At 41.8% G+C, this 57,671-nt stretch carries 51 protein-coding genes and 1 tRNA gene; 34 read left to right on the top strand and 18 right to left on the bottom strand.

Features of this window, described 5'->3' with window-relative positions; translation table 11 throughout:
• Nucleotides 1-65: 65 nt before the first annotated feature.
• The 5 genes from FAX86_RS10100 to ispB form a co-directional block, all read right to left on the bottom strand.
• Entirely contained in the window at nt 66-1,715 is a 1,650-nt protein-coding gene (locus tag FAX86_RS10100; RefSeq protein ID WP_425467774.1) for a phosphoenolpyruvate carboxykinase, read from the bottom strand.
• 377 nt (nt 1,716-2,092) lie between these two features.
• The gene (locus FAX86_RS10095; RefSeq protein WP_144393294.1) at nt 2,093-3,145 is read right to left on the bottom strand and encodes a 2-oxoacid:ferredoxin oxidoreductase subunit beta; all 1,053 of its coding nucleotides are present in this window, start codon (nt 3,143-3,145) and stop codon (nt 2,093-2,095) included.
• A 3-nt stretch (nt 3,146-3,148) separates the two neighbouring features.
• A complete protein-coding gene (locus tag FAX86_RS10090; protein ID WP_144393293.1) occupies nt 3,149-4,993 on the bottom strand; it encodes a 2-oxoacid:acceptor oxidoreductase subunit alpha in 1,845 nt (614 codons plus the stop codon).
• Entirely contained in the window at nt 4,981-6,789 is a 1,809-nt protein-coding gene (locus tag FAX86_RS10085; RefSeq protein WP_144393292.1) for an FAD-dependent oxidoreductase, read from the bottom strand. The genes FAX86_RS10090 and FAX86_RS10085 overlap by 13 nt, the downstream gene beginning before the upstream one ends.
• A 430-nt stretch (nt 6,790-7,219) precedes the next feature.
• Nucleotides 7,220-8,200: an octaprenyl diphosphate synthase gene (ispB, locus tag FAX86_RS10080; protein WP_144393291.1), complete on the bottom strand. Its 981-nt coding sequence runs from the start codon at nt 8,198-8,200 to the stop codon at nt 7,220-7,222.
• A 286-nt stretch (nt 8,201-8,486) separates the two neighbouring features.
• Between ispB and rplU the strand changes: the two genes are divergently transcribed.
• From rplU to cgtA, 3 genes are all read left to right on the top strand, one after another.
• The gene (gene rplU / locus FAX86_RS10075; protein WP_144393290.1) at nt 8,487-8,798 is read left to right on the top strand and encodes a 50S ribosomal protein L21; all 312 of its coding nucleotides are present in this window, start codon (nt 8,487-8,489) and stop codon (nt 8,796-8,798) included.
• 19 nt (nt 8,799-8,817) lie between these two features.
• The gene (gene rpmA / locus FAX86_RS10070; RefSeq protein WP_144393289.1) at nt 8,818-9,075 is read left to right on the top strand and encodes a 50S ribosomal protein L27; all 258 of its coding nucleotides are present in this window, start codon (nt 8,818-8,820) and stop codon (nt 9,073-9,075) included.
• A gap of 87 nt (nt 9,076-9,162) precedes the next feature.
• Nucleotides 9,163-10,257, top strand: coding sequence for an Obg family GTPase CgtA (gene cgtA, locus FAX86_RS10065; protein ID WP_144393288.1), 1,095 nt, complete (start codon nt 9,163-9,165; stop codon nt 10,255-10,257).
• Nucleotides 10,258-10,338: 81 nt separating this feature from the next.
• Here cgtA and rpsT read toward each other — a convergent pair whose 3' ends face one another.
• On the bottom strand, nt 10,339-10,599 hold the full coding sequence (gene rpsT, locus FAX86_RS10060; protein ID WP_144393287.1) for a 30S ribosomal protein S20: 261 nt from the start codon (nt 10,597-10,599) through the stop codon (nt 10,339-10,341).
• A 154-nt stretch (nt 10,600-10,753) separates the two neighbouring features.
• Between rpsT and FAX86_RS10055 the strand changes: the two genes are divergently transcribed.
• The 18 genes from FAX86_RS10055 to secF all read left to right on the top strand — a co-directional run bounded on the left by FAX86_RS10055 (nt 10,754) and on the right by secF (nt 32,005).
• Complete coding sequence (locus FAX86_RS10055) at nt 10,754-11,983, top strand: OmpA family protein (RefSeq protein WP_164503534.1); 1,230 nt, start codon at nt 10,754-10,756, stop codon at nt 11,981-11,983.
• A 78-nt stretch (nt 11,984-12,061) separates the two neighbouring features.
• Entirely contained in the window at nt 12,062-13,606 is a 1,545-nt protein-coding gene (gene murJ, locus FAX86_RS10050) for a murein biosynthesis integral membrane protein MurJ (protein ID WP_246128570.1), read from the top strand.
• A 68-nt stretch (nt 13,607-13,674) separates the two neighbouring features.
• On the top strand, nt 13,675-14,598 hold the full coding sequence (ribF, locus tag FAX86_RS10045) for a bifunctional riboflavin kinase/FAD synthetase (protein WP_144393285.1): 924 nt from the start codon (nt 13,675-13,677) through the stop codon (nt 14,596-14,598).
• Between the two features lie 28 nt (nt 14,599-14,626).
• A complete protein-coding gene (ileS, locus tag FAX86_RS10040; protein ID WP_144393284.1) occupies nt 14,627-17,428 on the top strand; it encodes an isoleucine--tRNA ligase in 2,802 nt (933 codons plus the stop codon).
• A complete protein-coding gene (gene lspA / locus FAX86_RS10035) occupies nt 17,428-17,940 on the top strand; it encodes a signal peptidase II (RefSeq protein ID WP_144393283.1) in 513 nt (170 codons plus the stop codon). Before ileS ends, lspA begins: the two co-directional genes overlap by 1 nt.
• Nucleotides 17,937-18,401, top strand: a complete 465-nt coding sequence (gene fkpB / locus FAX86_RS10030) for an FKBP-type peptidyl-prolyl cis-trans isomerase (protein ID WP_144393282.1) — start codon at nt 17,937-17,939, stop codon at nt 18,399-18,401. Before lspA ends, fkpB begins: the two co-directional genes overlap by 4 nt.
• 26 nt (nt 18,402-18,427) lie before the next feature.
• Nucleotides 18,428-19,357 (top strand): 4-hydroxy-3-methylbut-2-enyl diphosphate reductase, encoded by a 930-nt coding sequence (ispH, locus tag FAX86_RS10025; protein ID WP_144393281.1) that lies wholly within the window; start codon nt 18,428-18,430, stop codon nt 19,355-19,357.
• Between the two features lie 157 nt (nt 19,358-19,514).
• Complete coding sequence (locus FAX86_RS10020; RefSeq protein WP_144393280.1) at nt 19,515-19,994, top strand: GspH/FimT family pseudopilin; 480 nt, start codon at nt 19,515-19,517, stop codon at nt 19,992-19,994.
• A complete protein-coding gene (pilV, locus tag FAX86_RS10015) occupies nt 19,995-20,537 on the top strand; it encodes a type IV pilus modification protein PilV (RefSeq protein ID WP_144393279.1) in 543 nt (180 codons plus the stop codon). It abuts the gene before it with no gap.
• Nucleotides 20,537-21,259 carry a PilW family protein gene (locus FAX86_RS10010; RefSeq protein WP_144393278.1) on the top strand — a complete coding sequence of 241 codons (723 nt, stop codon included), beginning with the start codon at nt 20,537-20,539 and terminating at the stop codon, nt 21,257-21,259. Before pilV ends, FAX86_RS10010 begins: the two co-directional genes overlap by 1 nt.
• Nucleotides 21,256-21,810 (top strand): pilus assembly PilX family protein, encoded by a 555-nt coding sequence (locus FAX86_RS10005; RefSeq protein ID WP_144393277.1) that lies wholly within the window; start codon nt 21,256-21,258, stop codon nt 21,808-21,810. Before FAX86_RS10010 ends, FAX86_RS10005 begins: the two co-directional genes overlap by 4 nt.
• 69 nt (nt 21,811-21,879) lie before the next feature.
• Nucleotides 21,880-26,031, top strand: a complete 4,152-nt coding sequence (locus tag FAX86_RS10000) for a pilus assembly protein (RefSeq protein WP_144393276.1) — start codon at nt 21,880-21,882, stop codon at nt 26,029-26,031.
• Complete coding sequence (locus FAX86_RS09995) at nt 26,031-26,471, top strand: type IV pilin protein (protein ID WP_164503533.1); 441 nt, start codon at nt 26,031-26,033, stop codon at nt 26,469-26,471. Before FAX86_RS10000 ends, FAX86_RS09995 begins: the two co-directional genes overlap by 1 nt.
• A gap of 112 nt (nt 26,472-26,583) precedes the next feature.
• Complete coding sequence (gene queA, locus FAX86_RS09990; protein ID WP_144393274.1) at nt 26,584-27,609, top strand: tRNA preQ1(34) S-adenosylmethionine ribosyltransferase-isomerase QueA; 1,026 nt, start codon at nt 26,584-26,586, stop codon at nt 27,607-27,609.
• A gap of 35 nt (nt 27,610-27,644) precedes the next feature.
• A complete protein-coding gene (tgt, locus tag FAX86_RS09985; RefSeq protein ID WP_144393273.1) occupies nt 27,645-28,766 on the top strand; it encodes a tRNA guanosine(34) transglycosylase Tgt in 1,122 nt (373 codons plus the stop codon).
• 27 nt (nt 28,767-28,793) lie between these two features.
• On the top strand, nt 28,794-29,111 hold the full coding sequence (gene yajC, locus FAX86_RS09980) for a preprotein translocase subunit YajC (protein ID WP_144393272.1): 318 nt from the start codon (nt 28,794-28,796) through the stop codon (nt 29,109-29,111).
• 14 nt (nt 29,112-29,125) lie between these two features.
• Nucleotides 29,126-31,066 (top strand): protein translocase subunit SecD, encoded by a 1,941-nt coding sequence (gene secD / locus FAX86_RS09975; protein WP_246128568.1) that lies wholly within the window; start codon nt 29,126-29,128, stop codon nt 31,064-31,066.
• Between the two features lie 12 nt (nt 31,067-31,078).
• Nucleotides 31,079-32,005: a protein translocase subunit SecF gene (gene secF / locus FAX86_RS09970; protein WP_144393271.1), complete on the top strand. Its 927-nt coding sequence runs from the start codon at nt 31,079-31,081 to the stop codon at nt 32,003-32,005.
• A gap of 80 nt (nt 32,006-32,085) precedes the next feature.
• Here the strand turns inward: secF and ppsR are convergent, their stop codons facing one another.
• The gene (gene ppsR, locus FAX86_RS09965) at nt 32,086-32,904 is read right to left on the bottom strand and encodes a posphoenolpyruvate synthetase regulatory kinase/phosphorylase PpsR (RefSeq protein WP_144393270.1); all 819 of its coding nucleotides are present in this window, start codon (nt 32,902-32,904) and stop codon (nt 32,086-32,088) included.
• 99 nt (nt 32,905-33,003) lie between these two features.
• On the opposite strand from ppsR, the gene ppsA reads away from it, so the two are divergent.
• The 5 genes from ppsA (at nt 33,004) to FAX86_RS09940 (ending at nt 40,822) form a co-directional block, all read left to right on the top strand.
• Nucleotides 33,004-35,382 (top strand): phosphoenolpyruvate synthase, encoded by a 2,379-nt coding sequence (ppsA, locus tag FAX86_RS09960; protein ID WP_144393269.1) that lies wholly within the window; start codon nt 33,004-33,006, stop codon nt 35,380-35,382.
• 226 nt (nt 35,383-35,608) lie between these two features.
• On the top strand, nt 35,609-36,481 hold the full coding sequence (locus tag FAX86_RS09955) for a DMT family transporter (protein WP_144393268.1): 873 nt from the start codon (nt 35,609-35,611) through the stop codon (nt 36,479-36,481).
• A gap of 78 nt (nt 36,482-36,559) precedes the next feature.
• On the top strand, nt 36,560-38,614 hold the full coding sequence (locus FAX86_RS09950) for an alpha/beta hydrolase family protein (protein WP_205859176.1): 2,055 nt from the start codon (nt 36,560-36,562) through the stop codon (nt 38,612-38,614).
• Between the two features lie 322 nt (nt 38,615-38,936).
• Nucleotides 38,937-39,716 (top strand): DUF3050 domain-containing protein, encoded by a 780-nt coding sequence (locus FAX86_RS09945; protein ID WP_144393267.1) that lies wholly within the window; start codon nt 38,937-38,939, stop codon nt 39,714-39,716.
• Between the two features lie 332 nt (nt 39,717-40,048).
• Nucleotides 40,049-40,822 (top strand): DUF3050 domain-containing protein, encoded by a 774-nt coding sequence (locus FAX86_RS09940; protein ID WP_144393266.1) that lies wholly within the window; start codon nt 40,049-40,051, stop codon nt 40,820-40,822.
• A gap of 53 nt (nt 40,823-40,875) precedes the next feature.
• Here FAX86_RS09940 and FAX86_RS09935 read toward each other — a convergent pair whose 3' ends face one another.
• Together FAX86_RS09935 and FAX86_RS09930 are read right to left on the bottom strand one after the other, a co-directional pair.
• Entirely contained in the window at nt 40,876-41,649 is a 774-nt protein-coding gene (locus FAX86_RS09935) for a ferredoxin--NADP reductase (protein ID WP_144393265.1), read from the bottom strand.
• 158 nt (nt 41,650-41,807) lie between these two features.
• Nucleotides 41,808-44,117, bottom strand: a complete 2,310-nt coding sequence (locus tag FAX86_RS09930) for an efflux RND transporter permease subunit (protein WP_144393264.1) — start codon at nt 44,115-44,117, stop codon at nt 41,808-41,810.
• A gap of 245 nt (nt 44,118-44,362) precedes the next feature.
• On the opposite strand from FAX86_RS09930, the gene FAX86_RS09925 reads away from it, so the two are divergent.
• On the top strand, nt 44,363-45,106 hold the full coding sequence (locus tag FAX86_RS09925) for a hypothetical protein (RefSeq protein WP_144393263.1): 744 nt from the start codon (nt 44,363-44,365) through the stop codon (nt 45,104-45,106).
• Nucleotides 45,107-45,244: 138 nt separating this feature from the next.
• On the opposite strand, the gene FAX86_RS09920 is transcribed toward FAX86_RS09925, so the two are convergent.
• From FAX86_RS09920 to suhB, 9 genes are all read right to left on the bottom strand, one after another.
• A complete protein-coding gene (locus FAX86_RS09920) occupies nt 45,245-45,673 on the bottom strand; it encodes a SufE family protein (protein ID WP_144393262.1) in 429 nt (142 codons plus the stop codon).
• 28 nt (nt 45,674-45,701) lie between these two features.
• Nucleotides 45,702-46,235 (bottom strand): putative Fe-S cluster assembly protein SufT, encoded by a 534-nt coding sequence (gene sufT, locus FAX86_RS09915; RefSeq protein WP_144393261.1) that lies wholly within the window; start codon nt 46,233-46,235, stop codon nt 45,702-45,704.
• 18 nt (nt 46,236-46,253) lie between these two features.
• Nucleotides 46,254-46,604, bottom strand: coding sequence for a HesB/IscA family protein (locus tag FAX86_RS09910; protein WP_144393260.1), 351 nt, complete (start codon nt 46,602-46,604; stop codon nt 46,254-46,256).
• Nucleotides 46,605-46,615: 11 nt separating this feature from the next.
• A complete protein-coding gene (locus tag FAX86_RS09905) occupies nt 46,616-47,863 on the bottom strand; it encodes an aminotransferase class V-fold PLP-dependent enzyme (RefSeq protein WP_144393259.1) in 1,248 nt (415 codons plus the stop codon).
• A gap of 28 nt (nt 47,864-47,891) precedes the next feature.
• On the bottom strand, nt 47,892-49,184 hold the full coding sequence (gene sufD, locus FAX86_RS09900) for a Fe-S cluster assembly protein SufD (RefSeq protein WP_144393258.1): 1,293 nt from the start codon (nt 49,182-49,184) through the stop codon (nt 47,892-47,894).
• Nucleotides 49,184-49,933 (bottom strand): Fe-S cluster assembly ATPase SufC, encoded by a 750-nt coding sequence (sufC, locus tag FAX86_RS09895; protein ID WP_144393257.1) that lies wholly within the window; start codon nt 49,931-49,933, stop codon nt 49,184-49,186. Before sufC ends, sufD begins: the two co-directional genes overlap by 1 nt.
• 64 nt (nt 49,934-49,997) lie before the next feature.
• Nucleotides 49,998-51,437 (bottom strand): Fe-S cluster assembly protein SufB, encoded by a 1,440-nt coding sequence (sufB, locus tag FAX86_RS09890; RefSeq protein ID WP_144393256.1) that lies wholly within the window; start codon nt 51,435-51,437, stop codon nt 49,998-50,000.
• Nucleotides 51,438-51,554: 117 nt separating this feature from the next.
• The gene (iscR, locus tag FAX86_RS09885; RefSeq protein WP_144393255.1) at nt 51,555-52,037 is read right to left on the bottom strand and encodes a Fe-S cluster assembly transcriptional regulator IscR; all 483 of its coding nucleotides are present in this window, start codon (nt 52,035-52,037) and stop codon (nt 51,555-51,557) included.
• 165 nt (nt 52,038-52,202) lie between these two features.
• Nucleotides 52,203-52,985, bottom strand: coding sequence for an inositol-1-monophosphatase (suhB, locus tag FAX86_RS09880; protein WP_144393254.1), 783 nt, complete (start codon nt 52,983-52,985; stop codon nt 52,203-52,205).
• A gap of 215 nt (nt 52,986-53,200) precedes the next feature.
• On the opposite strand from suhB, the gene FAX86_RS09875 reads away from it, so the two are divergent.
• The 7 genes from FAX86_RS09875 to FAX86_RS22505 all read left to right on the top strand — a co-directional run.
• Nucleotides 53,201-53,953 carry an RNA methyltransferase gene (locus FAX86_RS09875; RefSeq protein WP_144393253.1) on the top strand — a complete coding sequence of 251 codons (753 nt, stop codon included), beginning with the start codon at nt 53,201-53,203 and terminating at the stop codon, nt 53,951-53,953.
• Nucleotides 53,954-53,956: 3 nt separating this feature from the next.
• Nucleotides 53,957-54,787: a serine O-acetyltransferase gene (gene cysE / locus FAX86_RS09870; RefSeq protein WP_144393252.1), complete on the top strand. Its 831-nt coding sequence runs from the start codon at nt 53,957-53,959 to the stop codon at nt 54,785-54,787.
• Nucleotides 54,788-54,848: 61 nt separating this feature from the next.
• Nucleotides 54,849-56,006, top strand: coding sequence for an IscS subfamily cysteine desulfurase (locus FAX86_RS09865; RefSeq protein ID WP_144393251.1), 1,158 nt, complete (start codon nt 54,849-54,851; stop codon nt 56,004-56,006).
• A 182-nt stretch (nt 56,007-56,188) separates the two neighbouring features.
• Nucleotides 56,189-56,264, top strand: a tRNA-Lys gene (locus FAX86_RS09860).
• Nucleotides 56,265-56,528: 264 nt separating this feature from the next.
• Nucleotides 56,529-56,960: a hypothetical protein gene (locus FAX86_RS09855; protein WP_144393250.1), complete on the top strand. Its 432-nt coding sequence runs from the start codon at nt 56,529-56,531 to the stop codon at nt 56,958-56,960.
• A 71-nt stretch (nt 56,961-57,031) separates the two neighbouring features.
• The gene (locus tag FAX86_RS09850; protein WP_144393249.1) at nt 57,032-57,391 is read left to right on the top strand and encodes a DUF6559 family protein; all 360 of its coding nucleotides are present in this window, start codon (nt 57,032-57,034) and stop codon (nt 57,389-57,391) included.
• 84 nt (nt 57,392-57,475) lie between these two features.
• Nucleotides 57,476-57,671 (top strand): hypothetical protein (locus FAX86_RS22505; RefSeq protein ID WP_205859175.1); only part of this gene is annotated, 196 nt, incomplete at its 3' end.

Raw genomic sequence — 57,671 nt, 5'->3', positions numbered from 1 at the left:
TTACAGTACGAATAAAAAAGGGCCTTTTGAGGCCCTTCTTAATAACGTCATAAATACTTTCAAAGTTAAAGCTTTGGTCCTGCATTAACGATAGCTTCAGATACTTCAAACTTTTTAAAGTTTTCAATGAAAAGTTGAGCAAGCTTTTGTGCTTCCGCTTCGTAATTGTCAGGATTTTCCCAAGTTGACTTAGGGTCAAGTAATTGAGGCTCAACACCTTCAATCGCAACAGGCGCTTGTAAGTTCAAATAAGGAATTTCGCGAGTCTCAACATCACGTAAAGCACCCGATTGAATAGCATTGATTACTGCACGAGTCGTTGGAATGCTGAAACGACTACCGCCTTTGCCGTAAGGACCGCCGGTCCATCCGGTATTGACTAAATAAACTTTGGCATCTTTTGCTTCGATTCGTTTCATGAGCAATTCTGCGTAGACACCAGCTGGTCGTGGAAAGAAAGGAGCACCAAAACAGGTAGAAAAGGTTGATTCAATCGCAGCGGTTGAGCCGATTTCAGTAGAGCCAACTTTTGCAGTGTAGCCACTCAAGAAGTGGTAAGCGGCTGCTTCTTTGCTAAGAACTGAAACGGGTGGTAATACGCCGGTCAAGTCGCAAGTCAAAAAGATAATAGCATTGGGCTCGCCCGCAGCATTTTCATCAACTTTTTGTTCGATGTGGTCGCGCGGGTAACCGGCTCTGGAATTTTGTGTTAATGAAACGTCGGTATAGTCTGGCGTTCCATTGTCATCAAGCACAACGTTTTCGATGATAGTACCACGTCGGATAGCATTCCAGATAACCGGCTCATTTTTCTCACTTAAGTCGATACATTTAGCGTAGCATCCGCCTTCGATATTGAAAACTGTACCTTCACCCCAGCCATGCTCGTCGTCACCAATTAAGTAGCGATCTGGATCGGCTGATAGAGTTGTTTTGCCCGTTCCAGAAAGACCAAAAAATAAAGTAACGTCACCTTGGTTGTCTGTATTTGCAGAGCAGTGCATTGGTAATACATCATGTGCAGGTAATAGAAAGTTTTGCACAGAAAACATCGCTTTCTTCATTTCACCAGCGTAACGCATGCCAGCCAATAATACTTTACGTTGTTTAAAGTTAATGATGACGCAGCCATAACTGTTTGTTCCATCGCGTTCAGGATCGCAACGGAAGCCCGCAGCATTCAAGATTTGCCACTCTTGTCGGTTGTCCGGATTGTAATTCTCTGTTCGGATAAAAAGGTTACGAGCGAAAAGATTTTGCCAAGCTGTTTCTGTGCGAACGTTTACTGGAATGAAATATTTGTCTCCTGCACCAACGTGCAAAGTTGAACGGAAATATTCATCTTGAGTTTCTAAATGAGTTTCTACGCGATCCCAAAGAGCGTTAAATTTATCTTCATCAAAAGGACGATTGACATTACCCCAGTCAATTTCTTGCTCGGTGGTGTCTTCCTTTACAATAAATCGGTCTTTGGGTGAACGACCGGTTCTTTCTCCTGTTTCGACAGAGAGGGCACCATTGCTAGCAATTTGACCTTCTCCGCGTTCCACTGCTTTGTTAATCAAGTCATCAGTGGAAAGATTTAAATGCACCTTAGCTTGTGTCATATGACTACTTCCTCGGGACGTGTTGTTGTATTGAAATAGGCTAAAAAGTGCGCGCGATTTTAGCAGAAGGAGATGCTTAAATCGAGCAATAATGTCAAAAAAATGCAAGGCAAAACAGTGAGTTAGAATCTGTTTGTTGTAATTAATTTACAACCTATTTTGCATATGTGTACGGTGTTTATTCCATAAAAGTCATCAATTTGTGCGTTTTCTTGATGAACTTATCATAAATCGTTGCTTTTTTATTTAGATTAGTTTTTTGCGATGGCTTAACTTTCGTGATGAACCGGAAAATTATGTAACTTTATTACAGTTTTGTGATAATTATTCATGAAGATTTGCACGGCAATTCTCAATTGAGTGCATCTGAAATGTCATTTTATCGTTATTCGGATGACTTCATGGAGTTCGAAAGTAAACCTCAAGCTGGATAGGGACGGACGCAACCTACAGGAAGCGTCCTGATTCACAAGAGAAGAGTGTATTTATTGAAAGCTTTCGTTAATGGTATCGAGCACCTTTTTACCGGGTATTAAGGCATCTTCTGTTAGACTGTTGAGAGGCTTATTGGTGGTGCCTAGTAGCTCATGAGTATCGGGTGTTTGAGGATTCAGGTATAAAAGTCCTGTAAGAATTTCACCTTTTTCTTTATGCTTTTCAATCTCATTCATTGCTGAACGAGGGCTATTAAAGTCGAGGTTTTCAGTGGCTTTGTGCAATCTGATCGCTGAGCCGTCGTGCAAGGTAATCTCTTCAGTTTTTCCTGGTTCATACTGAGTTGTAATTTCCTCTTTAAGAGGCACGAAGTCGAATGTACCGGTCGCATTAACATGCTCCCGAACGTGATCGTAACTTTTGGTCGACTTAGCCGTATTATTGAAAGTGACACAGGGAGAAACGACATCGATTAATGCAAAACCTCGATGAGAGATCGCTGCCTTTATAAGTGGAATTAATTGCTCTTTATCTCCAGAAAAGCTTCTCGCAACAAAACCTGCACCCAGTTGGATGGCTGTTTCGCACAAGTCGATACTGGAGTATGGATTGGGAACGCCTTTCTTTGAGGCGGAGCCTCTATCGGCCGTTGCTGAATCTTGGCCTTTGGTTAATCCGTAACAACCGTTATTCATTACGATATAAACCATATTTAGGTTTCGACGGACAACGTGCGCAAATTGACCCATTCCGATGGAAGCGGTATCACCGTCTCCAGACACTCCGATATAAACTAGATCTCTATTGGCGAGATTAGCTCCTGTGGCTACCGATGGCATTCTCCCGTGAACTGAATTAAACCCGTGAGAGTTTCCTAAAAAGTAAGCCGGTGTTTTTGAAGAGCAACCAATACCCGACATTTTTGCCACCTTATGAGGCTCAATCGAGAGTTCAAAGCAGGATTGCAATATCGAAGCACTGATAGAGTCATGACCACATCCAGCACACAAGGTTGAAAGTGCACCTTCATAATCTGCACGGGTAAATCCGATTTCATTAACCGGTAATTGCGGATGACGTATGTTTGGACGAATGTAACTCATAATTTAGATCCTCTCCGCTTTGTGAAGGGGCGTAATTTTTGCGCGATCAAGAGTGGCATCGATTTCTTGACAAATAAAGTTTGCTGTAATGGGCATGCCATCATAGTTCAGTATTGAAACAAGATTCGCAGGGTTAATATTAAGCTCATTAACCAACAAGGTTTTTAGTTGACCATCGCGATTTTGCTCAATGACAAAAACAAAATCATGCTCATCAATAAACTTTTTGACATCGTCACTAAAAGGGAAAGCATTTATTTTTAAACCGTTAATCGCAATTTCTTTTTCAGCGGTTAAATCGATAGCTTCTAAAGATGCATCTGTGGAAGTTCCGTAAAAAATAGCGCCAATATTGGCTTTGGATTGGGCTTTAAAATATTGTGGAGCGGGCACCAGCTGTTTGGCGGTTTCCCACTTTTTTTCGAGTCGTTTCATAGAACGGACATAAGCTTCTGAGCTTTCAGTGTAAGCTGCGTATTCGTCGTGAGAGGATCCTCGAGTAAAGTAACTGCCTTTGGTCGGGTGAGTGCCTGGAATAGTACGATAACCGATTCCGTCGTCATCTAAATCCAAATATCTTCCCCAACGCTCTTGCATGTTATCGAGCTCATCTTTTGACAACACTTTACCGCGGTTAAGGTGTGTTGCATCATCCCAATCAAATGCATCGCATAGGTTGTCATTCATACCCAAGTCTAAATCACTCAAAATAATAACCGGTGTTTGTAATTGCTCGGTTAACTCAAAAGCATCGAATGACATTTTAAAGCATTCATTAGGGTTTGCTGGGTAAAGGCAGATGTGTTTTGTATCTCCGTGAGATGCATAAGCAGCAGGGAGAATATCTGATTGTTGTGTTCGGGTGGGCATTCCAGTTGACGGTCCGGTACGTTGAACATCAACTAATACTCCTGGAATTTCTGCAAAATATGCGAGTCCCAAAAACTCTGACATTAATGATAAACCCGGGCCCGAAGTTGCGGTGAATGCTCGCGCGCCATTCCAGCTAGCACCCAAAACCATTCCCATGGCAGAAAGTTCGTCCTCTGCTTGAATAATGGCAAAGTTATTTTGTCCGCTCGAGGGGCAAACTCTTAAACGCTTGCAGTATTTTTCAAACGCATCGACTACTGATGTGGATGGTGTAATCGGATACCACCCGGCAACGGTTGCTCCCGCATAAATCGCGCCAAGAGCTGTGCCAGTATTACCATCGACGAGAATTTTTCCTTTATTCAAATCTTTAGCTTCGATACTAAGTTCGCAAGTGGTTTCATGATTTTCTTTCGCGTATCGATAGCCCAATTCCAGAGCATGAATGTTGGGAGTGATCAATTTTTCTTTTCCTTTAAATTGATCTTGCACGAGCTGCTGAAATATATCGAACTCAATATCCAATAGATAAGAGAGTGCACCAACGTAAACAATATTTTTAAATAGTTGGCGTTGGCGAGGATCGGAATACTCTTTATTGCAAATATCCGTTAAAGGAATTCCGATAAGATTCAAATCGTCTCTTTGATAAGATGGAGGCAGAGGTTTGCTATTGTCGTAAAGAAAATAGCCGCCCGGTAGCACTTCTTCAAAATCTTGCTTCATGGTTTGCCCATTGGTGGCAACCATGAAGTCGACGCCACCACGACGACCAAGATAGCCTTTATCGTTGACTCTAACTTCGTACCAAGTGGGCAAACCTTGAATATTCGAAGGAAAAATATTTTTCGGTGTTACTTGTAATCCCGAACGAAATATTGACTTTGCAAACATATTGTTCGCGCTTGCCGAGCCGGTGCCATTGATATTCGCAAATTTAATAACGAAGTCATTGGTTGCTTTTATTTTGTGCATTCTAATTCCGCCTCTTCTTTCGTTCCTTTTCCGGCTTTAGTTACTGAGTATAAAAACTTTTGCATGTCCCATGCTGATGTTGGGCAGCGCTCTGAGCACAAACCGCAATGTAAGCATACGTTTTCATCTTTCACCATAACTCGTCCCGTTTTTAAATCATCTGAGACATAAAGATCTTGAGTTTTGTTGTCGGCAGGTGCTTTAAGTCGACTGCGTAAATCGTCTTCATCACCATTGCTGATAAAGTTGATACAGTCGGTCGGGCAGATATCGACACAAGCATCACATTCAATGCATTTGCTTTCGGTAAAAACAGTTTGAATGTCACAATTTAAACAACGCTCGGCCTCATCGTAAGCCTGTTTTAAATCAAACCCAAGTTCGACTTCGAGTTTTCGGTCGCTCAAGGCTTTTGTTTTTTCAGCTAGAGGAACAATGAATCGATCATCGTCAGAGATTGCATTGTCGTAGGTCCACTCGTGGAATCCCATTTTCTGAGTAAATAAGGTAGTGCCTGGCTCAAGGCGATCATGAACATTTTTGCCATTTAAAAATAAATCGATGGAAATGGCTGCTTGATGGCCATGGGCAACGGCAGTAATAATGTTTTCAGGTCCAAATGCTGCATCACCGCCAAAAAATACTTTTGGATTGGTTGATTGAAAGGTTTTTTCATCGACAACGGGCATGTCCCACTCACCGAACTCAAGGCCTATGTCTCTCTCTATCCAAGGAAAAGCATTTTCTTGTCCGATAGCCATTAGAACATCGTCGCACTCCATAAAGACAACTTCTCCAGTGGGCTTTAAGGATCGTTTACCATTGTCGTCGTAAACAGCTTCGACAATTTCGAAATTCATACCGACTAATTTACCATTTTTGGTAACGAATTCTTTCGGTGAATGATTTTCGTAAATAGGAATGTCTTCGTGCTCGGCGTCTTCTATTTCCCAGGGCGATGCTTTCATATCACTTTTAGGACTTCGGACAACGACCCGAACATCTTTACCGCCGATTCTTTTTGATGTTCGACAGCAATCCATTGCAGTATTACCACCACCCAGTACCAAAACTTTTTCACCAATTGTTTTTGTATGCTCGAAAGCAACATTGGCTAACCATTCGATACCAACGTGAATGTTGGCATCACCTTCTTCACGTCCCGGTAATTTTTTCAAATCGCGTCCTCGGGGAGCTCCAGTGCCAACAAATACAGCATCGTAATCTTTCTCGAGGATTTCCTTTAAACTTGAAATGTATTGATCGAAATGAGCAGAGATGCCCATTTCTAAAATGTAATTAACTTCTTCGTCGAGTACTTTTTCTGGTAATCGAAATGATGGAATTTGACTGCGCATAAATCCGCCGCCTTTTCTTTGCGCATCGTATAAGTCCAATTCGTAACCGAGTGGAGCAAGGTCTCTAGCAACAGTAAGTGAAGCAGGGCCGCCGCCAATAAGCGCAACTTTTTTACCGTTCTTTTGGCTCGGGATTTCTGGCATTCGATCTTTTATATCGTCTTTAAAGTCCGCTGCAACACGTTTTAAACGACAAATTGCAACGGGCTCTTCGTCCACTCTTCCACGACGGCAAGCGGGTTCGCAAGGTCGATCGCAAGTTCTTCCTAAAACGCCAGGAAAAACATTTGATTCCCAATTAATCATGTAGGCATCCGAGTATCGGCCGCGTGCAATCAAACGAATGTATTCGGGAACGGGTGTGTGGGCCGGACAGGCATATTGACAATCAACCACTTTGTGGAAGTATTCGGGGTTTTGGATGTCTGTAGGTTTCACGCGTCGCTTCTTCCTTTTATCCAATCTTATTATTGTTTTCAGTTGGCTTGCGATTCATCTTGACGATTTGAAACAACCTAAATGGATATCGCAAACATTTGAAGTTACTGAATTTACCAGTATCGATGAGCACGTTGTAACATATTTTGCTTGAGTTGAATATTCCGACCAGTGAATAGATTTCACGATTTAGTGATAAGACGATATTGTTTTACGAAAATTGATTAAAATTCACTCGAAAGGCTGCTCGTTACTGGCTTTCAAAGAATCTTGAAGATCAGTAAATGAGCCTCATGTTCATGATTTGTTCAATCTAAATGCGGTAAATTGGGAAGGCGGTATTGAGAATACGATGGCGCATTCTTTTCAGTGAAACGAGCTTTTCCTTCATTTGATTTGCGACTATTCACATAGGACGAAGGCAATCCAATTAATGTTTTCTTGCGAGAGCAAGATGAGTTAAATTGATCATAGCTTGTTTATAGGCTGAATCAGAGAGAGACGTCAGGTTATCGATCGCGCATTGAGAAAAGTATTCAGCCTGCTTTTGGCAATACTCGATTGCTCCGGTGTGTTCGATCGCTTCTAAAATAACAGGAAGCTGAGAAGCGTCTCCTTGTTCAATAGCATGACGAATTGCCTTGGCTTGTTCGGGTGTGCCGTGTTTCATTGCATACATAACAGGAAGGGTAGGTTTTCCTTCTGTGAGATCGTCACCCACGTTTTTACCCATTTCACTGGCACTCGATACATAATCGAGCATGTCATCTATCACTTGGAAGGCCATCCCTAAATTTAGACCGTAATTATGCATTGCTGATCGCGCGGAATCATTGCCTGATGCAATAGCTGCTAACTCGCAGGCTGCCGCGAACAAAATTGCTGTTTTTCTCCGGATAACTTCGTAGTAATCATCTTCAGTAATGTCAGGTTTATTGCAGTTCATCAGCTGCAGTACTTCACCTTCTGCGATTAGATTGGTGGTATCTGCCAAAAGATTCATAACTGACATTGAGTCAACACGAACCATCATTTGGAAAGCTCGAGAGTATAAAAAGTCACCTGTGAGGACACTGGCTTCATTGCCGAAAAGGGCATTGGCTGTTTCCTTACCACGGCGTAAATCGGACGCATCGACAACGTCATCATGCAATAGTGTTGCGGTATGAATGAATTCGATGATTGCCGCCAGAATGTGATGCGATTTGCCCGAATATCCAAGAGCCCGAGAAGCCAACAATACCAGCAGTGGACGCAGGCGTTTTCCGCCGCTGTTGACGATGTAGAACCCAAGTTGGTTGATTAATGCAACATCTGACTCTAACTCATTCATTATTAACAAGTTTGTTGCATTTATATCATCTTTGAGCAGAGCTTTTATTGACTCAAATGTAGGCGTATTGTTCGACATCAGATTTTTAATTTTTGCTATTATCAGGCATGCGATTGGCTTCGCATGCTATGAGCATGGCCATCAATGGTCAAGCGTATTTTCAGATCTTCGCAATAAAGAGGTCAAAAAATCCCGGGAATTCAATCCGTTTAGATTGCTTTAGGGTTGCGTGAGGAGAGGGATTAGCGTAAAATTCGCGCCCTTCATGAGAGTCTCCTTCGAGTGGCTCTCTTAAAAATTAATTTCCCGCAGGCTGGTTTTAGAAGTTTTAATCATATCTGGGGTAACATTGGAGACGTATACGATGTACGCGGTTATTCAAAGTGGTGGTAAGCAGCACCGAGTAAAAGAAGGCCAAACGATCAAGTTAGAGAAACTTGTGGCTGAAACAGGTGCTTCTATTGATTTTGATAAAGTTTTGATGGTTGGCAGCGGTTCTGACGTTAAAGTTGGCGCGCCTTATGTTGATGGTGCGAAAGTGACCGCCGAGGTTGTTGCTCACGGTCGTGGCAAGAAAGTCAACATCATCAAGTTCAAACGTCGTAAGCACCATATGAAGCGAATGGGGCATCGTCAGTGGTTCACTGAAGTGAAAATCACTGGTATTAACGGTTAATTAAAGTAGGAGATATCTCATGGCTCATAAAAAAGCTGGTGGTAGTACCCGTAACGGTCGCGATTCAGAGTCGAAACGTCTTGGTGTGAAACGCTTTGGTGGCGAAACCGTTTCTGCTGGAAGTATTCTTGTTCGTCAACGTGGCACTCAGTTTCATGCTGGTACAAACGTAGGTATGGGAAGAGACCACACTTTATTTGCGAAAGTAGACGGCCAAATTGAATTTAAAGTTGCAGGCAAATCAAATCGTCGCACAGTAAGCGTCATTCCTGCATAAGACCTATTGGTGTCGTATAATAAAGCCTCGCATCTAGCGGGGCTTTTTTATTGCAAGTCACCAAATTTTTAAGAGTAAATAGAAATCATGAAGTTCGTTGATGAGGTGTCCATAAAGATTGCAGCGGGTGATGGCGGTAACGGCTGTTGCAGCTTTCGGCGCGAAAAATATATACCGAAAGGTGGGCCTGACGGTGGTGATGGCGGTGACGGCGGTAGCGTTTATTTACTTGCTGATGCTGAATTAAATACGCTGGCAGACTATCGATACGAACGCTTTTATGCTGCAGAACGCGGTGAAAATGGTCGTGGTGGTAATTGCACGGGCGCCAAAGGAGCTGATCGAGTATTAAAAGTACCTGTCGGAACGATTGTCGTTGATGCGAATACCGATGAGGTCATCGGTGATATGAGTGAACCAGGTCAAAAGTTATTAGTTGCGAAAGGTGGTTGGCATGGTCTAGGTAATACGCGCTTTAAAAGCAGCGTTAATAGAGCGCCTCGCCAGACCACTCCGGGGTCGGCAGGTGAACGACGAGAACTTAAGATGGAGCTTAAAGTTTTGGCGGATGTTGGGCTGTTAGGATTGCCAAATGCCGGTAAGTCGACTTTTATCCGTCAGGTTTCCGCGGCAAAGCCTAAAGTGGCTGATTATCCATTTACGACTTTAATTCCAAATTTAGGAGTTGTGCGTCCAGAGGCTCATCGGAGTTTTGTTATTGCGGATATTCCCGGTGTTATCGAAGGAGCGTCCGACGGGGCTGGATTGGGTGTTAAATTCTTGAAGCATTTGGCACGAACAGAATTATTGCTTCATATCGTTGATTTGCTCCCGTTTGATGAATCCGATCCGGTTGAAAACTTTCAGGCGATTGAGTCCGAAGTCGCTAAATTTGCGGAGTCGAGTGAGCCTGAACTAGCGGATAAACCAAGATGGTTAATTTTGAATAAAATTGATCTATTAACAGAGGAGCAATCCTCTAAAGTAAGTGAGTTTTTAAAGGCTGTAAATTGGCAAGGCCCAGTATTTGAAATTTCTGCTCTATCTGGAGAGGGTACTGATGCTCTTGTCTGGGCTATATTGGAACATGTTGAGGCGAAGCGCGGAAAAAGTGAGGCTTTAGATCAGGTTGACAACGAAGAGGAATTGCAGCCTTACGCACCTGAGAAAGATATCAATTAAGCTAATTTTCAGTTTTAGCTTTTTTGCTCAGATATAAAAAAACCGGCATTTGCCGGTTTTTTTATGAATCTAAAAGATATCTTATAAAGCTTTAACTTTAGCCATTAAACGGCTTTTATGTCGAGAAGCTTTATTTTTGTGTATTAGACCTTTATTTGCCATTTTGTCTAAAACACCAGCAACTTTAGTGACTGCAGCGTGAGCGGCTTCTTTATCACCGCCGCTGATTGCAGCAATTGCGTTTTTCAATTGAGTGCGCATCATAGAACGACGACTAGCGTTGTGCTTACGACGTACTTCAGCTTGACGCGCTCTTTTTTTGGCGGATTTAATGTTAGCCAAGGTTTTACTCCTGCAAATCGTTTGCGAACCAGAATTTTAAGGTCGCGAACGATACCTTTTTGAGCCTTTTTTGTCAAGAATGTTTTTGATGTTGCTCACATATTCTGTAATAGAGATGCCGATTCGTAGCTCTCCGGGTCTGGTTGGTGGTAAGATGAGTAAAAATTACCAAAAATTAACGACTTTGCTGGGAAAGCTGGAGGAAATAATGAAGAATAAATTGCTCGGTGTGGCGTTGGTGGCTGGAAGCCTATCTGGTTTTGCCGAAGACGCTAAAGTAGATCGTGATGTGTATTTTTCTATTCTGGGTGGAGTACAAGACTTTCATAGTAGTAACGAAGATAACTCGCCAATTCTTAGTAATTCGCTCGATGAGAGCGATGCTATAGCTGCTGAATTGGGTTTTATGTTCACCGACCATTCCGCTTTTCAACTCAGCTATACCAAGCTCAATCCAGACGATGCTATTGGATTTGGTGACGAAGACTTAGTAATGACGTCTATCGATTACATGTATTACGTTAATCCAGATAGAACGGGTGGTGCCTATATACGAGCAGGTATCGGCCGATATGAGTTTGAAGATGAATTTTCTGGCGGAGGCTGGGAAGAGTCTGATGTGTATCGTTTTGGTTTAGGCTTTGAAGATGGCCTTTCTGATTTTTGGAGTTGGCGCGGAGAGATTGGGGTTATTCGAGATGAGACGACCAAGCGACTGGATACGCAGCTTTTATTAGGTCTTACTATGAACTTTGGCGGTTCAGATCCTAAGCCGGTTGTTGCCAAGCCTAAGCCCGTTCAAGCGCCTGTCGTTGAAAGAAACACGAAAAAAGATTCTGACAGAGATGGTGTTTTCGACGCGAATGACCAATGCCCTGAGACAGCTCAAGGCGTGGTCGTGGATCCACAAGGTTGTGAGCTCGATAGCGATGGCGATGGAATCGTTAATTCTAAAGACTCGTGCGCTGCAACTCCAACAGGCGCCAAAGTTGACTCGAGAGGTTGCCGCCTGGTTCTTGAAGAAACCGTTCGTCAAACATTGAACGTTAAGTTTAAAACGAACAGCAGTGAGTTACAGGCTGAGTTTAAATCAGATATTGCGAAATTAGCTAAGTTTATGACGGAATATCCCGACACTTCTGTGACGATTGAAGGTCATACTGATAGCGTTGGTAAGGCATCATACAATCAGTGGTTATCGGACAAGCGAGCTAAATCAGTAGCGAATGAGCTAGTGAACACTTACGGTATTGCGGCAAATCGCGTTAATTCTCGAGGATTCGGTGAGTCGAATCCGATTGCTGATAACTCAACGCAAACAGGTCGAGCTAAGAATCGACGAGTTGAGGCGGTGATTGAAGCGAAAGTGAGAAGACCTCAGTAATCACTTTTCTGATTCAGCAAGTTAAAAGCCTCTGATATTATCAGGGGCTTTTTTATGGATGACATTTAGGGCTTGTTCTTGAAAAAAACAAATTTATTAAAATCGGGTATTGTTGTTAGCGCAATGACTCTTATTTCTCGAGTTCTCGGATTGGTTCGAGATGTTGTTATTGCGAATATCCTTGGAGCTCAGGCCGCAACGGATGTTTTTTTTGTCGCGCAAAAAATCCCTAACTTTTTACGTCGACTCTTTGCCGAAGGTGCTTTTTCTCAAGCTTTTGTTCCAGTGCTATCGGAATATCAAACTTTAAAAGACAAGCAGGCGGTTTTGCACTTGGTAAGTCGAGTATCAGGGACGCTAGGTGGCGTGCTTTTTGTTGTCACTATTTTGGGAGTGATTGGTTCTCCTGTATTAGGTGGCTTGTTTGGAATGGGCTTTGTGCAAAAAGGAGAAACGTATAAGTATTTGTTGGTTTCTGATTTATTAAAAATCACTTTTCCTTATCTTTTCTTTATTAGTTTAACGGCTTTTGCTGGAAGTATTTTGAACAGCTTAGGGCGTTTTGCTGTTCCTGCGTTTGCTCCGGTGTTATTAAATTTGTGCATTATATTCGCGGCAATTTGGGTCTCACCGATGCTTGCAGAGCCTGTCGAGGCCTTGGCGTGGGCAATCTTTATTGCCGGTATTTTACAATTATTACTTCATTTACCTTTCTTGTGGCATCAAGGTTATCTGGTGAAACCGACCTGGGGATGGAGAGATTCCGGCGTCAGGCGAATTTTAAAATTGATGGCTCCCGCGATGTTTGGCGTGTCGGTTTCACAAATTAACTTATTGCTCGATACCATCATTGCTTCTTTCCTGGTGACAGGGAGCATTACCTGGCTTTATTACTCTGACAGAATGTTAGAGTTTCCATTAGGTATTTTTGGTATTGCTATTGCTACTGTTGTTCTCCCCAGTTTGTCGAGAAGTCATTCGTCCAGTAACAGTGATGATGCCAACCGTCTACTTAATTGGGCTCTGCATACCGTCTTTTTGATTGGATTGCCAGCTGCAGTAGGATTATTTGTTTTGGCAGAGCCCGTTATGTTGGCAGTGTTTCAACATGGAGAGTTTTCGATAGAGAGTGCGGTGCAGTCCTCGTTGAGTTTAAAAGCTTATGTTTGTGGCTTGTTGAGCTTTATGGTGATTAAGGTGTTAGCAACGGGTTACTTCTCTCGTCAGGACACTAAAACTCCGGTGAAAATAGGTATTGTTGCAATGGTCGTAAATATGGCATTCAATTTGTTGCTCTTTAAGCCATTTGGGCATGTTGGTCTTGCTTCAGCGACGGCGATTTCGGCGACCGTGAATGCCTTGTTACTGTGGATCGGGCTTATGCGGAATGGGGTTTTAACAATGGATAAGCGTTGGTTCGGTTGGTTCACCAGAGCATTGATGGCTGTTGCAACGATGGTTGGTGTTATATTGCTACTGAATCCAGAGCAATCAGTGTGGTTTTCTATGAGCTTATTTGAGAGAGGAAACCAACTGGCAACGCTAATCGGTCTCGGTGCTCTGGCGTACCTGGCGGTTCTCTACTTATTCGGATTCCGACTATCACAACTGAAATCCCATTGAGCATCTGTTGTGAGCGAAGGCAATAGGGTATAATCCGGCGCTTTTGACCGGCGGGCGTTGACTAAATCATGCAACTAATACGTGGATTACACAATCTAAGGTGTTTCGATTCAGGTTGCGTCGCCACGATCGGGAAGTTTGATGGTGTGCATCTCGGGCATCAGCAAATTCTCAAAGCCGCGTGCGAGCGGGCAAAAGAGCTAGCAGTGCCTTCTGTGGTTATGGTTTTTGAGCCTGATCCGAATGAGTATTTTATGGGCGAAAAAGCGCCTGCGAGACTGACTTGTTTCCGAGAGAAGCTTGATTTATTTCGTTCATTAAGCATTGATTTTGTACTTTGCTTAAGGTTTGATAAATCGTTAGCCTCAATGCCGGCTGAAAATTTTGTCGATGATATTTTGATTGAAAAGCTGCGTGTGAAGCATTTGATTGTCGGCGATGATTTTCGGTTTGGAGCTCAGCGTAGGGGCGACTTTATATTGTTAAAAAATCGCAGTGAAGGTCACTTTAGTTTACAAAATACAGATTCGATTAAACAAGGCACTGAGCGGATTAGCAGTACTTTAGTTCGACACAAGCTGGCGCAAAATGAGTTGAGTGAGGTCGAATCTTTGTTGGGGCGCCGGTTTTCTATTTCTGGCCGAGTAAGTCATGGCGATAAATTAGGGCGAACGATTGGTTTCCCAACAATGAATATTCCGTTGAAGCGAAAGGTTTCTCCGGTACATGGTGTTTATCTGGTCGAAATAGAAGGATTAAGTAAGGTGCGGCATTTGGGTGTAGCAAATGTTGGTGTCCGTCCAACTTTAAAGAAAACAACTTCGCGACTTGAAGTGCATGTGTTCGATTTTGATGCTTTATGTTATGGCAAACAAATAAAAGTATTTTTCTTAGAAAAAATTCGAGAAGAAAAAAAGTTTGAGTCATTCGAAGCATTAAAACATCAAATTGCATTAGATATTGATAATGCGAAAAAGGCATTAAAAAATTAACCAAACAACGTCAACGTTGGAAAAAATTATGGCTGATTATAAGCAGACGCTTAACTTACCAAAAACAGACTTCCCGATGAAGGCGAGTCTAGCTCAACGCGAACCAAAAATGTTGAAGCAATGGCAAGAAAAGAATATTTACAAAACCATTCGTGAAGCGAGTAAAGGTCGTCCAAAATTTATTTTGCACGATGGCCCGCCCTACGCAAACGGCGATATTCATATTGGTCATGCTGTGAATAAAATATTAAAAGACATAGTTATCAAGTCGAGAAGCTTGAGTGGTTTTGACGCGCCTTACGTGCCTGGCTGGGATTGCCATGGATTACCTATCGAACATAAGGTAGAAACAAAAATTGGTAAAGCGGGTGTCAAAGTTCCATTTGATAAATTTCGAGAAAAATGTCGTGAGTTTGCCACTAAACAAGTCGACGGCCAGAAGAAAGATTTTATTCGTTTGGGAGTATTTGGTGAGTGGGATAATCCTTACTTAACTATGAACTATCAGTTCGAAGCAAACATTGTTCGCGCTTTGGCAAAAGTCGTTAAAAATGGTCATCTGCACAAAGGTGTTAAGCCTGTTTATTGGAGTGTGGTTGGTGGTTCTGCTTTAGCTGAAGCAGAGGTGGAATATCACGATAAGACCTCAGCCTCGATCGATGTTCGTTTTGCAGCCGATCAAACATTGTTGGATAAATTTGGCTACGACAATGCTGAGCGATTAAATGCTTCAATTGTAATTTGGACAACGACTCCTTGGACATTGCCTGCGAATCAGGCTGTGTCAGTTCATCCCGATCTTGATTACGCACTAGTAAAAGTGAATGCTGGTCAAGGCGATGAACTTTTGGTGTTTGCAAAAGAGATGGTTGGCAATATCATGTCGCGTTATGGCATTGAGTCTTATGAAATTGTTGCAGAAGTAAAAGGTAATAAACTTGAGCTTGTTTCTGTGCGTCATCCATTTTATGAAAAAAGTGTCCCTCTGGTTTTGGGGGAACATGTAACAACAGAAGCAGGGACGGGATTAGTTCACACGGCACCGGATCATGGTGCTGACGATTTTGCGATGGGCAAAAAGTATAATCTTGAGCTGTTAAATTATGTTGGGGCAGATGGTGTATACAGCGCTAATGCTCCGTTAGTTGCAGGCGAACATGTTTATAAAGTTGAAGATAAAGTCTGTGAACTTCTCGACGAGAAACAAGCATTAGTACATCGCACAAAATTAACTCATAGCTATCCTCATTGCTGGCGGACGAAAACGCCACTGATTTTCCGTACGACACCTCAATGGTTTGTCAGCATGGAAAAGAATGGACTCCGTGAATTGGCTATGAAAGAAATTAAGAATGTTCAATGGATTCCTGATTGGGGACAAGCTCGTATCGAAGGAATGGTCGAAGGGCGACCGGACTGGTGTATTTCTCGTCAAAGGACTTGGGGGGTTCCTCTTTGTTTATTAGTCGATAAAGAAACTGGAGAACCACACCCGGATACATTTGATATTGTTGAGCGCGCTGCAAAACAAATTGAAGTCAGGGGTATTCAAGCCTGGTTTGACATGCCTATCGAAGAACTTATCGATAAAGACCACAATCGCTATGTAAAAATCGATGACACGTTGGATGTCTGGTTTGATTCTGGAGTTACTCATGCCTGTGTATTGGCGGTCAGAGAAGAGCTGCAAGAACCGGCAGATATATATTTGGAGGGCAGTGATCAACATCGAGGTTGGTTCCAGTCTTCGCTTTTAACGGGTGTCGCAATTAATCAAAGAGCCCCATATAAAGCTGTCTTGACTCACGGTTTTACCGTTGATGAGAAAGGCGAAAAGATGTCAAAGTCGAAAGGGAATGTTGTTGCTCCTCAGCAAGTGATTAATGAACTAGGAGCTGATGTCCTTCGATTGTGGGTAGCTTCTACGGATTATCGAGGAGAAATGGCAGTCTCAAATGAAATATTGAAGCGGACAGCAGATACTTATCGTCGTATTCGAAATACAACACGCTTTTTGCTGTCAAACCTTAGCGGTTTTAATCCTGAGACTGACAGTGTGTCAGTAAAAGAGATGCTGCCCTTGGATCGTTGGGCCGTTGATTGTGCATTGCAGACTCAAGAAGAGTTAAAGCAGTCGTATCAAGAATATACCTTTTGGCAGGTCGTCCAAAAAATTCATCATTTCTGTGCGATGGATATGGGGGGCTTTTATTTAGATATCATCAAAGACCGACAATACACCGCGATGAAAGGCAGTTTAGCGCATCGTTCGTGTCAAACCGCAATGTATCATATTGTTCAGGCGTTAATACGCTGGATGGCCCCTGTATTGTCGTTTACAAGTGAAGAAGCATGGCAATTTTTACCTGGTCAAACACAAGAAACTATTTTTACTGAAACTTGGTATGACGGTTTGTTTGCCTATGAAGACTCTCAGTTGACTCATCAAGATTGGGAAAATATTCGTTCAATAAAAAATGCAGTTAATAAATCAATTGAGGTTTTGCGTGTTAATAAAATTTTAGGCGGCTCTCTGGAAGCTGAAGTGACCTTGCATGTGAATGAAACCTACTTCAATTCTTTATCAAAATTGAAAGATGAACTTCGATTTGTGTTAATTACGTCGCAAGCTGAAGTTGTCCAAAACGATGAAGGCGACTCGACAGAACTTGAAGGATTGAAGTTGACCATCAGTAAATCAGTCCATGAAAAATGCGATCGTTGCTGGCACAGACGTGAGGATGTTGGTTCCAATAGTAACCATAGTTTACTGTGTGGGCGATGCGTTGAAAATGTTGATGGGTCGGGTGAAACTCGGGAGTTTGCTTAATGGTGAACAAGGCATGGAACAGTGGCCTTCGGTGGATTTGGATCACCATTGTTGTATTTATCATTGACCAGTGGACTAAAGTTTGGGCGACCGGTGCTCTTGGGCAAGGGCAAATTATTGAGGTTATGCCACACTTTGATTTTCGACTGGCTCATAATTACGGTGCCGCATTTAGTTTTTTAGCGGATGCTGGGGGCTGGCAAGTTTGGGCGTTAGCGGCATTTGCCTTGGCTGTTAGTGTGGGGTTGATAGTATGGCTGTATCGTCTAAAAGCTGAGTACCGCTGGTTAAGTATTACGTTATGCTTCATACTGGGCGGTGCTCTCGGTAACGTATACGATCGTATATCTTATGGTTATGTTATCGACTTTATTGATTGGTACGTTGCAAAAGATGGGTATCATTGGCCGGCGTTTAATATTGCCGACTCTGCCGTGTTCGTCGGAGCAATGATGCTTTTAATCGACGCATTTTTTATTAAGACAGAAGAGCGAAATCAAGAATCCAAATGACAGAAATAATTGACCAAAGAGTCGGTAATGAGAGTCATATATATGCTCACATTACTTTGATCCTCAAAGATGGTAGCGTTGCTGATTCTAGCCGAGCGAATGGTAAACCTTCGGTCATCGAAATTGGTAACGATACCATAAGTGAAGCAATGGAAGAGCATTTATTGGGGCTTAAAGTGGGTGATACGACTAAGTTCACGCTACCTGCAAAAGACGCCTTTGGCGAACCCGATCCAAATCTCGTCCAGTTTATGGACGTGCAACAGTTTCCTCAGGATCTCGAGCTAAAAGAGGGTTCGGTCGTTTCTTTTGAGCAACCTAATGGGTCAAGTGTCCCTGGAATATTATCTGAAGTCCGTGGTCATTCGGTTAAAGTTGATTTTAATCATCCATTGGCGGGGCATGAGGTAACCTTTGAGATTGAGATTCTTTCAATCGATAAGCCGCCAACGACTCATTAACAAACGCACTTAAAAGGTTGAATTTGATGGATATTTTAATGGCTAATCCACGCGGATTTTGCGCTGGTGTCGATCGTGCTATCGAAATTGTCAATCGAGCGATCGATGTGTTTGGTGCGCCTATCTATGTTCGACATGAAGTGGTGCATAATAAGTTTGTGGTTGACGGATTACGTGAAAAAGGAGCTATTTTTGTCGAAGATGTGGCCGAAATACCTTCAAATAGTATTTGTATCTTTAGTGCTCACGGTGTCTCTCAACAAGTTCGACAAGACGCTGAGCAGAGAAACCTGAAAGTATTCGATGCTACTTGCCCGTTAGTGACCAAGGTTCATATGGAAGTTGCCCGCGCAAGCAAAAAAGGCGAGGAATGCATTTTGATTGGTCATAAAGGACACCCTGAAGTAGAGGGAACGATGGGGCAATATGACAATTATGATGCAGGAATCTATCTCGTCGAGACGGTTGATGATGTTCTAGCGTTAGAAGTTGCAGATCCGGACAAACTTCACTTTGTCACCCAGACAACCCTTTCGGTTGACGACACCAAGCGAATTATTGATGCTTTGCAGAATAAATACCCAAATATTCAAGGTCCTAGAAAAGATGACATCTGTTATGCAACGCAAAATCGTCAAGATGCTGTTCGAGAAATTGCCGCTCAAGTTGATTTAGTCCTGGTTGTCGGCTCGCAAAATAGTTCTAATTCAAATCGCTTAAGAGAGTTGGCTGAAAAGCAAGGTACAGTCGCTCATTTAATTGATAATGCTGAAGAAATTAATAAAGATTGGATAAGCGGGGTCAGTAAGGTGGGCATTACTGCAGGTGCTTCAGCTCCCGAAACCTTGGTTCGTCAGGTTATCGAGCGACTTAAGTCGATGGGGGGTAAAGAGGCTCAGGAGTTGTCGGGTAAACCTGAGGATATAGTCTTTGTATTACCTAGTGAACTACGCTAACCAGACGATACTTAGCCGTTAAATGTGACTAAGTTCGCATTGCAAAACAACCACTTAACCGTTTATCGGTAAGCGAAATGCGCTTATCGCCTTCCAGTTGTGTGAAAAATCTCAGGCGTTACTATTAACCTTAGAATTTTCTAAGAGCTAATAGTTTATGCGTAATTTAGGTTTTACTCTTGTTGAACTGATTGTAACGATGGTTTTGATTTCAATTCTTGTTGCGTTCGCAATTCCTTCATACCAAAGCACAGTTCAAGATAATCAGTTGGTTGCTTGTTCGAACAAGCTCGTTACAGCAGTTCAGTTTGCTAAATCAGAAGCGGTGACGCAAAGAATGGCGTTTAGTGTCGTGTATTCAGAGGCAAATGGGAAGGTAAGCTATCAAGTTGGCCCGGATGCAAATCAGGACGGAACTTTGGATTCTGTAGCCCAAGCGTTTTCTTGTGACAGTCCTGACATTGCGGTAAGCATCAGTGGAAATAACACATTTTTGACCTTTGGTACTTCTGGGTTTAGGGCGGATCCGAATGGGATACTAGAGTTTACAACCTGCAGTAAGAATGGTTATGGAAAGATCGTCAATGTCTCAATGGGGGGATCTGTTTCCTCCAGTAACGCTGAGGGAGGCTGTTAAATGCTTTTTAAGGTTAAAGGTCTTACTTTAATTGAAGTTTTGGTCGCTGTTTTAATTTTAGGAATCGGGCTTCTTGGAGTCGCTGCGTTACAAGTGACTAGTATTGGCAGTAATCATTCGGGTTATCTTCGAACACAAGCTTCTTCGATAGCGCATGAGTTAGCTTCGCGAATAAGGGGAGCCAAGTTTGTTGTGTACAATACTGATGCAACCTCTTCAGACGTAGTCGCGGCTTATACCGGAGCGCCTTACGCCTGCGAAAACGCTGTAACTAACTGTAACACAGGAAGTTGTAGTATTCAGGAGTTGAGAGATTATGATCATTGGGAAATATGTTCTAGGGCCTCTGACTTGCTGCCAGATGGAGAAGTTTATGTTGACAATCCTGCATCAGACAGAATCCGAATCGCCGTCGCTTGGACTCCGGTAGAAACAAGAGAAGATACCGGGCAAGGTTCAACGGACACGTTTATCAACGTTACATGCGAAGATGTTGGCGTTCCTGCTAACCAAGACTGCGTTTTACTTGAGGTGATTCCGTAATGAAGACTCAAACGATTAATTTTGTGAAAGTTCGCGGATTTAGTCTCGTTGAGCTAATGGTAGCGGGTATTCTCGGCCTGATTTTACTTGGCGGTGTTGTTTCTGTATTTGTCGGCTCGAAGACTTCTTACTCGATGCAAGAAGAGCTCGCTAATGTTCAAACTGATGGTCGTTTTGCGATTACGTACATGGAGCGTATTGTGCAGAACTCTGGTTGGTTTGGTGGCACTGCTGGTTCTACTACCGCTATTAATGCAGCAAACACCAGTGATGATGGCTCTGATTTTGACAGGCTTTCAACCTTGATGTCGGATATGACAAACACCTTGGATTGTAATGGAGCGAATGTGGCTTCAGGTGATGTGATTAGTAGTTTCTACGTAGATGAAGGTAGCTTGATGTGTCAAGGAACAGGTGGGGGTGCTCAACCTGTCATAAGTAATGTTGTTAGCTTTCAGGTGTTGTACGGAATTGATACGACGAATGACGGGGTCGTTAATCAATACGTTAATGCAGGTTCTGTAACCGATTTTTCGAAAGTCTATGCGGTAAAAATAGGCTTATTGATTCAAACTCCAAACAATGTTGTTGATGAAAACGTTGTTCAAGAATACACGGTTCTCGACAGAACCTATAATTTCGAAGATCGTCGTTTAAGACGGGCATTTTCGACAACTATTCAAATTCCCAATCAAGCTTACGGAACGGTGCGTATTTTATGATGAAAAAGCAAGATGGTGTTGCGCTATTTATTGCGTTAATTTTGTTGGCGGTTCTAATGGTAATCGGCGTCGCTTCGGTTAGAAATAGCACTTTCCAAGAGAAAATGTCGATTAACTTGCATCAATTGAATTCAGCCAGAGCCGCGGCAGATACAGGATTTTCTGCGTTTTTAAATTTAACCGAGTCACAAGATCGGACTGCAGACGATAGCATATTGCAGCGAATGCGTTTATCGGGTGTTGTTGACTTTTGTGTAAGCTCTGATGGCACAGAAACAGAAGTAGGGAATGATGATACCTGTCTCGACACGCCGGTTGATGGTCAAGCTATTGCAAGTGCGCGTGTAACAGTTACGAATAAAGGCTGTGACCCAACTTTTTGCATCGGTTATTCGCAGGGCGGTAGTTTCGCTTGTCGAGGAGTATTAGTTACAACCGGAGGAAATGCTGCCGGTATGGCGAGTGGTGTCGAGTGGCATGGTTTTGAAGTAACTTCTTTTTGTGGAACAGGTGCTGATGAAGCTGCCAACACCTCTGCAAGTACGCCTTAATTAATTTATAGGCAGGTATTGGAAGTTTAGTTTTGATTTATGAGTAGTATATTCCAAGTGGTGATTTAGATGAAACGTTTAACAAAAGCATTGCTCAATAGAGTGCGTGAATTGAAAGTTGTCTTTTTGATTTCGATTTACAGTGTGTTTGCAACTAGCGCAAGCTGGGCGGATGACACCGAAATATTTAGAGCTCCTGTTACTGAAGATGCGGTTATTCCGAATGTATTATTTATTTTTGATACATCAGGAAGTATGAATCGTAATGTTACAGGGACTGACGACGACCGAATTGATGTTATGCGCGATGTTATGCTGGAATTTATTACTAACATTAGTAACTTAAATATTGGTATGGCTCGATTCAGTGTTCCTGGCGGGCCTATATTATCCGGAATCGTTAACGTAAATTCTCCATCGGATCCTTTGGCGATGTCGACGGTTTCAGCAAATTGGGATGACGTAACACAAGAGCTTAAACCTGGTAATAACGGCAGAGTCTTACCCTATGAGCCTTATTTGGAGATGGGAGCGGTAGACCAGGAATTGACAGGTTTACGTTTTCAAAATGTAAACATTCCACAAGGCGCTAAAATCACCAAAGCGACCATTACATTTTCGAGTTACAAAGGCTCCGATAATAAGACAGGTAATTTCCGAATTTATGGTAACCGATTAGCCAATGCGCCTGATTTTTCTGCTGCGCCACCCGCTAATCGAGCATTGACCGCCAGCGCTGTTTCCTGGGAGCCCGGTGTGTGGGAGGCTGTTGATTTAGATGCTGATCCCGAAGCGCCGCCGGAAACCTATTCAACGCCTGATTTAACGTCTGTGGTTCAAGAAATTGTTAACTTGGGCACTTGGTGTGGCGGCAACAGTATGTCATTTTTAATTGCTGGTAACGGCTATCATCCTGTTATGGCTTATGAGCAGAGCTCTCTACAAGCTCCTCGTTTAAGAGTTGAATTTGATAAAACCATTCCTACTGGAGCAACGGGGTGTTTCCAGAATAAAGCAGTGAGTCAAATTGCACAGAGCGAGCATGATTTTGAACGGTACGATGATGGCAGCTATAACGGAACCTCGTCAGATCTTGACCTAAAAAGAAACAGTGACAAAACTCATGCTGGATTTTATTTTGAAGATCTTCCTATTCCAAATGGCGCGGTTATTTTAGACGCTCGTCTTGAAATTACATCACGAGATTCGAGAGCAAACACTGCTAGCGGCTTGGTGCAAGTGGTTAATAATCCTAATTTAACCTTTAGTTATGATAATGTGTATAACGGCACTAGAACTACAGGAGTAACTTGGAACTACAATGCGTGGGAGGAGAATGTAGCTGATGTATCACCGTCATTCGCTACCGATTTGCAAACGGTTGTTAGTAATGCGGCATGGCAGTCGGGCAATCCTCTGGGAATTGTTCTGACGATTAATTCGGGGCAGCGAGAAGGGCATACGTTTGATAATGATCCATTCCGAGCTGCTCGATTACTTGTGAGTTACGTTGGAGCCTACAATGGTACTGGTTACACTAAACGAGATGAGTTGAGAACGGTGGTTCAAGATTTCCAAGCGCAAGGTAATACTCCCATTAGTGATACGTTGGCCGAAGCAGGCTTGTATTATCGAGCTGAAAAAGTGACTTATGGATTAGTTCGGGGTAATCCTCCTAGTAAAAACGATCGTGTTAGTGCTGCCAATAGTTTTGACTCAACCGGTGTCATTTGGCGAGATCCGGATTGTGATATTGAAGTAGATCCATCGGGAAATAAGTGCGCTTCAGAGCATATTCAAAACAACCCTAATTATAAATCACCGATACAGTCGGGTTGTCAGAAAAACCATATTGTTTTACTAACTGACGGTGCTCCAACAACTCAGGATCGCGGTACTATCGATATTTACAATCGTTGGACAGGTGGCGGTACTTGCGCCTGGAATGATGCAGGAAAGGACTGTGCCAAGAAAATTGCAGAATTTATGAATAAAAATGACCAAGCGAGTTGGGTGGCTGGCAAACAAACTGTAACCACGCATACTATTGGTTTTGATTTTAACTCTGAATTTTTAGGTGAGCTAGCCAGTAAAGGGGGCGGTCTATATAAAACAGCCAATAGTCGAGATGAATTATTAGAAGCTTTAGAGTCAATCGCTGCAACGGTATTGAAGACCAATGCTACCTTTGTTTCTGCTGGTGTTACGGTGAACCAATACAATCGATTAACTCATAACGATGAATTGTACTTCTCTCTATTTGAGCCGACATCAACAGTGACTTGGCCTGGAAATATTAAACGCTATCGATTAGGAGAGCATCCATTAACGAGTGAGACAGTCGTACTGGACCAAAATGGCGAGCCAGCGGTTAATTTGATCGACGGTGAATTTCAGGATACGGCGAGTAGTTGGTGGTCGACAGAGACTGATGGAAATGAAACGACCAAAGGTGGTGTTGCCTCTCAAATGACATTACCTAGAAATATTTATACGAATGTCAGTAGTAATGAAACCATCTTATCGAAACTCGATACTAGTAATGGAAACGTAACAGCAACAATGCTAAACGCTATTAACAATACAGCCCGCGCGACCTATATCAATTGGGCTCTTGGTTATACCAATGGTGATACGACTCTAGGCGCTCATAATGTTATCGGAGATCCGCTTCATTCGAAGCCAACGCTAGTGTCTTACCAGACCGGTGAAACGGCGGAAGGTGTTGCGATTTACCGGTCTGTTATATTCGTTGGAACGAATCACGGTTACTTACATGTTTTTGATGCTGCGACTGGACAAGAAATTTGGTCATTTATGCCGAAAGATCTGCTAGGTAATATTAAGTCGGCCTATGAAAACAGCACTTCGACAGATCATCTTTACGGAATGGATGGAACTCCTTCAATTTATGTGGTTGATAAAGATGGAGATGGTGCGATCGATGCTGATGAGAAAGCTTACTTATATATTGGTATGCGGCGTGGTGGAAATAATTATTACGGTTTTGATATATCGACTTTAACAAGCCCTGACTTGATGTTTAAAATTGATCCAACTAAATCTGGTTTTGGACAATTAGGACAAACGTGGTCAAAACCTATTGTCGGTAAAGTTAATCTCCCCGGAATCGATGTAAACAATACTGAGAAACTTGTTCTTGTCTTTGGCGGCGGTTATGACACGGATCAAGACACCAAAGCCGAAGCGTCAGTCACAGATGATGTTGGAAATCGAGTCTATATTGCCGATGCAATAACGGGTAATCATTTGTGGGATAATACAAATGCAAGTCAAGCGGCATCTCCTGCGGGTGACGCTACCTCTGGTTCAGCGCTAAATTCAGTTCCTGCAGATGTTCGAGCATTTGATTTCGATGCCGATAGGATGTTGGATTATATCTACGTGGCTGATACTAAAGCGCAGTTATTCCGGTTTGATATCGATAATGACAATCAAACGATAACGGGTGGACGTATTGCTCACCTGCAGAATGATTCGACGCCGCTGAATAATCGTCGTTTTTATAATGCACCGGATGTCTCTCTTAACGTTAATAGTAAGACTGGCGAGTTCTATTTCGCTGTAGCAATAGGCTCCGGTTTGAGAGCTGGCCCGCTTGATGTGACCGTTGACGATCATTTTTATGTGGTTCGAGATACAGGAGCGCTGAGTAATAAGTTTGATATGGATGCTGAATTAGCAGACCTTGTTGACATCTCTAATATGTTAGGTGATAGCGACAGTGATGGTGAAGTAGACTCAACAGCTGCAATAGAAAATGGGAAAAATGGTTGGTACATCAACTTTGAAGAGGGCACGGATGGAGCTGGTAATGACGTGCGTAAAGGTGAAAAAGTGTTAGCATCGTCAGTAACGGTGGGTGGTGCTGTTCTGTTTACCACTTACATTCCTCCTAATGATTCAGAGGATGATGTTTGTGCGCCTGCAATCGGTAGTGCGAGGGTCTGGGGGGTTAGTATCGAAAATGGCGAACCATTTGTCGATGTGAATGGTGACAGTTTAGTAACCGGAACCGACCGTTATCAAGACGTAACAAATGCTGCCGGTATTCTTCCTGAGCCAAACATCATCATTACGAACAATGGTTTCATTGGATGTGTTGGCCGGTTGTGTGGAGGGGATTCCCCCGTTGATCAATTCATTAAACAAACTCCTGCAAACGTAATGCCTGTGAAATGGCGGAGGGTCAATCAATAATGTCATATATAATTCGAAAGAGTGGTTTCTCCCTGATTGAGTTGCTCATAGTTGTTCTGATAATTGGGATTATTGCCGCATTTTCATACCCAGTTTACGACAGATATATTACTCAAGCGAAGCGAACAGACGCTATGGGTGCTGTACTGACTGCAGTAAACGCGATGGAAAAGCATCGTGCGGCAAGAATGAGTTATGTTGGTGCGGCGGTGGGTACTACATTTAATGGTTCAGTACCTCCGGGAGACCCGACTCCTTACTATACCCTTGAGCTTACTGATTTGGGAGCATCGACTTACACCATCACGGCGAGACCAATTAACGAGATGGCAAGTAAAGATGGTTTCATTAGGATTGATCATACAGGCGCGAAAACTTGGGAGGATAAAGATGGAACTGAGTATCCTTGTTGGCCGGAGAGTGGAGGCAACTCCTGCTGATTTTTGTTTAAGCTTTTCATGGCCGCATTAGCGGCCATTTTCTTTTGTGAAACTCGTCTTTTAGGGTCTTTTCAGGTAGAATTGCGCCACATTTTAGTAGCGTATTTGATCTATGCACCTTTCTGATTTTCACTTTGAATTACCCGACGAATTAATTGCGCGATATCCCACTGAAGAGCGGGATGCGAGCCGCTTACTTCATGTCTCGAGCGATGGGCAGCATCACGATCGGGTGTTTAAAGATCTGGTTGAGCTTATATCTCCCAATGATTGTTTAATTTTTAATAACACCAAAGTTATCCCTGCGAGATTATTGGGTAAGCGAGAGTCTGGCGGCAAAGTTGAGTTGCTCGTGGAACGCGTGACTGGAGAATTTGAGTTTTTATCTCAAGTTAAATCGAGTAATTCATTAAAACCCGGAGCGATAATTCAAGTAGGTGACTATCTGCTTTCTGTGATCGAACGGCAAGGCTTGTTTTATCATTTAAGCTCTGGTCCAAGCGTGCCTATTTTTGAAGTGCTGGAAAACGAAGGGCATATGCCTTTACCACCCTATATTGATCGGGCTGATACTGAATTTGATGCAGAGCGATATCAAACGGTTTATGCCAAAGAGGCTGGCGCAGTGGCCGCTCCGACTGCAGGTTTACATTTTACAGATAGCATTTTAGAGAAGCTAAAAAGCAAGGGGGTGCAATGGGATTTTGTGACTTTACACGTCGGTTCCGGAACCTTTGCTCCTGTTCGGGTCGATAATATTGAACAACATCAAATGCATAGCGAATGGTTTAATGTTCCAGAATCTGTTGTTACGTTGGTTAATCAAACCCGTCGTAAAGGCGGCCGAGTGATAGCGGTTGGAACAACCAGTGTGAGATGCCTCGAGAGCGCTTCAGTTGACGGTGAACTCAATCCGAAAACAGGTGATACCAATATTTTTATTTATCCGGGATACGAATTTCAGTGTGTTGATGGATTAATCACCAATTTTCATCTGCCAGAATCCACTCTCATCATGTTGGTGAGCGCCTTTTCTGGTCGATCGGCGATTCTAAAAGCTTACCAACATGCGATTGAGCAGAAATATCGGTTTTTTAGCTATGGCGACGCCATGTTTTTAGAAAAAGCATCACGGTAGTTTCTCAAGATTAAACGATTGTTTGGAGAATTTTTTTGAAGTTTGAGTTATTTGCAACCGAGGGTAGAGCTCGGAGAGGGGAGTTAACTTTTGAACGCGGTAAAGTGCAAACGCCTGCATTTATGCCGGTGGGTACTTACGGGACGGTAAAAGCGGTTTCTCCTGACGAGGTTAAATCAATCGGTGCCGAAATCGTTTTGGGAAATACATTTCACTTAATGCTTCGTCCAGGAACTGAAATCATTAAAGAGCATGGTGATCTTCATGATTTCATGCAATGGCAAGGTCCAATATTAACGGATTCCGGCGGCTTTCAGGTTTTTAGTTTGGGTGAACTGCGTAAAATTACAGAGCAAGGGGTTGAATTTCGTTCTCCAGTGAATGGTTCAAAAGTCTTTTTAGGGCCAGAAGAATCGATGCAGGTCCAGCGCGAGTTAGGATCTGACATTGTCATGATTTTTGATGAGTGCACCCCGTATCCTGCGACTTGGGAAGAGGCAAAAAGCTCGATGGAACTGTCTTTACGTTGGGCGGAACGGTCGAAAAAAGCGCATGAGGGAAATCCCAATGCGTTATTTGGAATTGTTCAAGGCGGGATGTATCAAGATTTGCGTGAAATATCCGCCGCAGGATTGAAAGATATCGATTTCGATGGATTTGCCATTGGTGGATTGTCCGTTGGAGAAACCAAAGAAGAAATGAAAGCGGTTTTGGACTACACCACGCCTTTATTACCCGTTGAGCGTCCTCGATATTTAATGGGGGTTGGTAAACCGGAAGATATTGTTGAGGCGGTAAGACGTGGTGTCGATATGTTCGATTGTGTCATGCCGACCCGAAATGCAAGAAATGGTCACTTATTTACGGCCGATGGCGTTGTAAGATTAAGAAACAGTCCCCATAAAAGGGACACGGGGCCAATTGAAGAAGCCTGCGATTGTTATACCTGTAAAAATTACAGTCGTTCATATTTGCATCATCTTGATAAGTGTGGCGAAATTTTAGGCGCTCGTTTAACAACCATTCACAATTTGCGTTACTACCAACGACTGATGAAGAGTTTGCGTGATGCCATTGAAACAGGTACATTGGCCGACTTTGTAAAAGATTTTTACCAGCGACGCGGTATGGAAGTTCCTCCGTTAGCTGAAGAATAAACAAAAATAATTAGGGGAAATACGAGTATGTTATTAAGTGCTGCAGCTGCTCAGCCTGGTGGAAGCACCATGAGTTTTTGGATCATGATGGGGCTTTTTGTTGTGATCTTTTATTTTTTAATTATTCGACCGCAAAATAAGCGCCAGAAAGAACATAAGAAAATGATTTCTGAAATCGATAAAGGTGACGAAGTGGTTACTGCGGGCGGATTGTTAGGGCGAGTTAGCAAGAATACTGAAAATTATTTAGTGATTACTATTGCTGAAAATGTAGACATCAGTGTTCAAAAGCACGCCGTTACAGCGGTGCTTCCTAAAGGCACTTTAAAATCGATTAAAGAGTAAGAAGGGATCATCAAATGATTTTCGGCCAGACACGACAAATGCCATTAAATACTTTTCCGACATGGAAGTATTTAATGGTGTTATTCATTATCATCATCGGCGGCATTTTGGCTTTACCTAATATTTTTGGTGAAGATCATGCCATTCAGATTTCGGATAAAAATGGAAATCCGATTACGGAAGAGCTGGTCGTTAATATTGATCAGGCCATCAAAGACGGAGGCATCGAAACAAAGAGTTTTGAAGTCGAAGGCAGTCGTGGCTTGATTCGTTTAGTGAATCCAGACGACCAAAATGAAGCAAAACGTATTGCCTTTCAGTTTGTCGAGAATCACAGCAAGCCAGAAATAAAAGAAAATACGGTTGTTGCTGTCAACTTAGCGGCAGCGACACCCAAATGGCTAGCAGACCTTGGTTTTGATCCTATGAAATTAGGTTTAGATTTACGCGGCGGCGTTCACTTTTTGCTTGAAGTCGATATGGATGCCTTGTTCAAAAAGGAACAAGAGCGCGCGATTACGACGATCAAAACAACACTTTATGATGAGCAAATTTATTACAAAAGCGTCAATCCACGAGAGCTCACTTCTGTCATTGCTCAATTTGAATCAGAAGAACTCCAAGAAAGAGCGTTTGCTGAATTAAACACAAATGCACTTGAAGGATTTACCATAACGGATCGGAGCTTTGACGGTCGTTATGAATTGATATTTAACATTACAGAAGCAAAATCTCGAGAAATTCGCGATTTCGCAATAAAGAAAAATATTACAACGCTAAACAATCGTATTAATGCGATTGGTGTTGCTGAGCCATTAGTTCAGCGACAAGGAGCAAATCGAATTATCGTTCAATTGCCGGGAATTCAAGATACCGCGACAGCAAGAAGTATTATCGGTGATACTCGTACACTCGAATTTAGAATGGCGAATACTCGACGTGATGTCGGAGAGGCTCTAAGCGGTCGAGTCCCATACGATTCTGAACTTTTGTATGAATCTGATGGGCGACCTATTTTAGTTTATAAAGATGTCATGTTAGATGGTGAGCATGTGACGGGCGCGGGTTCGAGCCGTGACGAGAAAGGAATGCCACAAATTAATATTCAGCTCGATGGTGCTGGTGGCTCAATTATGGCGAAAGAGTCAGGAGACCACGTTGGTGATGTCATGGCCATCGTTCTAACTGAAGTTGTGCCGATTTTTAAGAAGAATGAATACGGCGACTTTGTCAAAAATGATGAAGGCTCTTTGATAAAAATTGATGAAAAAATTAATAAAGAAGTTGTGAGTGCTGCGACCATTCAAACAACTTTGGGACGAAGTTTTCGTATCACAGGACAGTTTACTCCTCAGTATGCGAGCAACTTGGCGCTTACCTTAAAGTCGGGCTCTTTGAAAGCTCCAATTTATATTGTTGAAGATGGAACCATTGGACCAAGCTTAGGTAAAGAGAACGTTGAAAAAGGAACATTATCGATTTTAATCGGTTTTGTTATGGTTCTAATATTTATGCTGTTCCGCTACAAAGTTTTCGGACTAGTTGCCAACATTGCACTGTTAGTTAATTTAGTTTTAATTATCGGTGTTATGAGTATGATTGGCGCGGTTCTTACTTTACCTGGCATGGCGGGTATCTTGTTAACCGTTGGTATGGCCGTTGATGCCAATGTCCTTATTTTTGAGCGTATTAGAGAAGAGTTAAGAGACGGTATGTCACCCGCTCAAGCCATTCATAATGGTTATGATGCTGCATTCTCTACCATTGCCGATGCAAATATTACTACGGCTATAGCAGCGCTGATATTGTTTGCTATTGGTACTGGTCCTATTGCTGGATTCGCGATCACGTTATTGTTTGGTATTTTAACTTCAATGTTTACTGCCATTGTAGGAAGCCGAGCTTTGGTCAATTTAATTTACGGTGGTAAAGCCGTTAAAAAGCTGGCGGTATAACGGAGAGTAAAAATGACTTTAAATATTCCTTTTTTAAATTATAAAAATATTGCAGTTATTATTTCAGCAATATTAATTATCGTTTCTGGGTACTCTCTATTTCAAAACGGCTTGAATGTCGGCTTGGACTTTTCTGGTGGAACTACCATTCAGGTAAAGTACGATAAGCCTGTTGAATTAGCTCCTATTCGGGAAGCTCTGAAAAACAACAACTTAAATGGCGGAGTCGTTCAATTTTTTGGTTCGTCTCTTGATGTAACCATCCGTTTGCCTTCGGATGTCGGAGTTGCTAATAAAGAACTCGATTTTGAAGTAATGAAGGCATTAAAAACTTATCGAGAAGACGTGACAAAAGTACGACGCTCATTTGTTGGGCCTGCCGTAGGTGACGAGTTAAAAAACGATGGCGGTTTAGCACTTTTGGTCGCTCTTATTTGTATTATGGTTTACGTTGCCATGCGCTTTGAGTGGAAGTTTGCATTGGGTTCGGTTGCTGCTTTGGCTCACGACGTTATTATTGTCGCTGGTTTCTTTTCTGTGACTCAAATAGAGTTCGATTTGACTGTATTGGCAGCGATTTTGGCGGTTATCGGTTATTCGCTTAATGATACGATTGTTGTTTACGATCGTATTCGAGAAAATTTTCTAAAAATGCGAAAAGGTTCTTCTATAGAAGTAATGAACCGCTCTCTGAATCAGACATTGACAAGAACCTTGATTACCTCATTAACAACCTTGTTAGTATTGATTGCTTTGTTCTACTTTGGTGGAGAACTTATTCATGGTTTCTCAATCGCATTAATTGTTGGGGTTTTAATAGGTACGTACTCATCGATTTATGTAGCCAGTGCAGCAGCACTAGCGTTAGGTGTTACTAAAGAAGACTTGATGCCGCCAGAAGTTGAAAAAGAAGGTGCTGATCAAGACGCGCTCATGTAATTGCTAATTAATATTTCTTATCCAACAAAAAAGCCGAACAGTTGTTCGGCTTTTTTATTGCTTGTTTTTTATTGGTAAAGTTAAAACGAAATTCTTTTCAGTCCTGATTTCAACATGATTTTGGTCGCTATCTCTTCGATGGACTTGCTGGTAGTTGTAATAAAGGGAATTTTTTCTTTACGGAACAAGGCTTCAACTTCTCGCACTTCGATCTGACATTGTTTTAGTGATGCGTATTGACTGTTGGCTCGTCTTTCAGTTCGAATTTCATGCAAGCGACTGGGGTTAATGGTCAACCCAAACAACTTGTCCTTATGTTTCTTTAACATGGGCGGTAGTTTTAGATTATCCATGTCGTCATCGGTGAAAGGGTAGTTCGCTACTTGTATGCCAAACTGCATCGCCATGTATAGCGAGGTTGGTGTTTTTCCGCAGCGGGAAACGCCCACCAAAATTAACTCGGCGCGATCGTAATAACGCGTTGTCGCTCCATCATCGTTATTGAGTGCAAAATTAACGGCATCAATGCGTGAGTCGTAATCGCCTTTTTCATCGTAATTGTGGGTTTTTCCGACCCGAAAGCCTGACTTCAGTCCAAGAGCTTCCTCCAGGGGACCAATAAAGGTATGAAAGAAATCCAATACCAGGCCATTACTTTCCATAATAATGTTTCGAATCTCAGGCACGACAATAGTATTAAACACGATAGGCCTCATTTGTCCCGATTGGGCGGCCTCATCAATCGTTTCTTTGGCTTTTATGGCCTTTTTCTCAGTGTCAGTAAATGGCAAAGAGACCTTCTCAAACTCTGCTTCCTCGAACTGGCTTAGCAATGATTGTCCTAGCATTTCTGCTGTTATTCCGGTTCGGTCGGAAATAAAGAATACCGTACGTTTCATATTTTATGTCCATCAAGTACAATAAGGCCCCACAAAGTATCGCCAGAAATTTATCATAAAACAACTTTCTGGCCCAAGGAGAACTTCAGGAGAGAAACTGTGCAAGACTACGTCCTCTGGTATGACGGCTTAGGTATGGATGATGTTGAAGTCGTTGGTGGTAAAAACGCATCATTGGGTGAAATGATTAGTAACCTATCCAATGCTGGTGTCAGTGTTCCTAATGGATTTGCGACAACCGCGTCCGCATTTCGTTCATTTTTAAGCCAAAGTGGCCTGGATGAAAAAATCCACAACGAACTTGATTCTTTGGATGTCGATGATGTCGATAAATTAGCTGAGACTGGTAAAAAAATTCGTCAGTGGATTATTGAAACACCGTTTTTGCCTGAATTAGAGCAAGCGATAGAAGCTGCCTATTTAAAGTTAAAAGGCGATGCTAATGATGAGTTTGCTGTCGCTGTGCGTTCATCTGCGACAGCTGAAGACCTTCCTGACGCTTCGTTTGCGGGGCAGCAAGAAACCTTTCTGAACGTTCGTGGTATCGACAATGTAAAATTAGCTCTGAAAGAAGTGTTTGCTTCTTTGTTTAATGATCGAGCGATTGCTTACCGCGTGCATCAAGACTTTGATCACAAGCTGGTTGCTCTCTCAGCCGGTGTGCAAAAAATGATTCGTAGTGATATCGCAGCAAGTGGTGTGATGTTCACGATGGATACAGAATCTGGCTTCGATGACGTTGTGTTTATTACTGGAGCATTCGGACTTGGCGAAACCGTTGTTCAAGGTGCGGTTAATCCAGATGAGTTTTATGTTCACAAACCGACCTTAAAAAATGGCAAACCAGCTGTGGTACGACGAACCTTGGGCGGAAAAGCGATAAAGATGATTTATAGCGAATCCGACGAACACGGCAAGTCAATTGACACAGTTAGTGTTCCTATGAACGAGCGCCAATCCTATTGTATTAATGATGATGAAGTTGAAGAATTAGCGCGTCAGGCATTGATTATTGAAAAGCACTATCAAAGGCCAATGGATATTGAGTGGGCAAAAGATGGAGCAGATGGCCGTTTATACATCGTTCAAGCTCGTCCTGAAACCGTAAAAAGCCGCGATAGTCGCAACGTGATCGAGCGTTATATCTTGCAACAGCAAGGTGAGGTATTAACGTCTGGCCGGGCGATTGGTCAGCGCATTGGAAAAGGTCCTGCTGCCGTTATTAGCGATATCAGTCAAATGGCCAGCGTGAAACCGGGTGATGTTTTGGTAACTGACATGACCGATCCCGACTGGGAGCCTATTATGAAGCGCGCGTCGGCGATTGTTACTAATCGTGGCGGTCGTACCTGTCATGCTGCAATTATTGCTCGCGAACTTGGTATTCCGGCTGTTGTCGGGTGCGGTGATGCTACTGATCATATTTCGGCGGGACAAGAAATTACCGTGTCTTGTGCCGAAGGTGATACAGGAAATATCTACAAAGGGCTGCTCGATTTTGATGTATCGCAAAATGAAGTCGATAACATGCCTGATTTAGCATTTAAAATTATGATGAATGTCGGTAATCCGGATCGTGCTTTTGACTTTGCTCGATTACCTCATGCGGGTATTGGACTAGCGCGCTTAGAGTTCATTATTAATCGAATGATCGGTGTTCATCCGAAAGCCTTATTGGATTTTGACACGCTTGACGATGATGATTTAAAAGAACAAATTCAAGAGCATATGGCGGGTTACGAATCGCCAAGAGAATTTTATATCGCGAAGTTAGTTGAGGGGATTTCTACTTTAGCTTGTGCGTTTTCTCCTGAAAAAGTGATTGTTCGAATGTCCGACTTTAAATCGAATGAATACGCCAATTTAGTGGGCGGTGACTTGTACGAGCCAGAAGAAGAAAATCCAATGCTTGGTTTCCGTGGTGCGTCTCGTTATATTTCAGAAGATTTTCGCGAATGTTTTAAAATGGAATGCGAAGCGATTAAGCGCGTAAGAAACACGATGGGCTTGACCAATGTTGAAATCATGATCCCATTTGTTCGCACAACAGGCGAAGCAGAAAGAGTCATTGAGCTTTTGGCTGAAAATGGGTTGAAACGTGGCGAGAATGGATTACGTGTCATCATGATGTGTGAGTTGCCTTCAAATGCTTTATTAGCTGAAGAATTCTTGCAACACTTCGACGGTTTTTCTATTGGTTCAAACGACTTAACACAGTTGACGTTAGGTTTGGATAGAGACTCGGGTATCATCTCGCATTTATTCGATGAAAGAAATGAGGCTGTAAAAGTGTTACTCGCGAAAGCAATCAAAGCGTGTAATGATGCCGGTAAATATATTGGGATTTGTGGTCAAGGTCCTTCTGATCATCCCGACCTGGCTAAATGGCTCATGGAGCAAGGAATCGATTCCGTGTCTTTAAATCCAGATACGGTTATCGAAACCTGGTTGTTCCTGGCTGAAAATGAAAATAAATAAACTTCTAAATAAGTTTGACTAACCCCGCTTAAAGCGGGGTTTTCTTTTTATAAACCAATTTATAATTTGAAGATTTAATTATTATTTTTTGATTATTTAAAAGATAACTGAAGAAGCTAGTCAGCAATGATGGTGTATTTTTGTTATCGAATGAATCATCATACTTCTGACTCAAATTAGCTTTATTTGAATCACACTCTTTAATCGCCAAACAACAGAGCGGATTATGCAAGTTCGTCTATCAGCAATTATTTATGCACTGCTGGCCATTTTATTAATGTCATTTGTTCCGGCATTAATAAAAATTAATGCCGCTAATGAAGTTGAGATTGCTTTTGTTAGACTTGCCGTTGCTGGAACTGGCGTTTATATCTTTTTAAAAATAAAAAGGTTGTCATTGAATTTAAATTTAAATCAATGGTTAGCTTTAGGATTATTAGGCGGTGTTTTTGCCGTTCATTGGTTTTTGTATTTTAAGAGTATCAAGCTTTCAACACCATCTGTTGGGGCGATTACCGTTTCAACTTATGGGATTCATGTCGCATTGTTAAGCCGATGGCTACTTAAGCAGTCGATGACTCGTTACGACATTGTAGCTTTAGTGCTTGCTGGTTTTGGTTTATACATCTTAATACCTGAATTTAACTGGCATTCCGACTATTTTCTGGGGGCTGTGTTGGGAATCGCAAGTGGGTTCTTGTACGCTTGTTTACCAATAATCCATCAGAAAAACTTAGACATAGATGCGACAGTTCGCACGGCAGGGCAATTTATCTTTGCGTGTATTTGCTTTGGGCCATTTGCTATACCTCAAAACTGGAGTTTATCGGTCAATGATTGGCAAGGTCTTATTTTTCTCGGAATTGTTTCTACTTTGCTTGCACACAGCTTTTGGATAAAAGCAACCTCTGAGTTACCCGGCGTTATTTCTGGTGTTGTCTATTACTTGTACATTCCCGCCGCAATGTTGATGAGCGTTCTGTTAGCAGAAGAGAAGATTACCGGGTCATTGGTGACAGGTGCTTTAATTATCATCGTATCGAATGTACTATTAGTGGTTTCAAAATGGAAGCACAGCAAAACAATTAAAAAAGCTTAAGTGATAGTTTATGTAATTTATCTTAACTCTGCTTTTGCTTGCAGCTTTTAAAAAATGAATGATAAGAGAGGCCAGATAATGAAAACTTTCTCACCCATTATTTATGCACTGATTATGATGTGCGTATTATTGAATCCTGTAGCCGCTAAACGCGTGATGACTCTCGAAGAGACCGTTATGACTCAGTACGTTGGTGGTTCATACATAGCTCCCAATGGAAAATACACGGCTTATACCTTGGTAAAGCCGATAGAAGTTTATAAAGATGAAGATGGAAAACATCGTGTTGAATTACACGTTGTAGATTCTGCCGGAAACAGTCGTCCTTTTATTACTGGTAAAGTTGCTGTGAGTAATGTTCAGTGGAGTCCAGACAGTCAATATATTTACTACACGTCGAAACGTAACGACGATAAATACACTTCCATTTATCGGATTCCAATTGACGGTGGTGAGTCGATGCAAGTGGTTTCACATGGTAATGGCATTGGTGGATTTTCAATTAATAGTGAGAGCAATAAACTAGTATTTATCGCAAAAGATCCGAAAGATGCAAATGACAAAAAGCTTAAGAAAAAAGGGTTTAAAGCGGAAGTGTATGAGGAAGATGCAGAGTTTTCTCACCTATATCTTGTAAATCTAAATAATTTGGAAGGTAAACCTAAAAAGTTAGCGATGGAACGTCATGTTCTTTCTGTTGCTTTTCATCCTAAAAAAGATCAGCTTTTGTTACGTACCACGCCAACACCTCACATTGATGACAATTATACGGCATCCGTGTATGGCGTTTTTGATTTAGAAGGTGATAATTTAGAAACCTTTAAAACAGAAGGAAAGTTGGGCGGCGCCAAATGGTCACCCGATGGAAAATATGTCGCGATAATTGGAGCAGAAGACAAAAACGATCCTGCTGATGGTCGTTTGTTCGTGGGGCGTGCTTCAAACGGCTCTATTGATAAAGTCTTACCAAATTATATGGGACACGTTAAAGATGTAGACTGGACGTCTGACTACCAAGTGGTTTACATGGGACATAAAGGTACCAGCAGTGAGATAGGTGTCATTAATTTAGATAATAAAAAGTCGCAAACATTATTGCCTTTGGGTAAAGGCGCGTTAAGAAGTATTGATGTTAGTGCCGATGGAAAGCAGATGGTAGGAACTATGGGAACTTCTGAACATCCTCGAGAAGTTTTTCAGATTACTGAAGGAAATTTAAAGCGTTTAACCCAGTCAAATGATTGGCTAAAAGATATTAAGATGCCGAAGCAAGAATCTATTACTTACAAAGCACGAGATGGTGTTGAACTAGGTGGAATTCTTGTTTATCCCATCAATTATAAAAAAGGTAAAAGTTACCCATTAATTATGATGGTTCACGGTGGTCCTGAAAGTCATATCTCTAATGAGTGGCTGGATCGTTATAGCTATCCAATTAAACATGCTACCGGAAATGGCTTTGCTGTTTTCCTTCCTAATTATCGAGGAAGTACCGGACGTGGTGTTGAGTTTAGTAAATTGGGCCAAGCCGATTATGCCGGAAAAGAATTTAATGATTTGGTCGACGCTATTACTCATTTATCGGAGCAAGGCATCGTTAATAAAGAGCGAGTGGGTATTACCGGCGGATCCTATGGTGGGTATGCATCAGCCTGGGGAGCAACTGCACTGAGCGAACATTTTGCTGCGAGTGTTATGTTTGTGGGAATTTCTAATCAATTATCAAAGTTTGGTACGACAGATATCCCAAAAGAAATGTATAACGTTCATGCACGCAATTACCCTTGGGATAAATGGCAATGGATGTTAGAGCGCAGCCCCATTTATCATACCGATAAAGCGAAAACGCCTTTACTAATTATGCACGGAAAAGAAGACACGCGAGTGCATCCGGCTCAATCGATGGAGCTTTACCGTTACATTAAAACGCGTACAGAAACTCCTGTGCGTTTGGTTTATTATCCTGGAGAAGGTCATGGGAATCGTAAAGCGCCTGCGCAGTTAGACTACAGCCAGCGATTAATGCGATGGATGGAGTTCTATTTGAAAGGGAAAAAGAAAGGTAACAAAATACCCCCTTATGAACTCAATCATTCAGAGCGTTTGAAAGCTGATAATCAAGAAAAAGATTAGATAACGAGTAGAGAAAGGGCGCTTAATGCGCCCTTTTTAAAATCCAGTAAGTTTTGCCTGATATTGTTTAGGTTCTTATAAAACTCTTTTTTAATACTAAAATATATCTAAATCTCCTTTTGGCTCTCACTGTAATCGTGGCGCATAACTCATGCCAGCTTAAATTTAATTGAGAAATTTTTCTTTTGAATATGATTTGCATCTCAATATTGAAATTAAAGCTGTTTAATCCGTGAGCAATTTCCGTAAATTTAGGCACAAACCTTGAACGGTGTGGAATGCGGCGTAAGCTTATACTTATGAGCTGTAAGAGGTAGTAGCCATGTTGACGTTCGACGATCCCCACTTGAAATCACTCTGTGAGTTATTAACAGAGCATCCCTTATTAAAGTCTATTCAATCTCATGAAGATCTCGAAATTTTTACTAGTCAATATGTCTTTGTTGAATGGAGTACCATGACGTTGGTCAAAGCGTTGCAAGCTAACTTTACCAATCATGAAATCCTTTGGTCGCCAACCGATGATCCGATGGGGCGCAAGTTAGTGAATGACTTGGTGATTCATTTTGAATCGAATCCGGATGTTGGTGGATTATCGAGGCTTGAGTGGTACATGCAAGTGATGCACGATAATTCTGTTGATACCGCTTATATGGAATGCATGCTGGATAACATCCAACAATACGGCAATTACGCATCTATTATTGATTCATTAGACTTTGCCGCACAAAGATACGTACACAATATCGTACAAACGGCAATGAGTGGTCGTATTGTCGATATTGCTGCCGCCTTTTTCTTAGGCGTTTGGGTTGTTGAGCCATTATTTGCTAAGCAGTTATTATTCGGAATCAATAGTCACGTCTTAAATCGTGCAAATTCTTTACGCTATTTTCTTGAAGTACAGTCGCGTCCAATTCATGAAGAGCAGAAAGTCACGGCAATTAATTTATTAAGTCGCTTGTGTAACAATGACTCTCAAAATTTTGCCCGTTGTATTCATGTCGCAGCGAAATTACTTGAACTAAAGCACATGCTTTGGGACAGTATTTATTATCAAATAATTGAAAAGTCTTCAAAGAAAAAGTATCTTCAAGGCTAAGTTTTCAAAACTTCATTTTTAATGCTCTCTTTGTTAAGTGTTAAATATGTTTGTTCATAGGAAGCTTTGCTGTTTTTGAATTTTAAAACATCGTGGACAAATAGTTTTAAAGGATAGAGATAATTTTTTCAAATAATTTAACTCGATCACTCTTGCTAACTTTTTCACTTTGCAGTATTTTATTTGAAGTGCTTAGAAAAATCATAAAATCCATCTCGCCAAAAAGATATCTTATCTGTAAATAATGAACTCCATAGAGATTTTAAATTTATTTAGTTGAACGAATTCTCTCAAAGCGCTAGCTTAAAAATAGCTACTTGAGGAGTTGTCCAATGTTGAATTTTAAAACTGAGTCCATCAAAGCATTAAACCAGCAATTAGTTTCTCATCCTTTATACTGCTCGATTTATTCTCTTGATGACATGTCTCTTTTTATGCAACATCATGTTTTCGCAGTTTGGGACTTCATGTCATTGCTAAAAGCTTTGCAAGTAAAATTAACCAATGTTTCTGTACCTTGGTATCCGGTAGGAGATCCCGCCGTTCGTAAAATGATTAATGAAATTGTTTTAGGTGAGGAGTCGGACGAAGTGGTAGGTGGACTGTCACATTTTGAATGGTACATTCAAGCGATGAAAGAGTGTGATGCTGACACTTCAGCGATAGATATGCTACTTGAGGCCGTAATGAGTGGTGATGATTATCATTCGGTGATTTCATCGTTACCGCCTTCTGTTGAGCAATTTGTTAATACAACATTGGACATTGTTGAGAACGGAGAGCTGCATGAAATAGCTGCAGCTTTCACCATTGGTCGAGAAAATTTAATTCCTTCAATGTTTGTCGAACTAGTTCGGAATATCAATCGTGATCATCCTGATAATACTTACACATTAATTCGATATTTTGAGCGTCACATTGAAGTCGATGGCGATGAACATGGGCCTCTGGCAACACAAATGCTAACGAGACTTTGTGATAATAGTAATGCAAAATATCAAGATTGTTTAGATACTGCAGAAAGAGTTTTACAAAGCCGTATTGATTTGTGGAATGGTGTTTATGCCGAGTTGATCAATATTAATGAAATGTCACAAATAGCTTAAGTTTTTTAGGCTAATAAAAAGGCGATTTAATTAATCGCCTTTTTTAATGAGGCCTATTCAACAAAGGCTCGTTCGATAACGTAGTCGCCTTGTAACCCAATTTTAGGACTAATTTCAAATCCTTTTGCATCTAATAGGTTAGATATGTCTTTTAACATGTCTGGATTGCCACAAATCATGGCTCTATCCGTCACAGGATCCAGTTCATTCATCGATAGATTTTTGAAAAGTGAGCCGTCTTCAATGGAGGTTGTTAGTCGACCTGAGTTTTGAAATGGTTCACGTGTAACCGTCGGGTAATAAATTAATTGGTTACGGACGAACTCACCGATGTATTCATGGGCAGGTAATTCTGTTTCTATAAATTCTCGATAAGCCAGTTCTTTAATGTGGCGAACGCCATGACACAAAATAATGGTTTCGAATTTTTCATAAGTTTCGGGATCTTGAATGATGCTTATGAAAGGCGCGAGTCCTGTTCCGGTTGCAAATAAAAATAAGCGTTTGCCTGGTTTTAGATCATCAATGACCAAGGTGCCCGTTGGCTTTTTACTAACAACAATTTGTTCGCCCTTGGATAAATGTTGCAATCTGGAAGTTAGCTTACCATCAGGAACTTTAATACTGAAGAACTCAAGGTGCTCTTCATAATTAGGGCTGGCTATGCTGTATGCGCGTACAATGGGTTTATCCAATTGGGGCAGCCCAATCATGACAAATTCGCCATTGCGAAACTTCAACCCTTGACTGCGAGTCGTTTTAAAACTGAATAGTTTGTCACTCCAGTGGTGAACATCTAAAACGGTTTCAACGTTTAAATTCTTCATGCTAGTTACTAAATCGGTCGTTGCTGTTACTTAAAATTGGGCGCTATTATACGGTGAATTTGGATAATAAAACACCTTCCTTGTGCCTGAAATAGTGCGATAATGATAATTATTATCATTAATGAACGCTAAAAAGTCAACTATAGCAATAAATTCGGTTAACAATTCTTTGAGTGGCCTTCTGAAGAGTCTTGTTTGCGTTTGTCTAACCAGTACAGTGTGATTGGCAGCAAGGTAAAATCAATTATCAAGGCAGCGATAAGGGTAATGCATAATAAAGCACCGGTGTTCGATGTTGGCGTTAGCGGAGAAGCTATGACTGTTGAAAACCCAGCGACCAGAATAACGGTTGTTGTGATAAGTGCTTTTCCAACGATATGAAATGCGTAATCAAGAGATGCTTCACACGATTGTAAGAGTTTAGTTTTTGCATGAGCGTACTTGGATAAAAAATGAACAGTGTCGTCGACGATTATCCCCAAACTCATGCAGATTACGACGGATAGTGCCAAATCAATATAACCTATCGAGAATCCCCATAGCCCATAGGCAATTAAACCAGGAAATAAGTTGGGTATTAAGCTGACAAGACCGTATTTAACAGATTTTAATACTGCGCCGATGAGCAGACTTATAATTATTAAAGCGATGGCGCTCCCTAAAATCATTTGGTAGATATTTCTCTGGGCAATATGCGCAAAGATATGATCCATTCCTGAAATCTGTAATTGATAATTTGTACCCTGAGTCAAGTTTTGGAAGTAGGTTTGTATTTTGTTCTCAAATGCCAGCAGTTGCTCAGAATCCATCGGTTCTAATGCGATACTTGTTCTGGCTGCAGAACGCTTTGTATTGATAAATGAGTTGACGCCAAGTCCTTGTGGTAAAGAAAGCTCATAAAGTAATAGATATTGACTCGCCAGTTCTCGAGAGTCCGGCATTTTATAATATGCTTGATCATCTCCGTGCATATTTTGATTTAAGCGCTTTAAGATATAGCCATAGCTTTGAATATGTCTAACTTCGGACTGACTTTCGAGATAGTTTAAAAATTCATTTAGCACATTTAAATATTGCGGAGAGTTCACGTTACCATCGGAGTTAGAGTCAATAACCAGCTCATAGCGGTGAAGTCTCGAGAACTTCTCTTTTAGCAGATTTACTGTTTTGGTTAACTCAAAGGATTCGGAAAAGTATTTGCTCCAATTTTCGCTGATTGTGAGTTTTGAGAGTCCTGAAACACTTAATAATATTAAGAGCACCGTACTGATAAGAATTAATTTTTGATTGCTTCTAATCCAATGAGAAAAATTTTGAAGCCATTCTTTTGATGACGATGAATGAGCTTTATAAGCAATGGGGAACTTAACGAGTACGACAGGTAACAGGGTAATGGTCAGTAGCCAAGCGAGTGTTACGCCAATCGCTACCATATTGCCAAGATCACGATACGGAGGCGAGTCGCTAAAATTTAAAAATAAAACTCCAATAGCCGTAGTGAGGCTGGTAATTGTGATTGGTTTTAGATTGATATTGAACGCTTCATGATTGGCCTGTTGTTCGCTCAATCCCTCATTTATTATTAAATAGCGGTAACTCGTTATGTAATGGACGCAATCGGCCACGGCTAATGTGAGTATCACCGAAGGAACAAAACCAGCAACCGGCGTTAACTCTTGCTTAAATAATGAAAAAATTGAGAACGTAAAAATAATACTAAGCGTCACGACCACAAGTGTAATGATAGTCGCTTTGATTGACCGTAAGAAGAATAACAGTCCTATCGATATTACCAGGTAACTAATGGGAACCAGTAATATCAAATCATTTTTTACAGCCGATTCTAAAGTGACATTTGAAACAACTGAGCCACCTAAATACAGTTCCAGATCGGGATAGTCTTCTCGCCATTGACGAACAAGGTCTTTAGCTTCTCCGTAAATTGACTTTGCAATCTCAGGATTATTTTTATCAAACTCTAATACGGCTTGAATCAATGTCACAGATTCATCTGGCGATAAATACGTATTTTGTAATTGTTGATCATTATCGATAGCAGCTTTAAGCTCACTTGGGATTTTGGAGTAATCGATAAGGCTTTTCGTATACAGAGTGTCTTCGATGGCGTAAGAGTATTGATGATTACTTAACGAGTTGACGCGTGTAGTCGAAGGTAGTTCCCAGAATAATTCAGTAAACTGATGAATTTTTTGCATCTGTTCCGATTCAAGCCAGGAGTTTGTTTTTGAGTAGGCGACTAAAAAGATGCTATCGTGAGAACTAAATTCAGCTTCGAATTGCTCAAATGCTTTAAGTTGAGGATTTTCGCCACTAAAGTAGACTCGAAAGTCGTTACTGAAGTGAAGGTTCTTCGTAAAGGGCAGTGTGAGTGAACAGACGAACAATAAAGCAAACAGAGCTAGGCTTGCATATCGCAGATTGATTTGTCGGCTTTTATTTATTGTCATCAATTGAGCCTTTAAAAATACTTACTCTCCTATGTTATATTGCTCGTTGTAATGCATTCTAATCCGACATGCAACTGAAATTCTCATTAATATTTAATCCTATTGAGTTTTGTCTATATAGAAGTTTGTGGGCGTGGTTACTCTCATAGTGTTTAATTGATTAAGAAATTTAGTACTTGAATTGAAATTTATCGTCTTTCATTATTAGGGTTTAGTCTTAGTTTAAAATGCAAAGGCCTGTATAAATGCTTAAAATCATTAAAGAGCACTTTCCTAAAGTCTTCGTTGAGCTTCTGATAATTGTTGTGGGTGTTCTTATTGCTTTATTTGTTAACGATTGGCACGCACAACGAGAAGTGAATAAGAATATTCACCATGTATTAACGGCTGCTCTCAATGAATATCGAGAAAACTCGGAACAGCTCAAGGCAGTTGCCAATTATCGAAAGCAACAGATTGAGGAGTTGTACAAAGGAGGACGATTATCATTGTCTGTTTCGTTAAAAGATGTGAATCTTGACCTCAGTAATTTAATGGCCATTAGAACTAGCCTATTAAATTTGTTTCGAGAAAATGGTTGGTTTTTCGATGACAGTAAGTTGATGTTGGTTAAAATTGATGATGATCGTTATTCATTTAAGATTGAGCAGTCACAAGGAACACTCAAAGTTAATGGCGATCAATTAGAGCTACGTTTAATGAGTGGTATTCAATTAAAAACAGCGCGATTAAGTGACAGTAGCTGGAATCTTGCTGATGCCAGTGGCGTACTCGATGACATCAATTACGATACCATTGAAATTTTGCATCAAATTCATGTCCATCAAGCCATGTATTTGAACCAGCGACAACGTGCACTAGATGTTCTTTATGGACAGCAGGGGGCAATTATTCCCATTATTGAAGATCTTTCAAATCTCGAAAAGGACTTAATGCAACAGTATCAGCAAGCAATAACCAAATTAGAAACTCAACGGAGCAACTTATAAATCTGCGCCTTGTTTTGAGGTAAGGGGCTTTTTATCAAGGTCGCAATACAGGTAGTAATAGATTTATGCTCTGAAGGTGTATGAGGGAGAGAACTGACAAAGGCCAAACTGGCGTGTCTGGCCTGACCGAATACTCGCTTACGATGCTTTTTCTTGTGCAATAGACTGAATGCGCTTAACCATGGCTCGCAATCCATTTCCGCGAGTTGGACTTAAGTGTTTTACAAGATCGATTTTTCCAAAGAAGCTCTCGATATCAAAGTCAATCACATCATTGGGTGATTTATAATTGTAAGCGCTCATTACCATGGCCAATAAGCCACGAACGATATGAGCATCACTGTCAACATCGAAAGATAGGGTATCATTTTCAAAATAGGGCTCTAACCAAACCTGGCTTTGGCAGCCACGCACCAAACGTTCATCCGTTTTTAATGAGTCATCAATTTCAGGCAATTGTTTACCTAAATCAATAATATACCGATAGCGGTCTTCCCAGCTGTCGAAAAAACTTAAATCTTCGATAATATCGTCGCTGGTGATAGTTTTACCGAAAGGATTACTCATATCTTATTACTAACCTATATTGTTCTGTTTAGAAAAACATACCCGTTTCAAGTTGGGCTTCTTCCGACATCATTTCTCGAGACCAAGGAGGATCAAACACTAACTCAACATTAACCGACTCAACATTAGGCACTTTTGCCACACGGTATTTCACATCGCTGACTAATACAGGTCCCATCCCACAGCCCGGCGCAGTGAGCGTCATATTAATATCGACTGATTTTGATTCTTGCTGAATAATGACGTCGTAGATCAATCCAAGATCAACCAGGTTGACTGGAATTTCGGGATCGAAAATAGTCTTTAATGCATCCCATACTTGCGATTCATCAATGCTGCCATCTGCTGGAGTATCAAAATTAAAGGACTGTGCTTTCATACCAATAGCATCGGCATCTGTACCATCAATTCTGGCAAGATTACCATTAACTGCAACCGTGTAGTTGCCGCCTAACGATTGAGTGATCGTTAGAAAAGTATCTTTAGGTATCGAAATCTTTGTACCAGCGGGCACCAGTCGAGCTGGACAGTCACGTTGAGTGACGACCATTTTACGTTCCATTAAAAAACCTCTGTATTTTTAAAGTGTAAAACTTTCGCCACAACCGCACATAGCTTTGGCATTGGGATTATTAAATTGAATATTACTGTTTACACCTTCGGTCACATAGTCAATTTCTGTGCCTTGCAAAATCGGTAATGCTTCTTTAGAGACAAACAAAGTCACACCTCCGAAGGAATAAGTTTTATCATCGGCTTCTGGTGTGTCGACAAAATCCATCTCATACATAAACCCAGAGCAGCCGCTCTCTTTAACCCAAAGTCGGACTGCTTTTTCAGAGCGAGTGTTAAGCTGACGTTGAAAATGACGAATTGCTTTGTCAGTCATGGTCAGGTCAACATCATTGGGAGAAAATGTTTCGACTGTCATAAATTCCTCAACTATAAAAGAAAGCTTTTCGCTTTGTTTAATGCATTGAAAAGTCGAACCACATCGTCTTCGTTATTATAAAAAGCGAATGAAGCACGAATGGTTCCTGGTATGCCGAACTGTTTCATTATTGGCATGGCGCAATGATGTCCAGTTCGAACAGCGACACCTTGTTGATCTAATAACATACCGACATCATTAGGATGAGCTCCTTGTAATAAAAAGCTCATGACGCCTGTTTTTTCTTTTGCAGTGCCGACAAGTTTCAATTCTTCTACCGACTTAGCTTGTTCAGTAGCAAAAGCTAATAATTGATCTTCATAAGCTTGAAGTGCATTTCGATCAAATTGAGCTAAATAGTCTATTGCTGCTGAAAGTCCAATTGCGCCGGCAATGTTGGGAGTGCCAGCTTCAAATTTATAAGGTAGCTCATTGTAAGTAGTACCATCAAAACTCACGACTTCAATCATTTCGCCACCGCCTTGATATGGCGTCATGGATTCGAGCAATTGTTCTTTACCGTATAAAATGCCAATGCCAGTAGGGCCAAACACTTTGTGGCCAGAAAACGCATAGAAGTCGCAATCTAGATTTTGTACATCAATATCGAAATGCGGAGCCGCTTGAGCACCATCGACCATGATTTTTATATCGAACTTACGAGCCTCGGCAATCATTTGTTTGACTGGATTAATACTGCCAAGAGCGTTGGATACATGACCAATAGAAATCAACTTAACTTTTTCATTAAGCATTGCCACATATTGATCGAACTCGATTTCGCCACATTCATTAACTGGAATCACCTTCAGTGTCGCGCCTGTTTGTTCGCAAACCATTTGCCAAGGCACAATATTGGAGTGATGTTCCATGGCTGAAACCAAAATTTCATCGCCTGAAGTTAATGATGCACGGCCGAAACTGTTAGCAACCAAGTTGATGCTTTCCGTTGTTCCGCGTGTCCAGATAATCTCTTCTCGTTTGGCTGCATTGATAAAACGCTGGACATTCTCCCGCGCGTGCTCAAACTTTGCGGTTGCACGATCACTAAGGGCGTGGGCTCCGCGATGAACATTAGAATGATCGTGTTCGTAGTAGTGTTTTATCGAATCGATCACCAAATTGGGCTTTTGGGTTGACGCAGCGTTATCAAGATAAACCAGAGGCTGACCATGGACTTCCTGATGCAAAATGGGAAAGTCTTGCCGTATCGCCGCAAAATCGATGGCTTTCTTGTTTTCTGCCAAAGCGTTTGTCATTTAAATACCTCAAGGTTTACTGATTTAATCATGCTGCTTGCTCAAATAGATTAGCAAGAATAGGGCGGAGATAATCGCCTACAGCTTGGTGTTTTAATCCATCAATAAGTTCGTTAATGAAACCAAAACTTAACATTAATTCGGCTTGAGACTTTGGTATACCCCGAGACTGAAGATAAAATAAAGACGTTTCATCCATTTTTGCCACAGTCGCGCCATGGGCGCATTGCACATCATCGGCATAAATTTCAAGCTCGGGCTTAGTGTTGATTTCCGCTTTATTCGATAACAATAAATTTTTATTACTTAACTCGGCCAACGTTTTTTGCGCGTCCTGGAGAATATGAATGCGGCCATTAAAAACGGCTTTCGAGCTACCGCCAACAATGCCACGGAAGATCTCTTGAGTTGTACAATGAGGAACGCGGTGTTCAACATTGGTATGGTAATCAATCTGTTGTTGAGCATTTGACAGATAAACACCATTTAAGTCAGCATGAGAGCCCGATGCTTGATGATAAACATTGATATCAAGACGTTTGATTTGGCTACCGAGTCCAACATGAAAACTGTTTAGTTGAGAGTGTGCGTCAAGCCAGAAGTCGAGCTCGCCAAAATGAATGGTATGCTCTTCTTCAAGATGTAAGCGATAATGATTCAAGTGAGCGTTATCATTGAGTACACATTGAGTAGATTGATTAAACAAGCTATTGTCAGTTGCGTCTTTATTCGTAGCGAAGTGTTCGACAACCGTTGCCTGACAATTGGCAGCAACCCTAATCAGACAATTAGCAAACGTTGTCTTTTGTTGTGCAGACTCCGTTGCAACGTAAATAATATGTAATGGTTTAGTTTGAGCTTGATTGAACTCGATTAAAATACCGTCTTGGGTCAAGCTGTCATTTAGTAAGCTAAATATATTTTTCTTATCGTTCTTTTTGTTGAGCTGCTCAAGAATAAAATCCTTTTGATCTGCATTTGCGTCACGGTAGAAAGTGATTGCTTGTTCTTCAAGTTTCGATAGCGATGAATCGTATTCGCCATTCACCAACACCAGACGATCTGCGTCAAGTTGCTCTGCCAGTTCTGGTAATTTAATATCTCCAGAATCTGCTTCAGCAAGACGAGCAAAAGACTGACGTGTGAGAGCGCTTAAGTTATTGTACTTAAAATGTTCTGTTTTACGAGTAGGAAAACTTGAATGAGCAAAAGCATTCAATCGTTGTTTCCGAAAATCGGCGAGCCAGTCAGTTTTTGTTTTTGCTTCGAGTGTTTGTGCCAGTTCGCTGGACTCGCGAATATAATCGACTGCTTGACTCATTATGCAACCTCTTGTTCTAACCAGCTGTAGCCTTTCTTTTCGAGCTCAAGCGCTAGCTCTTTACCACCCGATTTAACAATTTTTCCATCCGCCAATACATGCACATAGTCTGGAACAATATAGTCAAGAAGACGTTGATAATGGGTAACAACAACAAAGGCTCGATCAGGTGAACGTAATTCGTTAACGCCTTTGGCGACGACTTGAAGTGCATCAATATCAAGGCCAGAGTCGGTTTCATCGAGTATGCAAAGTTTAGGTTCTAGCAACATCATTTGCATAATTTCGTTACGCTTTTTCTCGCCACCCGAAAAACCTTCATTAACACCGCGTTTTAAAAAGTTTTGATCGAGATTAACCGCTTTACAGGCTTCTCTCGCTTTTTTCATAAATGAAACCGAGTCGGGAGCTTCAACGCCACGGTACTTTGAAATGGCATCAATAGAAGCTTTTAAAAATTCAAGATTGCTGACACCAGGAATTTCTACCGGATACTGAAAAGCCAAAAACATACCTTCTGCTGCGCGTTCTTCTGGCTCTAACTCGAAAATATCTTTGCCATCTAATGTGACAGTTCCGTCCGTTTTTTCGTAGTTTTCGCGACCCGCCAGTACATTGCCTAAAGTACTTTTACCGGCACCATTGGGGCCCATAATCGCGTGAACTTCTCCCGGTTTAACTTCGAGATTTAATCCCTTTAAAATAGTTTTGCCTTCAACTTCTGCGACTAAATTATTAATGCTTAGCATATTCTGTGTTAACTCCAATCATGGTCTGTGCTAAAAACTGACAGCCAGAAAATTCTAAATGTATTTAACCAACAGAGCCTTCTAGGCTCACTTCGAGTAGTTTGCCGGCTTCGACTGCAAACTCCATAGGTAATTCTTTAAAAACTTCTTTGCAGAAGCCGTTGACGATCATAGAAACTGCTTTTTCTGGATCGATGCCGCGTTGTTGGCAAAGAAACATTTGATCGTCACTGACTTTCGATGTTGTTGCTTCATGTTCAATGACGGCAGATGGATTTTTACTTTCGATATAAGGGAAAGTATGTGCGCCACATTTATCACCAATTAACAAAGAATCGCACTGGGTAAAATTACGTGCGCCTTCAGCCATTGGACTCATACGTACAAGCCCTCGATAAGACGACTGACTTTTTCCTGCTGAAATACCTTTGGCGATAATGGTCGACTTGGTATTTTTTCCAAGATGAATCATCTTGGTACCGGTATCAGCTTGTTGCATATTGTTGGTTAGGGCGACCGAGTAAAATTCGCCAATGCTGTTGTCGCCTTTCAAAATGCAGCTTGGGTACTTCCAGGTCACAGCAGAGCCTGTTTCAACTTGAGTCCAACTGATTTTTGCGTTGTTGTGGCAAACGCCACGTTTAGTCACAAAGTTGTATATTCCGCCTTTGCCGTTTTCATCACCCGGGTACCAGTTTTGTACCGTTGAATATTTAATTTCGGCGTTATCTAAAGCAACTAACTCAACGACTGCTGCATGCAACTGGTTTTCATCACGCATGGGTGCTGTACACCCTTCGAGATAACTTACGTGACTGCCTTCTTCGGCAACGATTAGAGTGCGCTCAAACTGACCTGTTTTGGCTTCGTTGATTCGGAAGTAAGTGGAGAGTTCCATGGGGCAACGTACGCCTTTCGGAATATAAACAAAGGATCCATCACTGAACACAGCGCAGTTTAAAGCGGCGAAAAAATTATCGCGCACTGGGACCACGGTGCCTAAGTATTTTTTTACGAGCTCAGGGTGTTTGTGAACGGCTTCGGAAATAGGGCAGAAAATAACTCCGGCTTCTTCCAGCTTTTCTCGGAATGTCGTTGCTACTGAAACCGAATCGAAAACTGCGTCGACCGCAACGCCCGCTAAAATTTCTTGTTCATGCAATGGGATGCCCAATTTTTCATAAGTTTCGAGTAATTGAGGATCAACTTCGTCCAAACTTTTGGGTTTATCTTCCATACTTTTCGGCGAAGAAAAGTAAGAAATTTCCTGGTAGTCGACCTTTGGAAAATTAACATGAGCCCAATCGGGTTCTTCCATTGTTTTCCAGGCTTCAAAAGCTTTTAAACGCCACTCTAACATCCACTCAGGCTCGCCTTTTTTGGCTGAGATAGCGCGAACGACATCTTCATTCAATCCTGGCGGAAGGGTTTCTGAGTCAACTTCAGTGACGAACCCGGCTTTGTAGTCTTTACCAATGCGTTCGTTAATGACTTCGTCTGACATTGAAATCTTGCTCCTATACCTGAATCATGACAGGTAATTCATTCAACTGGCGTTAGTTCTGTTTCGGTATTTAGCACCAAAAATTAAGGGCGCGAATTATAACAGAAACCAGGCCAATTAGCTTACTTGCGAAAGAATAAATGTGTTGTTGGGTTCGCTCGGTCGAAGGTTATCTTCTCGTTGAGCTTCTTCTTTCGCTTTTTGTTTATCGATGACATTTTGTAAGGTGATACCCGACAAAAACTGATGAATCTGCTCGCTCAACTCACACCACAAGTCATGAGTAATGCATTGTTTTCCGTCGTGGCAATTTCCTTTTCCACCGCAAGCAGTTACATCCGTTGACTCATTGACGGCATCGATGACTTTCGCAACGACGATATCGGCAGGAGAATTAAATAATTGATAACCGCCACCCGGGCCGCGAACACTTTTTACGAGCTCGTTTTTCCGGAGTTTGGCGAATAACTGCTCCAAATAGGAGAGCGAAATACCTTGGCGTTCTGAAATTTCAGACAGGGTAATGGGCTTGCTTTCAGCGTGAATGGCCAAATCAAGCATTGCAGTGACTGCATATCGACCCTTGGTAGTGAGTTTCATATTTCGTGCCTCTTAACGTTTAAGTGCTAGTATAACCGACTAAAATACTCGGGTAAATAACCGAGTACAATAGTCGGATAAGTAATGTCGAAGGATTGTAGAGGTTGTACGAACAGATATATCGACCAGATATTAAATTTTCGGTCGATATATTGAATCTGGAGATTACTTGAGTGTATTTAAGATGGCTTTGAAGATTTTAGGGTTGGCTGCCAAAATGGATTCGCCATTTTTAAAATTTGGATTACCTTTTAAATCACTGACAATTCCGCCAGCTTCAGAAACCAGTAAACTACCCGCAGCGATATCCCACCACTTTAAACCGTATTCCCAAAAGCCGTCAAAACGACCCGCTGCAACATAGGCAAGATCTAGTGCTGCAGAGCCAGCTCGACGCATGTCGCTACATTTAGGATAAAGCTTACTGAAAGCGGTCATGTACTCATCGAACTGTTCAACACTGCGAAAAGGAAAGCCTGTTGCCAGCAAGGTTTGTTGTAATTCTCGCGCCTGGCTGACTCGAATACGTTTACCGTTGAGTTGGGCACCGTTGCCTCGTGATGCTGTGAATAACTCTTCTCGCACAGGGTCGTAGACGACAGCCACTTCAATTTTGCCTTTAACCTGGGCAGCAATGGAAACACAGAAATGCGGCATGCCGCGAATAAAATTGGTTGTACCGTCGATTGGATCGATAATCCAAACAACGTCATTATCTGAGTTTTCTGAGAGGTGTTCGCCACTTTCTTCGCCAAGAAAGGCATGATTTGGGTGGGTTTTTTGAATGGTCTCAATGATGCGTTCTTCCGCACGCTTGTCGATATCGGTGACAAAATCGTTACGACCTTTAACGTCGGTTTTTACTTTGTCCATGTTTTCGGTTGCACGCATAATCGTGTCGCCAGCCGCGCGCGCCGCACGGACTGCAATTGTTTGCAATGGATGCATCAAGACCACCTTGTATAAGAACGTTTGCTAGAAAATTAGCAATAAGTTGCGCTATTCAACTCATTTCGGCGCGGATTCTACCAAAATAGTGGGAAGTTTTGAATCGCTTAACCTCGAGAATTATTAAATATGTGAATATTCTTGTTCGGAATTCCCGTTTCTGGAGATGCATCTGCTAAAATGCGCCGCGAATTATCGGTTTGGTTAAGGTAGCTATGTTAAACGATATAGAATTTGTTCTTTCTCACACAACGCATCCTGGGAATATCGGTGCAGCAGCCCGTGCATTAAAAACCATGGGATTGTCGAAGTTAAAGTTAGTTAATCCCAAGCAATTTCCCAGTGCCGAGGCAACACGACGCGCCTCGCGAGCAGATGACATTTTGGCTAATGCCAAAGTGTATAACTCTATCGAAGATGCCGTCGCCGAAAACCGTATTATTGTTGGAACCAGTGCGCGCAGCCGTACTTTGCCTTGGCCGATGATCGAGCCGAGAGAATTAGGGCGAAAAATCGCGGCTGAGCCTGAGCGTCGGCCGGTAGCTATTTTATTTGGCACTGAAAACTCAGGATTAACCAACGAAGAGTTATCCTTGTGCCATTACCATGTTTACATACCCACTAACCCTGAGTACTCTTCATTAAATGTTGCCTCGGCGATTCAATTGATTGCGTACGAATTACGATTAGCAGCGCTCGATAACAAAGATATCATTATGCCCGAGCCTGAGTGCGATGATCCCGGTGAATTGCCAGCAACCGGCGAACAAGTGGAGCAAATGTTTGAACATTTGCAACAAGTTATGGAACATACCGAGTTTTTTAATCCACTTAAGCCAAACAAAATACGCATGCGCATACGACGGCTATTCAATAAGTCCGATCTGACCGATAGCGAAATCAGATTGATGCGCGGATTTTTAGCGTCGATAAAAAAGTACGTCCCCCAACGAGAGGAAAAGGAATAGAGCGTGTTTAAACGACTCAAAGAAGATATCCATAGTGTTTTTGAACGAGATCCAGCGGCGCGAAACTGGTTTGAAGTGCTTACCTGTTATCCTGGAATGCAGGCAATCTGGATTTATCGAATTAATCACTGGTTGTGGAAAAACAACATAAAGTGGCTTGCGCGGTTTTTGGGGATGTTGGCGCGTTGGTTAACTGGTGTCGAAATTCATCCTGGTGCGACCATTGGCCGGCGATTTTTTATCGACCACGCAACGGGCGTTGTTATTGGTGAAACGGCCGTTATTGGTGACGACTGTACGTTGTACCATGGAGTTACCCTTGGCGGGACAACCTGGAATCCTGGTAAGCGTCATCCAACACTCGAAGATGATGTAGTGATTGGAGCAGGCGCAAAAGTTTTGGGACCCATTACAATCGGAAAAGGCGCTCGCGTTGGGTCAAACTCCGTCGTTGTGAAAGATGTTCCCGAGCGGGCGACAGTTATCGGTATTCCAGGACATGTTGTACGTGACGGACAAGGCAACAATCCACAACATCGAAAACGCATTGAACAATTAATTGGATTCGAAGCTTATGGGGACAGCTCTTTAGCCTACGATCCCGTTGCACAAGTTATATCGAGCATGCTCAAACACAGTCGAGCCGTCGATCAACAATTAAAAATTTGCCGAGAAGCTCTCGAAAAGGCGAACCTTCAAGTTGAAACCGTACCCCTACCGGGAATTCAAGCGGCTGATTTTCTTGATGACTATTTCAACGGTGAAAGTGATACCGTTGATTCAGCCGAAGCGAAAGCCAACCAGAATGATAAAGCCGAGCCCGAGTCCAGTTAAACTTGGGCTCTGGTCTGCCATCCGTTAAAATTAAAAGTATTGTTAATTAGTTAAGTCTTCCATGAAAAAGCCTGTTTATCTCGATTATGCAGCCACCACTCCGGTGGATCCTGACGTTGCAAAGAAAATGATGGATTTTCTAACACTCGATGGTCAGTTTGGCAATCCGGCGTCGCGCTCGCATCGTTATGGGTGGCAAGCTGAAGAGGCCGTTGATATCGCGCGCAATCAAGTGGCTGATCTTATTCAGGCCGACCCGCGCGAAATTGTTTGGACCTCTGGTGCAACTGAGTCCGATAATCTTGCGATTAAGGGCGCGGCTTTGGCAAATCAGGAAAAAGGCAAACATCTTATTACTTCAGAAACAGAACATAAGGCGGTTATTGATACTTGCCTATATCTGCAACAAAAAGGCTTTCGCATTACATTTTTGAAACCTGATGAGCAGGGAATTATTACACCTGAGCAAGTTGCAGATGCGCTCGAAGATGACACTATCCTGGTATCTATCATGGCCGTAAACAACGAGACCGGCGTCATTCAAAATATCGCAGGAATCGGAGAGGTGTGTCGCGACGCACAGGTTTTGTTTCACGTCGATGCCGCACAAGCCATTGGTAAGATACCTTTTAATGTCAAAGAACTGCCCATCGACCTTGCCTCATTTTCGAGTCACAAAGTGTATGGGCCAAAAGGAATAGGTGCGCTGTATGTCCGTCGCAGTCCCGATGTACAGATCGAAGCGGCCATTCATGGTGGTGGACATGAGCGAGGTATGCGTTCGGGTACCTTACCGACGCATCAAATTGTCGGTATGGGCGAAGCCTTTGCAAAAGCTGGTGATGTATTGCAAGAAGAGGCAAAGAAGTTGTTGGGCTTTAAACAGCAACTATGGTCTGAATTATCGAGTATTGAAGGTGTCAGCCTAAATGGCAGTTTAGAATCGTCCGCGCCAGGAATTCTCAACATTAGTATTGCGGGTGTCGATGGTGAAACACTATTAATGTCACTTCATTCTCTTGCTGTGTCCTCTGGCTCTGCCTGTAACTCTGCAAGCGTCGAACCTTCTTACGTTTTAAAAGCGATGGGTGTATCTAATGAATTGGCTCACAATGCCATTCGAATCAGTGTTGGCCGGTTTTCCACTCAAGAAGAAATCGACTATGCTATATCAGAATTGAAAACGGTAATTGAGCAGTTGCGTCAGATGAGCGTGTGAAAAATCATCAAAAAATCAAGTGTTTGAACACAAATTCAACAAGATAATACGTATAGAAAGTTTTTTCGAAAAAACGCTTGATTTAATTTTCAGAATCAGCATAATACGCGTCTCACCGAGAGGGGCAGTCATAAAAACGTAGTTGAACTGTCAAATTTCTTCAGAAACTCGGGACACAATTTGGGTTGTTAGCTCAGTCGGTAGAGCAGTTGACTTTTAATCAATTGGTCGCAGGTTCGAATCCTGCACAACCCACCATTATTTAGAAAGGCCGCATAGAAATATGCGGCCTTTTTTATTGCATGGAAATTTGGAATAAAATTAAGGATGATTTGCTCTCGCTTGAATCGAGAACGCTTGCTCATTGCTTGAATGTCTTTTTCTTGAAAAGAGCCACTCGGTTATCAGAAAGAATATTGCAATCGTCTATAATTTACACATAACTTATCAAGTCAGCGATACAATCGCGCGTACCTCGCAATTGATGCTGCTTTTAAGCGTTAGCACTACAAAGGAAGTTCCATGAAATTATTCAATATTACATTTTGTCTTTTACTAGTATCGATTGTTGGGTGTGCTTCAAATCCTAGCACGAGCACTTCTAAATACGATGTAAACGCGGCAATGCAGGAAGCTGGAAAATATGTGGCAGAAGAAAAAACTGAATTTTTCATGTTTCATATCCCAGCAAATTCACCTATTGAGTCAACATCTGTAACTCTTAAACGCCACCTATCTGAAGCTGCCAAGTCTAATGCAAACTTAGCGATTATTGGGGCTGACCACTCTTTGAATTTCTCTATACTAAAAATAGCTCTAGCAGAATTTGATGAAGCATCACTTGCTGGCGCAAATTTGATTTATGTCGGCGATAGCAGCAATTTTAAAGAACTCGAAAGTTTAGCATTGAATGCAGGAGCCATGTTCAAAGCTACAACATATCCTGTAAAATGAGTGCTAACCAGAAAATGCACGCGAATAACAACACTCGCGTGATTTAAGCGTTAAGTTTTCATGGAGTAGCAATGTACTTTTTTGCTGGAATTAGAAAGAAAAGAGCGATTAAAAGTTACATTAATAGACTTGGCAAAGATTTAGCGAAACGCTATGGAAGGTCAAAACAATATACGCCTGGGCAAGTTGTTAAAACTGTTCAGGACTGTGGATATAACTGGCGCCACATATGTTATGCACATGCGCTTTACGTATCCCAAAAGCACTTCGAGAAGTGGCACAAAGAGCAGGGCGAACCCTGTGACTACACAGCAATGCGCGAAGATATCGCACACAATTATTTCGGGGGTAATGTTGAAAGTATGGCCTCAAGTGATTTTAGTGGTGGCTTCGATACAGGTTTCTCTGATGGAAGTGCTGGTAGTGATTAAACTTAACAAAATATTGGAAAAGACGACGCAAAATACGCGCGCCTCAATTAAGTGTTATGCCGTTTAGCGGGTTAAGGCTCTAATATGACTTATGGTGGCGCAGGAATAATTGCTCTTTTACCAGTATTGCTGCTATCGATATTGATAAACTCTATTTGGTTTGTAAAAAGTAGTGGGAGTCGCGGCTGGAAAATACGCGTTCTTTCGATCTATGCAGTAATGATCATCATGCCATGGTTTGCACCTTTGATCCTTGGATGGGAGTTTGTCAGTAATAGCC

Source organism: Pleionea sediminis, from assembly GCF_007570825.1.
GTDB classification, from domain to species: Bacteria; Pseudomonadota; Gammaproteobacteria; order Enterobacterales; family Kangiellaceae; genus Pleionea; species Pleionea sediminis.
Note: the sequence above shows the minus strand (reverse complement) of the source record. Positions and strands in the feature narration are given on the sequence as shown.

Excerpts from the sequence above, each read along its gene's own strand:
- FAX86_RS10095 (WP_144393294.1), bottom strand. The coding sequence starts at position 3,145 with ATGAGTTACATTCGTCCAAACATACGTCATCCGCAATTACCGGTTAAT.
- FAX86_RS10090 (WP_144393293.1), bottom strand. The coding sequence starts at position 4,993 with ATGCACAAAATAAAAGCAACCAATGACTTCGTTATTAAATTTGCGAAT.
- ispB (WP_144393291.1), bottom strand. The coding sequence starts at position 8,200 with ATGTCGAACAATACGCCTACATTTGAGTCAATAAAAGCTCTGCTCAAA.
- rplU (WP_144393290.1), top strand. The coding sequence starts at position 8,487 with ATGTACGCGGTTATTCAAAGTGGTGGTAAGCAGCACCGAGTAAAAGAA.
- rpmA (WP_144393289.1), top strand. The coding sequence starts at position 8,818 with ATGGCTCATAAAAAAGCTGGTGGTAGTACCCGTAACGGTCGCGATTCA.
- cgtA (WP_144393288.1), top strand. The coding sequence starts at position 9,163 with ATGAAGTTCGTTGATGAGGTGTCCATAAAGATTGCAGCGGGTGATGGC.
- FAX86_RS10055 (WP_164503534.1), top strand. The coding sequence starts at position 10,754 with ATGAGTAAAAATTACCAAAAATTAACGACTTTGCTGGGAAAGCTGGAG.
- ribF (WP_144393285.1), top strand. The coding sequence starts at position 13,675 with ATGCAACTAATACGTGGATTACACAATCTAAGGTGTTTCGATTCAGGT.
- ileS (WP_144393284.1), top strand. The coding sequence starts at position 14,627 with ATGGCTGATTATAAGCAGACGCTTAACTTACCAAAAACAGACTTCCCG.
- lspA (WP_144393283.1), top strand. The coding sequence starts at position 17,428 with ATGGTGAACAAGGCATGGAACAGTGGCCTTCGGTGGATTTGGATCACC.
- fkpB (WP_144393282.1), top strand. The coding sequence starts at position 17,937 with ATGACAGAAATAATTGACCAAAGAGTCGGTAATGAGAGTCATATATAT.
- ispH (WP_144393281.1), top strand. The coding sequence starts at position 18,428 with ATGGATATTTTAATGGCTAATCCACGCGGATTTTGCGCTGGTGTCGAT.
- FAX86_RS10020 (WP_144393280.1), top strand. The coding sequence starts at position 19,515 with ATGCGTAATTTAGGTTTTACTCTTGTTGAACTGATTGTAACGATGGTT.
- pilV (WP_144393279.1), top strand. The coding sequence starts at position 19,995 with ATGCTTTTTAAGGTTAAAGGTCTTACTTTAATTGAAGTTTTGGTCGCT.
- FAX86_RS10010 (WP_144393278.1), top strand. The coding sequence starts at position 20,537 with ATGAAGACTCAAACGATTAATTTTGTGAAAGTTCGCGGATTTAGTCTC.
- FAX86_RS10005 (WP_144393277.1), top strand. The coding sequence starts at position 21,256 with ATGATGAAAAAGCAAGATGGTGTTGCGCTATTTATTGCGTTAATTTTG.
- FAX86_RS10000 (WP_144393276.1), top strand. The coding sequence starts at position 21,880 with ATGAAACGTTTAACAAAAGCATTGCTCAATAGAGTGCGTGAATTGAAA.
- FAX86_RS09995 (WP_164503533.1), top strand. The coding sequence starts at position 26,031 with ATGTCATATATAATTCGAAAGAGTGGTTTCTCCCTGATTGAGTTGCTC.
- queA (WP_144393274.1), top strand. The coding sequence starts at position 26,584 with ATGCACCTTTCTGATTTTCACTTTGAATTACCCGACGAATTAATTGCG.
- yajC (WP_144393272.1), top strand. The coding sequence starts at position 28,794 with ATGTTATTAAGTGCTGCAGCTGCTCAGCCTGGTGGAAGCACCATGAGT.
- secD (WP_246128568.1), top strand. The coding sequence starts at position 29,126 with ATGATTTTCGGCCAGACACGACAAATGCCATTAAATACTTTTCCGACA.
- secF (WP_144393271.1), top strand. The coding sequence starts at position 31,079 with ATGACTTTAAATATTCCTTTTTTAAATTATAAAAATATTGCAGTTATT.
- ppsR (WP_144393270.1), bottom strand. The coding sequence starts at position 32,904 with ATGAAACGTACGGTATTCTTTATTTCCGACCGAACCGGAATAACAGCA.
- FAX86_RS09955 (WP_144393268.1), top strand. The coding sequence starts at position 35,609 with ATGCAAGTTCGTCTATCAGCAATTATTTATGCACTGCTGGCCATTTTA.
- FAX86_RS09950 (WP_205859176.1), top strand. The coding sequence starts at position 36,560 with ATGAAAACTTTCTCACCCATTATTTATGCACTGATTATGATGTGCGTA.
- FAX86_RS09945 (WP_144393267.1), top strand. The coding sequence starts at position 38,937 with ATGTTGACGTTCGACGATCCCCACTTGAAATCACTCTGTGAGTTATTA.
- FAX86_RS09940 (WP_144393266.1), top strand. The coding sequence starts at position 40,049 with ATGTTGAATTTTAAAACTGAGTCCATCAAAGCATTAAACCAGCAATTA.
- FAX86_RS09935 (WP_144393265.1), bottom strand. The coding sequence starts at position 41,649 with ATGAAGAATTTAAACGTTGAAACCGTTTTAGATGTTCACCACTGGAGT.
- FAX86_RS09930 (WP_144393264.1), bottom strand. The coding sequence starts at position 44,117 with ATGACAATAAATAAAAGCCGACAAATCAATCTGCGATATGCAAGCCTA.
- FAX86_RS09925 (WP_144393263.1), top strand. The coding sequence starts at position 44,363 with ATGCTTAAAATCATTAAAGAGCACTTTCCTAAAGTCTTCGTTGAGCTT.
- FAX86_RS09920 (WP_144393262.1), bottom strand. The coding sequence starts at position 45,673 with ATGAGTAATCCTTTCGGTAAAACTATCACCAGCGACGATATTATCGAA.
- sufT (WP_144393261.1), bottom strand. The coding sequence starts at position 46,235 with ATGGAACGTAAAATGGTCGTCACTCAACGTGACTGTCCAGCTCGACTG.
- FAX86_RS09910 (WP_144393260.1), bottom strand. The coding sequence starts at position 46,604 with ATGACAGTCGAAACATTTTCTCCCAATGATGTTGACCTGACCATGACT.
- FAX86_RS09905 (WP_144393259.1), bottom strand. The coding sequence starts at position 47,863 with ATGACAAACGCTTTGGCAGAAAACAAGAAAGCCATCGATTTTGCGGCG.
- sufD (WP_144393258.1), bottom strand. The coding sequence starts at position 49,184 with ATGAGTCAAGCAGTCGATTATATTCGCGAGTCCAGCGAACTGGCACAA.
- sufC (WP_144393257.1), bottom strand. The coding sequence starts at position 49,933 with ATGCTAAGCATTAATAATTTAGTCGCAGAAGTTGAAGGCAAAACTATT.
- sufB (WP_144393256.1), bottom strand. The coding sequence starts at position 51,437 with ATGTCAGACGAAGTCATTAACGAACGCATTGGTAAAGACTACAAAGCC.
- iscR (WP_144393255.1), bottom strand. The coding sequence starts at position 52,037 with ATGAAACTCACTACCAAGGGTCGATATGCAGTCACTGCAATGCTTGAT.
- suhB (WP_144393254.1), bottom strand. The coding sequence starts at position 52,985 with ATGCATCCATTGCAAACAATTGCAGTCCGTGCGGCGCGCGCGGCTGGC.
- FAX86_RS09875 (WP_144393253.1), top strand. The coding sequence starts at position 53,201 with ATGTTAAACGATATAGAATTTGTTCTTTCTCACACAACGCATCCTGGG.
- FAX86_RS09865 (WP_144393251.1), top strand. The coding sequence starts at position 54,849 with ATGAAAAAGCCTGTTTATCTCGATTATGCAGCCACCACTCCGGTGGAT.
- FAX86_RS09855 (WP_144393250.1), top strand. The coding sequence starts at position 56,529 with ATGAAATTATTCAATATTACATTTTGTCTTTTACTAGTATCGATTGTT.
- FAX86_RS09850 (WP_144393249.1), top strand. The coding sequence starts at position 57,032 with ATGTACTTTTTTGCTGGAATTAGAAAGAAAAGAGCGATTAAAAGTTAC.